The sequence below is a fragment of the Klebsiella sp. 141153 genome (assembly GCF_032601995.1).
Lineage (GTDB): Bacteria > Pseudomonadota > Gammaproteobacteria > Enterobacterales > Enterobacteriaceae > Klebsiella > Klebsiella aerogenes.
On record NZ_JAQIRJ010000014.1, the window covers coordinates 1 to 57,671 of the forward strand.

A 57,671-nucleotide genomic window follows, 5' to 3' on the forward strand; every position below is an offset into this window, starting at 1 on the left:
TGTCTGATAAATTGTTAAAGAGCAGTTGCAACGCGGCTTTCAGCTCACCGTTGCGAGGTCCCGTATATTACGTTTTCCTCATTCAGAGTCAAGCGCTTATTTCGCTTTTCTCTGTCGGCTTTCAGCGTCGTATTTTACTGCTGAAACCCTGCTGACCCGGCGGCTTGTTTGCCGTTGTTCCGTGTCAGTGGAGGCGCATTATAGGGAGTAATTCTGAAGTGACAAGCATAAATTCAAAAAAACAATCCAAGCGCTCACTTTTCAACCAAATCATCGTTTGGACTTTAATTCTTGCCTGGTTTTTAAACAAAAACGAGCCCAGAGGGCCCGTTTTTGTCGTTTTGTGACTTACTGCACTGCCACGATACGGTCGTCTTTCACCACCAGCTCGACGGTTTTACCCGGAACCAGCTCGCCAGACAGGATTTGCTGGGCTAACGGGTTCTCTATCTGTTGCTGGATGGCACGTTTCAATGGACGCGCACCGTATACCGGGTCGTAGCCATTTTCGCTCAGCAGCTTCAGCGCCTCATCGGACATATGCACTTCATAGCCGCGCTCTTCCAGACGTTTATACAAACGCTGCAGTTGGATCTGCGCAATAGAAGCAATGTGTTTTTCACCCAACGGATGGAAGACCACCACTTCATCAATACGGTTGATAAACTCCGGACGGAAGCGCTGACTAACCACGCCAAGCACCAGATCCTTCATATGACCGTAGTCCAGCTCGCCGAAACGTTCCTGAATCAGATCGGAACCGAGGTTAGAGGTCATGATGACAACCGTATTACGGAAGTCGACCGTTCTCCCCTGCCCGTCGGTCAGGCGACCATCGTCAAGCACCTGCAGCAGAATGTTAAATACATCCGGATGCGCTTTTTCCACTTCATCCAGCAGGATGACGGAATAAGGACGACGACGAACCGCTTCGGTCAGATACCCGCCCTCTTCGTAACCCACATATCCCGGAGGCGCACCGACCAGACGCGAGACGGAGTGTTTCTCCATAAATTCGGACATATCGATACGCACCATCGCGTCGTCGCTGTCGAACATGAAGTTAGCCAACGTTTTGCAAAGCTCGGTTTTACCCACCCCGGTCGGGCCGAGGAACAGGAACGAACCAATAGGCCGGTTCGGGTCAGACAATCCGGCGCGGCTACGGCGAATGGCGTTGGATACCGCTTCAACCGCTTCATCCTGGCCAATGACGCGGTGATGCAGATCCTGCTCCATACGCAGCAGTTTTTCGCGCTCGCTTTCCATCATGCGCGCCACCGGAATACCGGTCCAGCGCGCCAGCACTTCGGCGATCTCGGCATCTGTTACTTTGTTACGTAACAGGCGCATCGTTTTGCCTTCAGACTGAGTGGCTGCCGCCAGCTGTTTTTCCAGCTCCGGAATTTTACCGTATTGCAGTTCGGACATCCGCGCGAGGTCGCCAAGACGTCGTGCTTGTTCGATGGCAATTTTGGCTTGTTCCAGCTCGGCTTTAATAGTCTGCGTACCGGAGAGTGATGCTTTTTCCGCTTTCCACTCTTCTTCCAGCACCGAATACTGGCTTTCTTTGTCCGCCAGCTCTTCATTAAGCATATCGAGACGTTTCAGGCTCGCTTCATCGGCCTCTTTCTTCAGCGCCTGCTGTTCCAGCTTCAACTGGATGATACGGCGATCGAGACGGTCCAGCTCTTCCGGCTTCGAGTCGATCTGCATACGGATGCTGGATGCCGCTTCATCGATAAGGTCGATAGCTTTATCCGGCAACTGACGGTCGGCAATATAGCGATGCGACAGGGTCGCCGCCGCCACGATGGCCGGGTCAGTGATCTGCACGTGGTGGTGCAGTTCATAACGTTCTTTCAGACCGCGCAAAATCGCGATGGTATCTTCTACCGTCGGCTCAGCGACGAACACTTTCTGGAAACGACGTTCCAGCGCGGCGTCTTTTTCAATGTACTGGCGGTATTCATCAAGGGTGGTGGCGCCGACGCAGTGCAGTTCACCGCGCGCCAGGGCCGGTTTCAGCATGTTGCCGGCATCCATCGCGCCGTCGGCTTTACCCGCGCCGACCATGGTGTGCAGCTCATCGATAAACAGGATAACGTTGCCTTCCTGTTTCGCCAGATCGTTCAGCACGCCTTTCAGACGTTCTTCGAACTCGCCGCGATATTTCGCCCCGGCCACCAGCGCGCCCATATCCAGCGCCAATACCCGACGGCCTTTCAGCCCTTCAGGTACTTCGCCGTTGACGATACGCTGCGCCAGTCCTTCGACGATTGCCGTTTTACCCACCCCGGGCTCACCAATCAGTACCGGGTTGTTTTTAGTACGGCGCTGAAGTACCTGGATGGTACGACGGATCTCTTCATCACGGCCGATCACCGGGTCCAGTTTGCCTTGTTCGGCCCGTTCGGTCAGATCGACGGTAAATTTTTTCAATGCCTGACGTTGGTCTTCGGCACCCTGATCGTTCACGCTTTCACCTCCGCGCATTTGTTCAATCGCCTGAGTCACATTGGCGGTTGTTGCTCCGGCAGATTTCAGCAGGTCGGTCAGCGTACCGCGTGATTCAAGCGCCGCCAGAACGAACAGTTCTGACGAAATAAAGTTATCCTTTCTCTTTTGCGCCAGCTTGTCGCAAAGATTGAGAATACGCACCAGATCCTGAGACGGCTGCACGTCGCCGCCGGTACCTTCTACCTGCGGTAAACGGCTCAACGCCTGTTCGATTTGGCTGCGTAACGCCACGGCGTTAACACCCGCCGAGGTTAATAAAGGATGTACCGATCCCCCTTCCTGATTCAGCAAGGCGCTCATTAGATGAAGTGGTTCGATGAATTGGTTGTCGTGCCCGAGTGCTAGCGACTGGGCATCGGCAAGAGCAAGCTGGAATTTATTAGTAAGACGATCCAGACGCATAACTCCTCCCATAAACAGGTCAAATTTGCTACTGGAGATTAAATGAGGTCATCCCTCAATTATTCAAGGTTAAAGACCTGAACTATGTGAAAAATAAGTTTGCCTTCTGGATCGTCTTGATTCTCTAGGTTATATCAGCCAAATGAAACTTGCCATACGACCTGTGGTCTTGTCGCGACGATAAGAGAAAAAATCATCCTTTTCACTTAGAGTGCAACGATCGCCGCCGAAAATCTGCTCCACGCCGACGTTTGCCAGGCGCTGACGAGCCAATTGATAGATATTAGCAAAATATTTTTCACCGGCAGGACGGAAGGCGCTCTCCGCCTGGGCATCTTTGGCGATGAAAGCCTCGCGCACTTCCGCACCGACTTCAAACGCCTCAGGGCCTATTGCCGGACCAAGCCAGGCCAGGATATTTTCCGGTTTATCATTAAAGCAGGCGACCGTTTCTTCCAGTACGCCTTCACATAAGCCGCGCCATCCGGCGTGCGCTGCCGCCACCTCGGTTCCGTCGCGGTTACAGAACAGCACCGGCAGGCAGTCCGCGGTCATCACCGCACAAACGGTACCCGGCGTATTACAGTATGACGCATCGGCGCGTTTTGACACGTACGGCCCGCCATCCAACTTTAGTACCGTGGTGCCATGCACCTGCTCCAGCCACACCGGATAAGAGGGTAATCCGCCAGCGGCAAACATCCGCCGGCGGTTTTCTTCGACATGCGGGAGATCGTCGCCGCAATGGGCGCCAAGGTTCAACGAGTCATACGGAGGCAGGCTCACGCCGCCCACACGAGTAGAACTACAGGCCGCCACGCCTTTCGGCATTGGCCACTGCGGAACAATCAGCTTTGTCATAACCAGTCAATATCGTCCTTATGGGCTTCAAAATCGGCGCGCATGGCGTCGATCAGTTCCACCATATCCTGCGGGATCGGCGCATGCCATTCCATCTCAATACCGGTAATTGGGTGATACAGACGCAGCATCGTCGCGTGCAATGCCTGGCGATCGAATTTGCGTAGCGCGCTGATGAACTCGTCCGATGCCCCTTTCGGCGGACGCGGGCGGCCGCCGTAAACCTGATCGCCCACCAGCGGATGGGTGATATGCGCCATATGCACGCGAATCTGGTGGGTACGGCCGGTTTCCAGACGCAGGCGCAAACGGGTGTGGATTCGGAAATGTTCCATAATGCGGTAATGGGTCACCGCCGGTTTCCCCATCGGGTGAACCGCCATATGCGTGCGCTTGGTTGGGTGACGGCTGATCGGTTCTTCAACCGTACCGCCAGCGGTCATGTGGCCGATGGCCACCGCTTCATACTCGCGGGTAATTTCGCGCAGCTGCAGCGACTCGACCAGACGCGTTTGCGCCGGAATAGTCTTCGCCACGACCATCAGGCCGGTGGTGTCTTTATCCAGACGGTGGACAATTCCCGCGCGCGGTACATCGGCAATGGGCGGATAGTAATGCAGCAGCGCATTCAGCACAGTACCGTCAGGGTTGCCCGCACCGGGGTGCACAACCAAATCACGTGGTTTGTTGATGACCAGGATGTCGTCATCTTCATAGACGATATTGAGCGGAATATCCTGCGGTTCAAAACGCACGTCTTCCTCGATCTCAACATCGATAGAGACGGCCTCGCCGCCAAAAACTTTTTCTTTCGGCTTGTCGATGACGTTGCCGTTTACCAGCACGCGCTGGTCAAGGATCCATTCTTTTATCCGCGAACGTGAATAATCCGGGAACAATTCGGCCAAAGCCTGATCTAAGCGTTGACCGAGTTGATTTTCGGACACCGTTGCGGTGAGTTGTACTCGTTGTGCCATATACAGCTTCTTCGTTTAACGTTGGGTTTTACGGCTTTGCCGTTTAATATAGTGTGCTATTGTAGCTGGTCTTAATCGGGAGCAGGAACAGAGATTCTCCCGCATAAACATTTTGAGGAAGTCAAAACGTCATGACGCGCATGAAATACCTGGTGGCAGCAGCCACACTGAGCCTGGCTTTGGTGGGTTGCTCTGGCTCAAAGGAGGAGGTGCCTGATAATCCGCCGAATGAAATTTACGCGACCGCCCAGCAAAAGTTGCAGGACGGTAACTGGAAACAGGCAATAACGCAACTGGAAGCGTTGGATAATCGCTATCCATTTGGTCCTTACTCCCAACAGGTACAGCTGGACCTGATTTATGCGTATTACAAAAATGCCGATTTGCCGCTGGCTCAGGCCGCAATCGATCGTTTCGCTCGTCTGAATCCTACGCATCCAAACATTGACTACGTCATCTATATGCGCGGCCTGACTAACATGGCCCTCGATGACAGCGCTCTGCAGGGCTTCTTCGGCGTCGATCGTTCCGACCGCGACCCGCAGCACGCTCGCGACGCATTCAATGATTTCTCGAAGCTGGTTCGCGGTTATCCGAACAGCCAGTACGCCACTGACGCCTACAAGCGTCTGGTGTTCCTGAAAGATCGTCTGGCGAAGTATGAGCTATCGGTGGTGGATTATTACACCGACCGCGGCGCCTGGGTTGCCGTTGTGAACCGCGTTGACGGTATGCTGCGTAACTACCCGGATACACAGGCCACTCGCGATGCGCTGCCGAAGATGGAAAACGCCTATCGTCAGATGCAAATGAACGCGCAGGCTGACAAAGTCGCCAAAATCATCGCCGCCAACGGCAAAAACACCTGAGGGTGATAGCAGAAAGCAAAACGGCAGCCACGCTGCTGCCGTTTTTTTATTCAATGAACACCAGCGCTGAAGCGGTTTAGCGCCGAGTTAACTCATCAAATATGGCCCCCTTTCTTCATTTCGACAAGTAAAATCTCATCCGTTCCTGTCCTGTCTCACAAAATGAATTCGTTGACAAAAAGTGACATTTAAATGTGATTTAGATCACACATTTTGACATTGGGCGAGGTATGCTGGGTTCACCAAGACGGGAAAGACAAGAGGTAAAATTTATGACAATGAACATTACCAGTAAACAAATGGAAATTACTCCGGCAATCCGCCAGCATGTCGCAGACCGTCTCGCCAAACTGGATAAGTGGCAAACTCATTTAATCAACCCGCACATCATTCTCTCTAAGGAGCCGCAGGGTTTTATTGCTGACGCAACCATCAATACGCCGAACGGTCATCTGGTTGCCAGCGCGCGTCATGAAGACATGTACGCCGCCATTAACGAATTGATCAACAAGCTGGAACGGCAGCTGAATAAAGTGCAACACAAAGGGGAAGCCCGCCGCGCCGCCACATCGGTGAAAGAGGCAGGCTTTGTGGAAGAAGAAGAGTAATCCTTAACTTAAGTTGTGTCATGCCACGCGCCTTCGGGCGCGTTTTTCGTTTTTTATTGACAGGATGAAAACAGTACAGGTACTGTAATCCACACTAACCTAAGGAATTCATCGTGAAACGACTCCCGTTCTTCTTCGCATTCTTTTTTACCTTCCCCTGACTGGGAGGCGGTTCGTCGTATAAGAAAGAATGCGAAGACGAATAACAAGGCCTCCCACGCGGGAGGCCTTTTTTATTGATAACAAGAAAGGCAACACAATTATGACCGAGGAAAACCCATTACTGGCCCTGCGCGACAAAATAAGCGCCCTGGATGAAAAACTGCTCGCGCTGCTGGCCGAACGCCGCGGCCTGGCGGTGGAAGTCGGGAAAGCGAAGCTGGAATCGCACCGTCCGGTACGCGATATCGACCGCGAACGCGACCTGCTGGAGCGTTTAATGACGCTTGGCAAAAAGCATCATCTGGACGCCCACTACATTACCCGCCTGTTCCAGCTGATTATTGAAGACTCCGTTCTTACCCAACAGGCGCTACTGCAGCAGCATCTTAATAAGATTAACCCCCACTCCGCACGTATCGCCTTCCTGGGGCCTAAAGGTTCGTACTCACATCTTGCCGCGCGCCAGTACGCCGCGCGTCATTTTGAGCAATTTATCGAAAGCGGCTGCGCGAAATTCGCCGATATCTTTGAGCAGGTCGAAACCGGTCAGGCCGATTACGCCGTCGTGCCGATCGAAAACACCAGCTCCGGCGGGATCAACGATGTGTACGATCTGCTGCAGCACACCAGTCTGTCGATCGTTGGCGAACTGACGCTGCCAATCGATCACTGTGTGCTCGTTTCGTCCTCAACGGACGCCGATAAGATCGAGACCGTCTATAGTCATCCGCAGCCGTTCCAGCAGTGCAGCCAGTATTTAAGCCGCTATCCGCACTGGAAAATCGAGTACACCGAGAGCACCTCGGCGGCGATGGAAAAAGTCGCGCAGGCAAAATCTCCCACCGTTGCCGCGCTGGGTAGCGAAGCCGGCGGCGCGCTGTACGGGCTGCAGGTGCTGGAGCACTGCCAGGCTAACCAGACGCAAAACATCACTCGTTTCCTGGTGCTGGCGCGTAAAGCGGTGAACGTATCCGATCAGGTGCCGGCGAAAACGACGTTGTTAATCGCCACCGGCCAACAGGCGGGCGCGCTGGTTGAAGCGCTTCTGGTGCTGCGTAACCACAACCTGATCATGAGCAAGCTGGAATCGCGCCCAATCCACGGTAACCCGTGGGAAGAGATGTTTTATCTGGATATTCAGGCCAACCTGGAATCCCTTCCTCTACGTAAAGCCTTAAAAGAGCTGGCCGAAATTACCCGTTCGATGAAAGTACTGGGCTGTTACCCGAGCGAAAACGTCGTGCCGGTCGACCCGGCTTAACGTTCAATAAATTGCCGTTTCTTCATCCCTGCCACCGCAAGCGGCAGGGTGAAGATGGCGCCGGAAAGCGGATATTGCGCCACTTCGTCGGCGTCCATATTTTCCCGGGTGGTAGTGATATAGAGCGTTTTCATGTCCGCGCCGCCGAAACACACCATCGTGGGGCAACGCACCGGCACGCGATACTCTTCCAGTTGTTCTCCGTTCGGCGAAAAGCGGGCAATCCGCCAGCCGTCAAACATCGCGCTCCAGTAACAGCCTTCTTCATCAACCGCCGCACCGTCAGGGATCCCCTCTCCCGGATGGAAACGACGAAACACTTCCCGTATGCCCGGCTCGCCCTGCTCATCCAGCGGCGTGCGGTAAATCACCGCGTTCGGCGTATCGGAGGTATACATCCAGCGCTTATCGTCGCTAAACGCCAGACCATTAGCACCATGAATATCGCACTGCACCACCTTTGGCGTCAGGTCGTTATCAATACGCACCAGCAGCGCGCCATTGTAATCCCCCGGCCCCCAGAAGGTCCCTGCGTAAAAACGGCCATCCCGATCGGTACCGCCGTCGTTAAAACGCGCGAGATCCGGGTTACTTGGGTTATCACAGATTTTGCGTTGCAGCAGACCACGGGCATCACAAAGCCAGATACCGCTACGTAAGGCGACGATAAAACCTCCCTTCTCGCGCAGAGCAAAGCAGCCCACTTCTTCGGGAAATTGCAGGACCTGGTGTTCTTTATTGCGTGTATCGTAGCGGTGAATTTCGCACTCCAGAATATCCGCCCAGTACAGTGCCTGCTCGGCATCGCTCCAGGTTGGGCATTCCGGCAGGTGCCCGACGTAATCAAACAGCGGTTGCGGTTGAGCCATCTTTTCATCCCTATAAAAAAAGCCAGCGGGTTACCCCTCTGGCTTTATTGTATACACGTTTAGCGGACTTACTGTCGATTATCATTCGCCTGACGCAACAGCGTGCGGCTTTCGCTCTGGAAGCGCTGGGCGTAATCGCCAAACCAGTGTTCGACTTTACGGAAGCTGTCGATAAACGCCTGTTTATCGCCCTGCTCCAGCAGGCCAATCGCTTCGCCGAAACGCTGGTAGTAGCGCTTAATCAACGCCAGATTATTTTCTGACGACATAATGATGTCGGCATACAACTGCGGATCCTGGGCAAACAGACGCCCCACCATCGCCAGCTCCAGCCGATAAATCGGCGAAGAGAGCGCCAATAGTTGCTCAAGACGAACGTTCTCTTCGGCCAGATGCAGGCCATAGGCGAAAGTGGCAAAGTGACGCAACGCCTGAATAAACGCCATGTTCTGATCGTGCTCAACGGCGCTGATGCGGTGCAGTCGCGCCCCCCAGACCTGAATCTGTTCAAGGAACCACTGGTACGCTTCCGGCTGACGCCCATCGCAGTAAACCACTACCTGTTTCGCCAGGCTGCCGCTGTCCGGGCCAAACATCGGGTGCAATCCCAATACCGGGCCGTTATGCGCCGCCAGCATCGCCTGCAGTGGCTCGGCTTTGATGGAAGCCAGATCGACCAGAATGCAGTCCGCCGGCAGCGGCGGCAGACGCGAAATCGTCTCTGCTGTGGTATGGATCGGAACGCTGACGATAACCATCCCGGCATCGGCGACAATCTCTGTCGCCCGCGGCCAATCTTCTTTTTCCAGTACCCGCACCTGATAGCCAGACAGCGTCAGCATCTTCTCAAACAGACGTCCCATCTGCCCGCCGCCGCCAACAATGACCACCGGGCGCAGATTCGGATGCAGCGTTTTGAAGCCTTTGTCGTTTTCACTTGAATACGATTCGCGCATCACCCGACGCAGAACATCCTCGATAAGATCCGGCGGCACGCCTAGAGCCGCCGCCTCTTCGCGGCGGGAAGCCAGCATCGCGGCTTCCCGTTCCGGTACGTAAATCGGCAGGCCATATTTACTCTTAACCTCGCCAACCTCCGCCACCAGCTCCAGGCGCTTTGCCAGCAAATCAAGCAGCGCCTTATCAACTTCATCAATTTGATCGCGCAATGCGGTCAGTTCAGCAACCATACAATCCTCTTAACCCAGACGTGCCGCCAGATGTCCGCGCAGATCGCTATCGAGCTCGCGCAGCAGTGCATCGGTAGTTTCCCAGCTGATGCAGGCATCGGTGACGGATACGCCATACTTCATATCGCAACGGGGCTGCTCAGAAGACTGATTGCCTTCGTGGATATTGCTCTCAATCATCAGGCCAATGATGGAACGGTTGCCATCTTTGATCTGCGCGACGACGGATTCCGCAACCGCCGGCTGACGACGGAAGTCTTTATTGGAATTACCATGACTGCAATCTATCATCAGCGACGGTTTCAGTCCCGCCTGCGCCATCTCTTTTTCGCACTTCTCAACATCTTCCGGGCCGTAGTTAGGCGCTTTGCCGCCGCGCAGAATGACGTGACCATCCGGATTCCCCTGGGTCTGCAGTAGGCAAACCTGGCCGGCCTGGTTGATGCCGACAAAACGGTGCGGCATGGCGGCGGCGCGCATGGCGTTGATCGCCGTCGCCAGGCTGCCATCGGTACCGTTTTTAAAACCAACCGGCATCGACAGACCGGATGCCATTTCACGGTGGGTCTGCGATTCGGTGGTACGCGCGCCGATAGCGGACCAGCTGAACAGATCGCCAAGGTACTGCGGGCTATTAGGATCGAGCGCTTCTGTCGCCAGCGGCAGGCCCATATTGACCAAATCAACCAGCAGGCGACGCGCGATCTTGAGACCGCCTTCAACATCAAACGAGCCATCCATGTGCGGATCGTTAATCAGCCCTTTCCAGCCAACGGTAGTACGGGGCTTTTCAAAATAGACGCGCATCACCAGGTAGAGGCTATCGCTGACCTCTGCGGCAAGGGCTTTAAATCGACGAGCATATTCGATAGCAGCTTCCGGATCGTGAATTGAGCAAGGACCGCAGACTACCAGCAGACGCGGATCGCGGCCGGCAATAATGTTGGAAATAGTCTGGCGGGAATGCGCGATCTGTCCTTCCTGCTCCACGGTTAACGGGAATTCGGCTTTCAGCTGATCCGGGGTAATCAGAACTTGTTCATCGGTAATATGTACGTTATTCAGCGCGTCTTTTTGCATGATGGCGATCCTGTATAGCTCGTTTGCGATAGTTGTTGCCTCAGCGGGCATGACGTAACCATACCATATAAAGTAAAGATATCAATCCATATTACGTAAACTTTAATTTACACTAGCAAAATAATTGGCATCGGATTGCCCGCAAACTGTTCATATAAATGTACACATGACGAAAGACTCTTTTTGCCGCCGCGCTTTACTCATTCCTTTACTAAAATTCCTGGTAAGGATTATCTCAAAGCGGCCGGGGCAGCTAATGACGCTTTTTGCCAATAATGCTATTCTCCGCTCAGGCAACTGCGAACTGCGTTTCCCGTGCAATAACGATTTGACGGACCCGTTAATGAAAGAGTTTTACCGTCTATTTTTGCTTTTCTTTTTGCTCATCGCGGGAGTTCCCGCTTTTGCCGCTGAGACATCTGAGAACGTTCGCGCCATAGTTTCGGGGATTGTGACTTATACGCGCTGGCCAAATTTATCCGGCCCGCCGAAGTTATGCGTTTTTTCCACCTCCCGATATATCCGCAGTTTGGCTCAGGAAGCGCCGGAAAATTTACCTTATCAACCGGTGATAGTTCGAAATTCACAGGAAGCCCTAAAGGCCAGCTGCGACGGTTTGTATTTCGGCAGTGAAACCCCGGATCAGCAGTCTGCATTAACAAAAAAATATGGCTCCCGTCCCCTATTACTCATAGCGGAACAAAATACCGATTGCTCTTTTGGCAGCGCTTTTTGCTTGCTCATAAATGACGATAGGGTGAGGTTTTCCGTTAATCTGGATGTCCTGACGCATAGCGGTGTACGGGTCAATCCGGACGTACTGATGCTTGCCCGGAAGAAATCACATGAATAAGGATTTTTCTCAGGCCCCGCGCCCCACTTTCAAAAACGCGTTACGCCGAATCAGCATGATAAGCGTAGTGATTTCGATGACGCTGGTCTGGCTTTTGCTCAGCGCCGCCTCTGTCATCACGTTAAAACAGTACGCGCAAAAAAATCTTGAGCTCACCGCGGCAACCATGGGCCGCAGCCTCGAAGCGGCACTGGTTTTTGGCGATGCCACCGCCGCAGAAGATACGCTGGCGACGCTTGGAAGACAGGGGCAATTTTCCGAAGCCACGCTTCTGGACAGCCGTCAGCGTCATTTCGCCGACTGGAGTAATGACGCCTTAGTTAAAAACGAAAAATTCAGTGGTTATATTAGTAAATGGCTGTTTCCTGAACCGACTGTCCAGCCAATCTGGCATCAGGGAAAAATAATCGGTGAGCTTCGTCTGAAGGCGCTCGATCGGTTAATCAGTCATTTTCTCGGTGTTTCGCTGATCGTATTGACCGGTAGTATTCTGCTGGCGTCCGTTATCGCCCTGATGCTCACCCATTCTCTGCACCGCGGTATTGTCACCGCGCTGCAAAGTATTACCGAAGTGGTACATGATATCCGCGAAAACCGCCATTTCTCGCGCCGTGTACCGGAAGAACGTATTGAGGAATTCCATCTCTTCGCCCAGGACTTCAATAGCCTGCTCGGAGAAATGGAGGATTGGCAGCGTCAGCTGCAGGCAAAAAATGCGCAACTGCTGCGCAGCTCGTTACATGACCCACTAACGGGATTGGCGAATCGCGCGGCGTTTCGCAACGTCATCGGTAAACTGATGGACGATGACGCGGCACGCCATAGCTCGGCGCTGCTGTTTCTTGACGGCGATAATTTCAAACTCATTAACGATAACTGGGGACACGCCGCCGGCGATAAAGTCCTTATTGAGGTCGCCAGCCGCCTGATGGCATTCGTTGGCGACCAACACCAGGCATGGCGTCTGGGCGGCGATGAATTCGCCATTTTATTGCACGATGTGCATACAGAAACCGAAGTCCAGGCGCTTTGCGCAACGCTGTCCGAACAGTTTCTCCAGCCATTCAACCTTCACAATGGCCACACGGCAACGCTCTCTCTGAGTATTGGCTATGCTTTGACCTGGGAGCACACCTCGGTGGAGGAGCTGCAGGAACTGGCCGATCAGAATATGTATCGGATGAAAAACCAGCGTTTTCATCACACACAAAAATAAGAAGGAATTACTATGCTCAGGCAATTTATTGCACCCACTCTTCTGGCTGCATTTCTCCTCACCGGGTGCCAGGCGCCAGGTAAGTTCTCTAAAGAACAGGTCGCAGCAATGAAGTCTTACGGCTTTACCGAAGCCGCTGGTGATTGGTCTTTAGGTTTGTCTGACAGCATTCTGTTTGACAAAAACGACTATCGCCTGCGTCCCGAAAGCCAGCAGCAAATCCACAGTATGGCCGCACGGTTAGCTGAGACCGGTATTACCCATAGCCGTCTTGAAGGTCATACCGATAACTACGGCGAAGACAGCTACAACGAAGCGCTGTCATTAAAGCGCGCCAACAGCGTGGCGGATGCCTGGGCTGAAGGCGCGAAAATCCCGCGCAGTAATCTAACCACCCGCGGATTAGGTAAAAAGTACCCCATCGCCAGCAACGATACCGCTGCAGGCCGTGCTGAAAACCGCCGCGTTACCGTGGTGATCAGCACGCCTTAAGCAGGTTAGTCTACCGATTTAGCCAGCCTCATCGCTGAAGCCGCGCGCCAGCGCAGGTAATCAACCACGAGGCACGCCGCGAGGCTGACGCCCATCAGCGGCACCGCCAGCCCGAGCAGGAGCGCGATTAGCAGCGCAAGCGCCCGGGCGGCGACACTTAACCCCAACCACGCTTGCACCAACGTCTGTGCTGGATTAAACGCACTCTGCGTCGGACGGCGGATCCACCACAGGCGATAGCCGACGATGATCATGACGCACAGAGCCACCCCGAACGCCACCAACAGCAACTGGTTAGCCAACCCGAACAGTAAACCCATATGAAAATCGACGCCCCATCGGGTCAGCTTAGCCATCAGCGGGAAATCGCTAAAGCGGGTACGATCCACGACTTGTAACGTCTCGCCATCAATGGCCACCGCATCGACCCGTGTCGGCCAGCTACGGTCAATTTCATTCACCGTCCACGCCATCCCCGCGCTTTTGGGCGGCCGGATCTCCAGCTTGCTGGCCGTCAGCCCTGCGGCCTGCGCCACCTGCAATACGCTATCGAACCGATCCGCAGTCACTTTCACCTGTGGCTCATCCATTGCCATATGCGCCATGTGGTGCCCGGCATGCGGATCGGGCGGCATCGCCTCCCCGCCATGAAGTTGCGTATTGACCTGCGGCGTTAGCCAGCCAAACGCGGCGCGCATCTTATCGACGTTACCGCCCGCCCACTGCGACCAGGTTAAGCCAGTGGCGGAAAACAGCAACATGCCAACCAGCAACATCCAGCCCAGCGTCACGTGCAGACGGCGGGTATTTTGCAGCCGATTGTTTATACGCCGCTTCGGACGGGTCATCGCCCATAGCGCAATACCGCCCAACGCCGCAACCCACATCCAGGAGGCCGCCAGTTCGCTGTACAGCCTGCCACTGTCACCCAACAGCAAGGATTTATGCGCGTAATCAATCCACTGGCGCAGCGGTAAAATACCGCTGGTACCGTAAACCGTCAGATCGCCTTTGACCCGTAGCGTCACCGGGTCAACAAAAATAGCCCGGTTTTCTGATTCCCCCAGCCGCGGGTCGGCAAACATCACCCGCGTCGTTTCGCCGGCGGTAATACCCGGGCGCACGGCCTGCAGGCGGAGGTTGTTTTGCGTAGCCTCTTTGGCGACGGCAATTTGCGCGCTAAGCGGCTGTCTTTCGCCGTTGAGCGAACCCTGTAAGGCGTCATGGTACAGCCAGTTTTCCAGTTGCGGCGTGGCGACATACAGCGTGCCGGTCAAGGCCGCGACAAAGATAAATGGTCCAATAAACAGACCAATATAGAAATGGAGGCGCCGCAGCAGGTTTAACCATGCCGCGCGCGAGGTGCAGGTTGTCATACTCTTCCTTTTTTAAAGCAAAAGAGGTCGTTGCGCAGTACGCAGATTCATTTTTATTAAAGGGAAAAAGCAGACAGCCGCGGCGGCGCACGGGTTTCAGGGTAGAGCCAGGGGAAGTAGTGCCAGTGTTTTAATACCGGGCGAGAAGCCGGCAGGCGAATGCGCCGCAGGATCATGGCGAAGAACAGCGCCAGCGCGAACAGCAGCCCCGGTACGTGCGCTAATAGCACGCAATAGCCGCAGGCTTCGGCGTGATCAACCGGCATGCTATGCGCCGGCTGTGACGCGCTGTCAGCGCCGTGCATCATGGTCATCTCATGCCCGGACATCCCATCATGAGACTCGCCCATCGGCATAACATGATGCATGCCCGGCATTGCGCTCATGGGATCTTTCTGCAGCGAAACGGAGATCAGCGGCGCCACCACGATCAGCAGGATCGCAAACAGCGCCAGCCAGGCGGCCCGCCGTTGAAATGCTGGTTGTGAGAAAATAGTGCCGTTCACCGCCCCTCCGAAATCCGGGCGATATTGTAATTGATTTACATCAAAATAGTTAAAATTTAGATAAAAAAAGGGCCAGCCATCCGGCCAGCCCTTTCTATCAGGATGTCGCGAAAGCGAATCTTAGTTAAGACGCTCTTTGATACGAGCAGACTTACCGGTACGCTCACGCAGGTAGTACAGTTTAGCTTTACGTACAGCACCACGACGTTTAACAGCAATGCTGTCAACTACCGGAGAGTGAGTCTGGAAGACACGCTCAACGCCTTCGCCGTTGGAAATTTTACGAACAGTGAATGCAGAGTGCAGACCGCGGTTACGAATAGCGATAACCACGCCCTCGAATGCCTGCAGACGTTTTTTGGAACCTTCAACAACCCATACTTTCACTTCCACGGTATCACCCGGACGGAAGGAAGGTACGTCCTGCTTCATCTGTTCTTGTTCAAGTTGCTTAATAATGTTGCTCATAATTTAATCTCTTATCCTGGGTAAACTGATATTGGGGGCTCACGCCTGCCCATCATGTTTATGCTGCTGTTGCGCGTGTTCGCTTTTGAACTGCGCCAGCAACTTTGCTTGCTCTTCAGTCAGAGCCAGGTTTTCCAGAAGTTCAGGTCTTCTAAGCCAGGTGCGGCCCAGCGACTGCTTCAGACGCCAGCGACGTATCTCAGCATGGTTTCCCGACAGCAATACTGGCGGTACTTCCATCTCTTCTAACACTTCAGGACGGGTATAGTGCGGGCAATCCAGCAACCCATCAGCAAAGGAATCTTCCGTTGCTGATGCTTCATGTCCCAGAACTCCCGGAATGAACCGGGAAACGGAGTCAATCAGCGTCATTGCCGGTAACTCACCACCGCTGAGAACGTAATCGCCGATTGACCATTCTTCGTCAATTTCGGTTTGGATTACGCGCTCGTCTATCCCTTCGTAGCGACCACACACCAGAATCAGTTTCTGATTCGTTGCCAGTTCGCTGACGCCCGCTTGATCAAGCTTGCGCCCCTGAGGTGACAGATAAATCACCTTTGCGCCTTCACCTGCCGCGGCTTTTGCTGCATGAATGGCATCCCGTAAAGGTTGAACCATCATTAGCATCCCCGGTCCGCCGCCGTAAGGACGATCGTCCACAGTACGGTGCCGGTCATGAGCGAAGTCGCGAGGACTCCAGCTTTCGATGCTCAGCAGGCCATTTTTTACTGCCCGGCCAGTTACCCCGTAATCGGTAATTGCGCGGAACATTTCAGGAAACAGGCTAATTATGCCAATCCACATAGCGCCGTCTTTTACCGTTTATCCGGAGAATTTAAAAACCAGGATCCCAATCTACTTCGATAGTACGAGTAGCGAGATCGACTTTCTTGATAACCTGCCCATCGAGGAACGGAACCAACCGCTCCTTGATGCCAAATGCATCTTTCAGGTTTGCCTTGATGACGAGAACGTCATTCGACCCGGTTTCCATCATATCAATGACTTTACCCAGGCTATAGCCTTCGGTGGTAACTACCTGGCAGCCCATCAGGTCTTTCCAGTAATAGTCGCCCTCTTCCAGCGCCGGCAGCTGCGATGAATCCACAATAATTTCGCAATTAGTCAGGAGATTCGCCGCATCACGATCGTCAATGCCTTTCAGCTTGATGATGATGTCCTGATTGTGGTGGCGCCAGCTTTCCAGCTCAACAACCTGCCACTGACCCGCCTTCTGGATTAACCAGGGCTGATAGTCAAAAATGCTTTCAGCGTCTTCGGTGGAGGAAAACACTCTGAGCCAACCACGGATACCGTAGGAAGAACCCATTTTCCCCAATACAATCGGATCAACAGGTGCTTGTGCGGTGTGTTGCTTGCTCATCATGACCACCGTGACAGATTAAGCTGCTTTGTTAGCGGCTTTGATCAGCGCGGCAACGCGATCGGAAACAGTAGCGCCCTGGCCAACCCAGTGAGCGATACGATCCAGATCCAGGCGGGTGCCTTCTTCTTTCTCGGTAGCGATCGGGTTGAAGAAGCCAACGCGCTCGATGAAGCGACCGTTGCGTGCATTACGGCTGTCGGTGACAACAACCTGGTAGAACGGACGCTTTTTAGCGCCGTGACGTGCTAAACGAATAGTTACCATAACATCCTCTTGTGTGAATAAAACAACCGGGCCCCATCGAGGAACGGAGCCCGGTGTCATATTAAAAGCCCGAAAATTTTACTGATTTCTGTGCAAAAATCAATTCAAAACTACATACGCTAAATAATTCGAGTTGCAGGAAGGCGGCAAGTGAGTAAATCCCCGGGAGCGTACACAAGTACGTGACCGGGGTGAACGAACGCAGCCAACGCATCTGCGGCTTGAATTATGACGCGTATTAGCGGCCAGGGAATCCTGGCGGCATCATCCCTTTCATCCCGCGCATCATCTTCATCATGCCGCCTTTCGACTTCATCTTCTTCATCATGCGCTGCATGTCGTCGAACTGCTTCAGCAGTCGGTTCACGTCCTGCACCTGCATTCCGCAACCGGCGGCGATACGGCGTTTACGCGAACCTTTAATGATTTCCGGCTTGGCGCGCTCTTTCATCGTCATCGAGTTGATGATCGCTTCCATACGCACCAGCACTTTGTCGTCCATCTGCGCTTTCACGTTATCGGGAATTTGCCCCATGCCCGGCAGTTTGCCCATCAGGCTGGCCATGCCGCCCATGTTTTTCATCTGGCGCAGTTGCTCAAGGAAGTCGGTCAGGTCGAAACCGTCGCCTTTCTTCAGCTTGGATGCCAGCTTCTCGGCCTGCGCGCGGTCAACTTTGCTCTCGATATCTTCGATAAGCGACAGCACGTCGCCCATGCCGAGAATACGAGAAGCGATACGGTCCGGGTGGAACGGCTCCAGCGCTTCGGTTTTCTCGCCGACGCCGAGGAATTTAATCGGCTTGCCGGTGATATGACGAATCGACAGCGCCGCACCGCCGCGGGCGTCGCCGTCTACTTTGGTCAGCACCACGCCGGTCAAAGGCAGCGCTTCGTTAAAAGCCTTCGCGGTATTCGCCGCATCCTGACCGGTCATCGCATCGACGACGAACAGCGTCTCAACCGGATTAATCGCGGCGTGGACCTGTTTGATTTCGTCCATCATCGCTTCATCGACGTGCAGACGACCGGCGGTATCCACCAGCAGCACGTCGTAGAATTTAAGCTTCGCTTCTTTCAGCGCCGCGTTGACGATATCAACCGGCTTCTGGCCCACGTCGGACGGGAAGAAATCCACGCCGACCTGCTCTGCCAGCGTTTCCAGCTGTTTAATCGCCGCCGGGCGGTATACGTCCGCGGAAACGACCAGCACTTTTTTCTTGTGCTTCTCGCGCAGGAATTTACCCAGCTTACCGACGCTGGTCGTTTTACCCGCACCCTGCAAGCCCGCCATCAGGACGACGGCCGGCGGCTGCGCGGCTAAATCCAGCGTCTGGTTTTCTTCGCCCATCGCCGCAACCAGCTCGTTGCGGACAATCTTGACGAACTCCTGACCTGGCGTCAGGCTTTTATTGACTTCATGGCCTACCGCGCTCTCTTTGACGCGGCTGATGAAATCACGCACCACCGGAAGCGCGACGTCGGCCTCCAGCAGCGCCATGCGCACTTCGCGCAGGGTGTCTTTAATGTTGTCTTCGGTAAGGCGTCCGCGGCCGCTAATGTTGCGCAGCGTACGCGACAAACGATCGGTTAAATTATCAAACATTGTCTCTCGCCTGAGGTGGAAACGGTCGGTCGCCGCAGCGACACAAAAATACGAATTTGGCGCAGTATAACACGACATAAACCTGAATGTGCTGCAACGGTTGGAGCAGACGTCGCGTGACGCTATACTGCTTCTCTTTCTTATTTAGTCAACAGTCGACGCTCCTATGCCTGTGTTTGCTCTACTTGCCCTTGTCGCCTACTCCATCAGCCTTGCGCTGATCATCCCTGGCTTGCTGCAAAAAAACAGCAGCTGGCGGCGGATGGCGATTCTCTCCGCGACGATAGCGCTGATTTGCCACGCCTTCGCGCTGGAGTCACGTATTTTCCCCGGCGGCGAAGGTGGGCAAAATCTCAGCTTACTTAACGTCGGCTCGCTGGTCAGCCTGATGATCTGTACGGTGATGACCATCGTCGCCTCGCGTAATCGCGGTTGGCTATTGCTACCTATCGTATACGCCTTCGCGCTGATCAACCTCGCCTTCGCCACCTTCGTGCCTAACGAGTACATCACCCACCTCGAAACCACTCCTGGGATGTTGGTGCATATCGGCCTGTCGCTCTTTGCCTACGCCACGCTTATCATCGCCGCGCTGTACGCGCTGCAGCTGGCGTGGATTGACTACCAGCTGAAAAATAAAAAGCTGGCTTTCAGCAGCGAAATGCCGCCGCTGATGAGTATTGAGCGTAAAATGTTTCATATCACCCAGGTTGGCGTAGTGCTGCTGACCCTGACGCTATGCACCGGGTTGTTCTATATGCACAACCTGTTCAATACCGAAAATATTGATAAAGCGGTGCTGTCTATCGTGGCCTGGTTTGTCTATATCGTACTGCTGTGGGGGCACTACCACGAAGGCTGGCGCGGCCGCCGGGTGGTCTGGTTTAACGTCGCCGGAGCCGGGTTGCTGACCCTGGCTTATTTTGGCAGCCGCGTCCTTCAGCAGTTTGTTAGTTAAAGACTAAGGAGTCTCTCCTGGAACACATTTCTACCACCACGCTGATCGTCACGCTGATCATCATGGTGATTATCTCCGCCTATTTCTCCGGTTCCGAAACCGGCATGATGACGCTGAACCGCTATCGGCTGCGTCATATGGCGAAACAAGGCAACCGCCCGGCTAAGCGTGTGGAAAAGCTGCTGCGTAAGCCGGACCGCCTCATTAGCCTGGTGCTCATCGGCAACAACCTCGTCAATATCCTGGCCTCAGCGCTGGGGACCATCGTCGGCATGCGTCTGTACGGCGACGCTGGCGTGGCTATCGCCACCGGCGTGCTCACCTTTGTCGTGCTGGTGTTTGCCGAAGTCTTACCTAAAACCATTGCCGCCCTGTATCCGGAAAAGGTCGCCTACCCCAGCAGTTTCCTGTTGGCGCCGCTACAGGTACTGATGATGCCGCTGGTGTGGCTGTTGAACACCATTACCCGCGTGCTGATGCGCATGATGGGTATTAAGACCGATCACGTCATTAGCGGCGCATTAAGCAAAGATGAACTACGAACGATTGTGAATGAATCCCGTTCACAAATCTCACGGCGGAATCAGGACATGCTGCTGTCGGTCCTGGATCTGGAAAAGGTCAGCGTTAATGACATCATGGTGCCGCGCAATGAGATCGTCGGTATCGATATCAACGATGACTGGAAATCTATAGTCCGCCAGCTAACCCACTCGCCGCATGGCCGTATCGTGCTTTATCGTGATTCGCTGGACGATGCCATCAGCATGCTGCGCGTCCGTGAAGCCTATCGTCTGATGACGGAAAAGAAAGAGTTCACAAAAGAGATCATGTTACGAGCGGCAGATGAGATTTACTTTGTGCCAGAAGGTACGCCACTCAGCACGCAATTGGTGAAATTCCAACGTAATAAAAAGAAAGTCGGTCTGGTGGTCGATGAATATGGTGATATTCAAGGACTGGTCACCGTTGAAGATATTCTTGAAGAGATCGTGGGAGACTTCACTACCTCAATGTCGCCAACCCTTGCCGAAGAAGTGACGCCGCTTAATGACGGCTCGGTAATTATTGACGGCGGCGCCAACGTGCGGGAAATCAACAAAGCGTTCAACTGGCATCTGCCGGAAGACGACGCGCGTACCGTTAACGGCATCATTCTGGAAGCGCTGGAAGAAATCCCGGTCCCTGGAACCCGCGTACGTATCGAACAGTATGATATCGATATTCTCGACGTACAGGACAATATGATTAAGCAGGTGAAGGTGATGCCGGTGAAATCATTACGCGAAAGCGTGGCGGAATAGCGCAGCCAGCAAAGAATAACGGCGAACTTCGGTTCGCCGTTATTTTATTTAAAGCCAATAAAAACGGCCACCCGCAGGCAGCCGTTACTGGCGAACTAACGAATTACTTCGCTTTCGCGACGGTTACCATCGCGGCGCGAATAGTACGACCGTTCAGGGTATAACCCTTCTGCATCACGCCCAGCACGTTGCCGGCAGCCACATCGTCAGACTCGACCATCGCGATGGCCTGGTGCACGTTTGGATCCAGCGGTACGTTGGTATCGGCAACCACTTCAACGCCAAACTTACGCACGACGTCCAGCATCGATTTCAGGGTCAGTTCGATCCCTTCAACCATTGGCGCCATATCCGGGTTAGCTTTATCAGCCACTTCCAGCGCGCGATCCAGGCTATCGATAACCGGCAGCAGTTCGTTGACGAACTTCTCCAGCGCAAATTTATGCGCTTTCTCGATATCCTGTTCGGTGCGACGACGCAGGTTGTCTTCTTCCGCTTTTGCGCGCAGCATCACATCACGTTCACGCTTTTGCGCTTCGGCCAGCTGTGCTTCCAGATTCGCAATTTTTTCATCGCGCGGATCCACCTGCTCAGCAGAAACCTCAGGCTCTACAGCCTCTACGTTGTCGTGCTGCTCCGTGATAATTTCTTCCGGGGCTTGCCCCTCAGGCGTTTTCTGTTCTTTACTACTCATGAATTTCTCCGCGTTTTTTTCGCATTCATCTCGCTAACTTCGCTTATTATGGGGATCAGTTTCCGGGATTCAAGGGAAGCAGACAGATTGTCATCATTCATTTAACCCAAGGACATCCAGATCATGAAGAACCATTTCAAGTGTATCGGCATTGTGGGACACCCTCGTCACCCAACCGCCCTGACCACACATGAAATGCTCTGGCGCTGGCTATGCGGCAAAGGCTATGAAGTATTGGTCGAGCAGCAAATCGCCCATGAACTCCAGCTTAGCAATGTAAAAACCGGCACGCTGGCGGAAATCGGCCAGCAGGCGGATCTGGCGGTGGTGGTCGGCGGCGACGGCAATATGCTCGGCGCGGCGCGCACGCTGGCGCGCTATGACATCAACGTCATCGGCATTAACCGCGGCAATCTTGGTTTTCTTACCGACCTTGACCCGGATAACGCGCTTCAGCAATTGGCCGACGTACTCGAAGGCCACTATATCGCAGAAAAACGTTTTCTGCTGGAAGCCCAGGTATGCCAGCATGACTGCCAGAAGCGCATCAGCACGGCTATTAATGAAGTGGTGCTGCATCCGGGTAAAGTCGCGCACATGATTGAGTTCGAAGTCTATATCGATGAAGTGTTCGCCTTCTCCCAGCGCTCCGACGGCCTGATCATCTCCACGCCTACCGGTTCGACGGCCTATTCGCTCTCTGCGGGCGGCCCTATTCTCACGCCTTCTCTGGACGCCATCACCCTGGTGCCGATGTTCCCGCATACGCTATCAGCGCGACCGCTGGTGATTAACGGCGATAGCACCATTCGCCTGCGCTTCTCGCAGCGCTGCAACGATCTGGAAATCAGCTGCGACAGCCAGATTGCGCTCCCCATTCAGGACGGCGAAGATGTGCTCATCCGCCGCTGTGATTATCACCTCAATCTGATTCATCCGAAAGACTACAGTTATTTCAATACATTAAGCACTAAGTTGGGCTGGTCGAAAAAATTGTTCTGATTTTACAAGCTGCCTCTTTACTGGATAAAAAACCAGTTTATACTGTACGAAAACACAGTAATGTTTTTTCATACAGGAAGGCAGCTATGTTGGCGCAACTCACCATCAGCAATTTCGCTATCGTTCGTGAACTGGAAATTGATTTTCACAGTGGCATGACCGCCATTACCGGGGAAACCGGCGCCGGGAAATCCATTGCCATCGACGCGCTGGGGCTGTGCCTCGGCGGCCGAGCCGAAGCTGACATGGTGCGCCGCGGCGCCAGCCGTGCCGACCTGTGCGCGCGCTTCGCGCTGAAAGATACCCCTGCCGCCCAGCGCTGGCTGGAAGAGAACCAACTGGAGAGCGGGCGTGAGTGTTTACTTCGCCGCGTGATCAGCGCTGACGGTCGCTCCCGCGGTTTTATCAACGGTACCGCCGTGCCTCTTTCTCAGCTTCGCGAGCTGGGCCAGTTGCTTATCCAGATCCATGGCCAGCATGCCCATCAGTTACTCACCAAAGCCGAACATCAGAAAACCCTGCTCGATGGTTATACCGGTGAGTATGCGCTTACTCAGCGCATGGCGGAACGCTACCGCCAGTGGCACCAGAGCTGCCGGGAGCTGGCTCAGCATCAGCAGCAGAGCCAGGAGCGCGCCGCCCGCGCAGACCTGCTGCAATACCAGCTCAAAGAACTGAACGAATTTAATCCTCTGCCGGGCGAGTTCGAACAGATAGACGAAGAGTACAAACGTTTGGCCAACAGCGGCCAGCTGCTCAGTACCTGTCAGCATGCGTTAACGGTACTGGCCGACGGCGAAGAGGCCAATTTGCAAAGCCAGCTTTATACCGCTAAACAGCTGGTTAGCGAGCTGGTCGGTATGGATAGCAAACTCTCCAGCGTGCTCGATATGCTGGAAGAAGCCTCTATTCAGCTCAGCGAGGCGACCGATGAGCTGCGCCACTACAATGACCGTCTCGATCTCGACCCTAACCGTCTGTTCGAGCTGGAACAGCGCATTTCCCGGCAGATTGCGCTGGCGCGTAAGCATCAGATTGCTCCGGAAGAGCTGCCGGCGTTCTATCAGGCCATGCTGGATGAGCAGCGCCTGCTGGACGACAGCGCCGGTTCGCTGGAGTCGCTGAGCCAACTGGTCATTGAGCATCACCGCCTGGCGCTGGAAACGGCGCAAGAACTGCACGCCCTGCGTCAGCGCAGCGCCGATGAACTCACCCAGTTGATAACCGAAAGTATGCACTCACTTTCTATGCCACACGGCGTGTTTGCCATTGATGTCGCCTTTGATGAACGCCATCTGACCGCCGAAGGCGCCGACCATATTGAGTTCCGCGTCACCACCAACCCGGGGCAACCGCTGCAGCCGATCGCTAAAGTGGCCTCCGGCGGCGAGCTGTCGCGTATCGCACTGGCTATTCAGGTTATTACCGCCCGTAAAATGGAAACTCCGGCGCTGATTTTCGATGAGGTCGATGTCGGCATCAGCGGCCCGACGGCGGCGGTGGTCGGCAAACTGCTCCGCCAGTTGGGAGAATCCACGCAGGTCATGTGCGTGACTCACCTGCCGCAGGTTGCTGGCTGTGGTCACCATCATTTCTTTGTCTGCAAAGAGACCGATGGCGAGATGACCGAGACGCACATGCATGCGCTGGATAAACGCGCCAGACTGCAGGAACTGGCCCGTCTGCTGGGCGGTAGCGAGGTGACCCGCAACACCCTGGCGAACGCGAAAGAGTTGCTTGCGGCGTAAACTTTTTGATTTTCACAGAGTCATAGTGAACAGCAAATTGCCAATAGACCTGCAGTCGAAGGTTCCCAACCGGGCAAAGGTCTATTATTATCGGCATATTACAGATGAGCCACGTATTGCTCGGGCCCAAAAAGGAATCAAATCACTATGCGCTGTAAAACGCTGACTGCTGCCGCAGCGGTTCTCCTTATGTTGACCGCAGGCTGTTCCACTCTGGAACGAGTGGTTTACCGTCCTGATATCAACCAGGGTAACTATCTGGCACCAACCGATGTCGCAAAAATTCGTGTCGGCATGACACAACAGCAGGTTGCTTATGCGCTGGGTACGCCGATGATGTCAGATCCATTTGGTAGCAACACCTGGTTCTACGTTTTCCGCCAGCAGCCGGGCCATGAGAAAGTGACCCAGCAGACCCTGACGCTGACCTTCGACAGCAGCGGTGTGTTAACCAACATTGATAACAAACCGGCGCTGACCAAGTAATCTCAGGCCAGTAGAAATGCAAAAAGCGCTCAATGAGCGCTTTTTTTAATTGTGCATTCCCGCTTATTTTTCAGCGTGCTTTTCAGCCCGCTGCCGGCGCAGCTCTTTCGGGTCAGCAATCAGCGGGCGATAAATCTCTACGCGGTCGCCATCATGGACTTCGTCATGCAGCTTGACCGGACGGCTGTAGATGCCGACTTTATTCTTCGCCAGATCGATATCTTCACGCAGCGCCAGAATACCGCTGGAGATAATCGCCTGCTCGACCGTTGCCCCAGCCTGCAGCTTCACGCGTTGCAGGTACTGTTTTTCCGGCAACGCATAGGCGACTTCAACCACAATATTAGCCGACACGATACACCTCTTTGGCGCGCGTGGTGAACGCCTGCACCATATTGGCGGCCAGCTCTTTAAAGATGCGACCAAAAGCCATTTCAATCAGCTTGTTGGTGAACTCAAAATCGAGATGAAACTCAATTTTGCACGCATCCGGGCTGAGCGGAATAAACTTCCAGCCGCCAATCAGCTTTTTGAACGGCCCATCGACCAGGCTCATCAGGATACTCTGGTTATCGGTCAGCGTATTACGCGTCGTGAAAGTCTTGCTGATGCCGGCCTTGGACACATCAACCGCCGCCGTCATTTGCGTCGGCCCGGCCTCCAGCACTCGGCTACCGGTGCAGCCAGGCAGGAAATCGGGATAGGACTTCACATCATTTACGAGTTGATACATCTGTTCCACGCTGAAAGGCACCAGCGCAGTACGGCTAATCTGAGGCATAGCAGGTTCCACATTTAAACACGGGACAAATAATATCATTTATCTGCTGCTAAAAAAAACGCTGTACCATAACTCGTGCTAAGATAGCCCATTACGCCTCGCAGGAAGGATTGAGGTAACAATGTTTAGAACTAGCGATGACTTCAGGACATTATGACTAAGAAAAAAGCCCACAAACCTGGATCAGCCACCATTGCGCTGAATAAACGCGCCCGTCATGAATACTTTATCGAAGATGAATACGAGGCAGGCCTCGCGCTGCAGGGTTGGGAAGTGAAATCTCTGCGTGCCGGCAAAGCCAACATCGGCGATAGCTATGTCATTCTGAGAGATGGCGAAGCCTATCTTTTCGGCGCCAACTTTACGCCAATGGCGGTCGCCTCCACGCATTACGTTTGCGATCCGACCCGTACCCGCAAGCTGCTGCTCAATCAGCGCGAGCTCGATGCGCTATACGGCCGCATCAACCGCGAAGGTTATACCGTCGTCGCCCTGTCGTTGTACTGGAAGAACGCCTGGTGCAAGGTGAAAATCGGCGTGGCGAAAGGTAAGAAACAGCACGATAAGCGCACCGACGTGAAAGATCGTGAATGGGCGGTCGATAAGGCGCGCATCATGAAGAACGCCGGGCGGTAATTCCCTCCCTCTGCGGGCCAGCTCCCCCTGGCCCCACGCTATATTGCTGTTGTCGCTGCTTTTTCACTCGATATGCCGCCAGAATCCTCGTTTCGGGGGCTGGTAACCACCTTCACAAATCTGTTATACTTCAAGTACACATTGGGGCTGATTCTGGATTCGACGGGATTCGCGAAACCCAAGGTGCATGCCGAGGGGCGGTTGGCCTCGTAAAAAGCCGCAAAAAAATAGTCGCAAACGACGAAAACTACGCTTTAGCAGCTTAATAACCTGCTTAGAGCCCTCTCTCCCTAGCCTCCGCTCTTAGGACGGGGATCAAGAGAGGTCAAACCCAAAAGAGATCGCGCGGATGCCCTGCCTGGGGTTGAAGTGCTAAAACTAATCAGGCTAGTTCGTTAGTGGCGTGTCTGTCCGCAGCTGGCGTGCGAATGTAAAGACAAACTAAGCATGTAGTGCCGAGGATGTAGGAATTTCGGACGCGGGTTCAACTCCCGCCAGCTCCACCAAAATTCTCCATCGGTGATTACCAGAGTCATCCGATGAAGTCCTAAGAGCCCGCACGGCGCAAGCCCTGCGGGCTTTTTTGTGCCCTCAATTTGTCCTGCGAAGTCCGAAGAGAACTTATTAAATCCGAACCTTTTAGGCCCATTGATAGGCCCAACGAAAAGCTCTATTGTTTTCGTTGGGCCTAAATGCATGGAGACTCCCATGGCAAGAAAAACCAAGCCGTTAACCGATACGGAAATCAAAGCCGCCAAACCTAAAGATGCCGATTACCAGCTGTATGATGGTGACGGGCTTACTCTGTTAATCAAGTCCAGCGGTAGTAAGCTCTGGCAGTTCCGTTACTACCGACCTCTGACCAAGCAGCGAACCAAGCAGAGCTTCGGTGCCTACCCTGCCGTCTCACTTTCTGATGCGCGTAAACTCAGAGCCGAATCTCGAGTTTTATTGGCAAAAGATATTGATCCTCAGGAACATCAGAAAGAACAGGTGAGGAATTCTCAAGAGGCTAAAACCAACACCTTCTTGTTAGTTGCCGAGCGTTGGTGGAATGTGAAGAAAGCCAGCGTAACAGAGGACTATGCCGACGATATCTGGCGCTCGCTTGAGAGAGATGTTTTCCCGGCAATCGGTGATATTAGTGTCACTGAGATTAAGGCTCATACTCTGGTTAAAGCAGTACAGCCGGTTCAGGCCAGAGGTGCATTAGAGACTGTTCGCCGCCTTTGTCAGCGTATTAACGAAGTCATGATTTATGCGCAGAACACAGGCCTGATTGATGCAGTTCCCAGTGTAAATATCGGAAAAGCGTTCGAGAAACCGCAAAAGAAAAACATGCCGAGTATCCGTCCGGATCAGCTTCCACAGTTAATGCAAACAATGCGTACGGCAAGTATCAGTATGTCAACGCGGTGCTTGTTCATGTGGCAGCTTCTCACCATTACCCGCCCTGCCGAAGCCACTGAGGCACGATGGGATGAGATCGATTTCAGTGCTAAAGAATGGAAAATTCCAGCAGCTCGTATGAAGATGAACCGAGACCATACGGTTCCACTATCGGATGAGGCTCTTTCTATTCTGGAAATGATGAAGTCACTCAGTGGTGGCCGAGAGTTTATCTTTCCCAGTCGCATCAAACCAACCCAGCCAATGAACAGCCAAACAGTTAATGCCGCACTTAAGCGTGCTGGCTTAGGAGGCGTACTCGTATCACACGGTTTACGCTCTATCGCTAGTACGGCACTCAATGAGGAAGGATTCCCGCCTGATGTCATTGAAGCAGCACTGGCTCATGTAGACAAAAATGAGGTACGTCGCGCTTACAACCGCAGTGATTACCTTGAGCAACGTCGTCCGATGATGCAGTGGTGGGCTTACTTTGTGAAAAAGGCAGATAGTGGCAGACTCACTGACGTTGAATTAACAACATTAAAGCTCACTGGATAAGACCAATTCTTAATCCACACAAGCGAAAAACAGGAGTGTGCGGTAATGGTGCAATCCTGTTATATAAAGTCTAACTCCCTAGGCTTCACGTATGATTCGACCGGACAGCATTGACTCATACTACGAAGAATAAATCCTAAGGAGCCTGCCATTGGTACGTATGCTTACAAACACTCATATGCTAAATCAGGGGGGATAATATTGTTTACCATTGAGACTGCACGTGAAGAGGCGAATAGGTTTCGAAAGATACTCGAAACATGTGATCCGTCAACAACCTACCTTGTACCTCACGGCTTCCCGGTAATGAGTTGCAAGCTTTGCTCAATGTTACTTTCCTTCCACTTTCTGCAATTATGGCCCGAACTGGAATTGAAAGGGGTCACTGGAGTCACCGGTAAAAATGGCGCAATAACTCACTTCTGGCTGGAAGTGGAAGATTACGTTATTGATATCACCGGAGATCAATACAACATCATCAACGCCCGTAAACTAAACGAAAATATCGTAAGAAACAGGCCCTTTATGCCTGTTCACGTCGCTAACCAAAAGGATAGCTATCTCTATAATTTATTTGAAATTAAAGGGAAAGAGCATTTGAGCTATGGCTTTCCGACAATCGGTGATGATTTCATCGATGAGATGGAATGTGATTATCGCCAGCTTGTCAGGTGATGGTGGAAATAGAATCAAGAAATAGATGTAGACCTGCGCTTTATCGGCAAGTCTGCATCATAAGCTCTAAAGGCCTCTCAGCTGCCGTCATATTAACTGGCTAGTGCCAAAGTTACGATAACCGTCATGGGAATCTTTACTGTACGTTTTTGACAGGTAAGCAACACGTAGCAGGAAGTCGTAATAATCACCACTTAACGTTAACGCATCATCCCGAGTGAACCACGCGCTGTGATTCTTCGGAAAATGCGGGAGATAAGCATATTCAGGATAATCAAGCCCAATGGCGCTGCACCAGGCTTTCTGAATACGGGTCGCCATATTATCAGCATCAGATTCAGTGTAATTCCCCAGATAGGCATAAACCTCTTTGTCAAACAGCAGAATCAGATGGTAGTGAGGATGTTCCCCGGTAACACGCTCTCTGGCCCAGATATAGCCGAGTGGCGAAGACTCACCAGCCCTGCCAGAACGCTTGTGCTCTTCCCTTAGCTGACTCTTAAGGGATTCTATAGCCCGAGTGATGGCTTTCTCATCATCTTTCTGAAAGCATGTCGGCATATCTGGCTCTCCTGGCACATGGGACTGAGCAAACCTCAGATCAGCACGTAATGCGAATACCCGGTTATAGTTTTCCAGATAATCAGATATCACAGCAAGTGATCGACGAAGCATATAGCGTGATATCCGGGAGTCATATTTCTTTTCTGCTGCCAGTAGCAGGGATTCAAATTCTTTTTCAGATAACTCATAAGGTAATTTCATAATAAATTACTCAGGTAATATTTGTTGATTAATGGGTAGCAGTGGGCTACCCATGTGATTAGGCGTACAGTTCCTCTCACAGAGATGGATTATCTATGCTGGTATCTGGTATAGTGATTGGTTCTATTAGTTAACTGGTATCCAGGCATACGTTAATAAGGATATATAATAAGGATATATATTACATATACCGACTAACCAAAACTAAGAAATGATATTATTCGAGACACTCTAACCCGCAACCAGCCAGGGTTTGCGAGCAATATAACTCGTTGATAAATCATAAAAATCACTCTGAAGTTATTCAGGTTTAGCCAGCTTGCTCAGTGTCAGTGATCCGGACTGGTGTATTGGCGTATTGGTCTTAGCTGCAAGTTCGACAGGGTTCATTGTTGAACCGATAAATTTGACATAATTGATACCTGCCTCTTCGAATAACTGCACCATTCCTTTCGATTTAAGCTTTTCCAGTGCTGGTATAAGCCGCTCAGAGCATCTGATGGATCCTGGGCCATTTTTGATAATGTCGTTTCTTCTGAAATCGTAAGAGCCATTTTCTACAAGATGCGATTCCAGCCAGAATAATATTTTTTCTTCATCACTAAGTTCTCTTGTGGAATCAATTTTTGTAATGGAATGATTTACAAACCAGTCAGTCAGATTCAAAGCAGACAACAGATTTTCCCTTACAATCTCTGTCGATTCAGGGTCACCAGTAACCTGAAAAATACCTGCAATCCTGAGACTCTGCTCGATAAAACGAGCGGCTATATCATCATAGTGATACAAGGCTCCGCCAGGCTTCATCTGCTGCTGCAAACTCAACGACGTTTCATCCATTAGATCCTGCGCGTCCGGAGCAAGGGTAAGTGCAATATACTCATCGCCATTTTCTCTTCGCTTAACACCGGCGTCCATAAGTTGTGACATGACAGAATACAGCTCCTGAAGCAGGCTTTCATCCCTGGCACTGTGCTCATTGATGGTGTATGGCTTTGTAATCTGCTCCATATCTATCATCAGGGTACGAGCCAGCAATCCTGTGAATCTGATACTGGCCCTTTTCCGTTTGCTGGAATTGTCATACGGATGAGGCTGCATCATTAATAAAGATGAAAATACATAATTTTCAATAACAAAGCTTTCCCGTGATACCCTGTTAATGGTGACTTTATCCCAACACCAGAATGTATTGAAAGGTGTGGGGTCGTTGTACAAACTACTCGTATACACACCTGCTGCTTCATCGTTAAAAAGAGCTTTATTCTGATACCCCATCCCGATTTCTTTAGTGAGCGCTTCTCTTGTCGGGTTTGTTAAAATAATGGATTTCCTTACTGGTTTCTGCGGCTGGCGGCTGATACACTCTTCAAGTTTTTTGCGTGTTTCAGCCGTATCTCCCCCCTGACTCAGTGCTTTTTTGTAAAGCTTATTTAATACTTTAAACTCAGCCTGCCAGATAATAACCCTTCGTTCATACTCCTCAAGCTCGACACAATACTCGTCTTCAAATCGCCGCTCCCGTTGCTCAACAGGGATCTTGAGCAACCTGTATATTCTTGACTTACCACTACCAGACCTGGAGAGCAATAACAGATATAACGCCAGAGGAAATCGCTGTTTATTGCCCAACTGAACGCAAAACAGATCCTGGCAGGCTAACCCCAAAAATGCTAATAACGTAACGACGATAATCTCAACCGCCACACCTGTGATGTGGTGTAGGTACAAAGTCCATCGCCTGATATGACGTGGTAGAATATCAAACTTCAGGTTAAGTTCATGATTAATTTCATTTTTGTTGCTCATTGCATCATCCTTTATTTTTTTGCAAAAAAATTAAACGGTTCGGGAAGCGATCCACTCGTCAATAGCAGTAGATCGCCAGCCGACAGAGGCAGCCCCCAGCCGGACCGGTCTGGGGAACTCAGCATCGTAATACCTGGATTTAGGATTCAGTTTTTCGTAGATACTTGAGCGCGAGATCCCAAGAATCGCCGTCAACTCAGTCATGCGCAGGATGCGTAGCGGGTGTGTTTTTGGTGCACTAACGTTCGACATTTTCACTTCTCCTGTTGGATGTCTTTGGCTGGATTAGAAATTTGCCATAGCATCTGGGATAGTGTCCGCGTAGAAAAATGGAAACCAACCGGAGGAAGTTCAGTGGCACATGCATTTGCAAAACTGATGTACGACGTCTGTCAGATTTTGGGAGTATTCAGGGAAGGGAGTAAACAGCGGGATATACGAGCATATGGAAGTTTTTGGCGTCATCAGGCGTTTTTTAATCAGCGCTATAATGAGATAATCGGAATAATTGATAAAGAAAGGGTATTCAGTGAAGAAGAACGTCGTAGTTTGTTCTACAAATACGAAATGTTTTATAATCAAATCATGTCTTATCCCGTGTTCAGCACTCTGACCCGGAGCCAAGTATTCGAACGTTATATTCAGCTCGGGGTTTCTTCATGCTTAGCACTTGATATACACAAAACTTTTAACACCACTAATAACAGCGGATTCTACTTTCATATACATAGTTTTTTGTTGAGTGAGCATTGCCCAACACTGGAAAATAATGGAAGGGATATCCTACAAGGAGTGAAAAACTATTTAAGGGATCTTATCAAGTCACCTGACGGGAGTTATAAAAAAGTTCTCAGCCCACTGTCTGAATATATAAGAAATATCAGAAAAAACAGCACACCTATAAAATCATGGATGAATAGTACCATCGATGAATGCATCGAATATTCCCAAATAACATTAGACGAGGATGAGTTTAACAAAATTAAAGGTCAGCTGGATGATTTTAAAGTAGCTTACTCTTCGCTTCGAGTCCTGCTGGCTTTGGAACGAAAGATTGGGTTGACTGAACACCTTTCCAGTTTTTACCGAACCCTTTATCAGGTAGAGGGTCTGAATGACAGCTATTATTTGGCATTACATCAATATCTTTATGAATCGAAAAACTTCGATGAGCGGTTGCTGAAATCTGTAATAGAAGAGTTTCAGAAGAAAGCGACCAAACCTTATTCGATAGAGATAAACGAAGATACATGGTTGGATATCAAGGTCATTTGGCATCTTGTTTTCAGTTCTCTTAAAGGTGACCTGTTTTCTGAATTAGATCTGATAGAGTTGGCTATCAACCTTAAAAATTCTCCAGACTCAGTTGTCCTGACACCTTATCTGACGCTATCTAAAATAATACATAACATTTGTATAGACGATTTAAACGAGGCAAATAAAAAAGCTAATGCAATGTCAATTAATGAGCTACCTCCAGGTTTTATCTCAGCGGCTATTAGTACTATCAAGTTAGCTCTTAACATCAAATTAAATGGAAATACGATAAAAAATGGAGAGTTACTTTCAGATATAAATACAATTTTAACGTATCGCGGCGTTTTTACTGATCATGTCAATATCGTTCGCAAATTTAAACAACCCGATTTGATATTAGTAATGTGCGCCAATAACTTGATAATAATGAGTGCGATAAAACAGTATAATAACATGGTTCAGATGACAAGTTTCTACAACGAGCTTGAACTTTCTGCCATCCACCCACAGTCTATTACAGGTATTCTGGATGAAGTTGAATTTGCATTGGGCAAAATAAATAAACGGCTTGATGAAACCGAGAAAGTTATTAATAGCGAAGAACTGGCCAAGTTAATTATAGATGAGAAAATATTAACCGTTCGGGAGTGCAGACAAAATCTCGTAAGCTATTTGAATGAATTTACATTGTATAACTGCATTCTTAACCTAAATTATATTAAACCTTACCTGACACTGCCTGGGGAGAAGTTGGTGCATATTTACGGACTTGTCGGTAATTCAGATGAGCGTGTAATTAAGCGAGAATTTTTAGCTGAGGCTATCAGAATTGTTAATGAGAGAGAAGGTCAAATTAAGCCTTTAGCTGAAGGTGAAAAAGCTCAAAAAATGGCGCTAATACACGACCTGAGCAGTGAGCTTTTCAAATATGATGAGTGACCCCCTTTATCCCTGCTACAGCTGCTACATGTAGCAGCTGTAGCAGGGATGTGTGTTTCAATTTTTTATTTTTCTGCTCGCAACTCTATGATAAATATACTACTCCCATATATTGGCTATTTTATAGCCTTCAAACAATATTCACCTAGTTCGTTACAGATATCATACAAACCTCGAATCGCGATATGCCGATGAGCCACAACCATTTCGTAAGTCGTAGATGCTACCCGATCCCTTTAAGCGATATTTTAATAGTGCCATTAATCACCACCTCCTATGGAGGTGGTTTAGGCAAAAAAAAGCAAATTATCATCCTTTCAATGTTTTTCAACTATTGAAGAAAGAAATCCACAGTCATGAGGCTTATCAAAACCAGAGGTGCTTTTGATATATTCAGTAATCAGCGCACCAATAATCTTAATTGCATCTTTGTTAGTTGTAATGAAGCCCAATGGCATCGTCACAGGCAGCGTTTCTGGTTGAGAAATATGATAGATAACGGCAGATAACTCATCCTCAAGATGAAGGATCTCAACATTACCATCTAACAGTCCTTCTACTAGCCCTTTAGCGCACGCGTGGAATTGCCCAAGTTCATGCTTCCACTGTCTGGCAACCCGGGCATCAACTGCATCCTGGACGGGTACGTACAGCACCGGTTTATACAGCCGCTTATCCTTCGTAGCCGACCTGTTAAGAAAATCGCTCAGGCTTGAGATAAATCGGACGCTCTTTGACCAGTAAGGATCTGATGGAGCTACCCAGACGAACGGGCTACCGCCATAATCGGTTTTGTCTCTGATACGCTGATTGAGCACCGGTGCCAGAGCTTTCTGCAGCTTTTCCCAGTTGTTTTTAGAATAAACCGGGCCTAAAAAAGTCGTCCTGCCAGAGTCTGAGTATTCTTCCAGCGCCTGCATATCCTTGATAAATAATGGATTAAGTTGATTCGTTTTAGAGTCAAACAGCTTAAGCGTAAGGTCATCGTTTATGGATACCATGGCCTTAAAAATACTCATAGTATTGTTATGCCGTGATAACCTAGCTATCTCAACAGCCATTAACTCATGAACACATTCCGAACTGTTTAACTGTTCATAGTCTTCACGCTCGACAGCCTTACCATCGTTATCCATTTTAAATTCCGTTGTTAAACGGAGCGGTATTTGCCGCAGCTTATTAACAGAATTAACTGTATAGATAGAAGGTTGTTCTTTTCCGCCCTGAACCTGCAAGTGAGACAGAAAACCTTTATCCAGGATTTGATTAAACTGGTACTGAAAGTGCTTCTCAACCAGTTTCTCACTTTGAGAAACGTTGTTGTCATCAACCTTTAATGTTAACCCTCCCCTCCAGTGGTCCTGGAAAGTTTGGTTGCTGAAGCAGCTAAATGTGGCTAAATCAAAGGATAAGGTACCACCACTGTCCTGGATAGTTGAAAGGTGCGGTATCTCGCCAACCTCAGAAAAATAGCCATTTGATTTGTCGGTTAAAGTCAGTCTGCCGTCTGAGGAGAGCGTCAATTCGCCACGCTGCACAAGATCCGAAATCGCCTCCTCTGTCTCACGGTGGGTCAGGCCGAAATAGGTTGCTATTTGTGCTTTGCTCATCGAGGCTACATGAACAAGTCTTAGCACAAACTCTCGGATGAATGGCAGCCCCTTCTGGGAAACATAGGAAAACTGAATGTTAAACCTCTGTGCGGGCAGCAGGAAGTCAACCTCGTGATAGGTTACTTTGTTATCAGATATCATTTCTTTTTGCCTCCCTGCTGAGCGGAGAGGAACCTGTATCCAGCTTCCTGACCTCGTTCAGCCATATAACTTACAACTGAGCCTAATGGCAGTTCTTTATTGTTTCCCTTCCAGATATCGGCATTACCCACAATCAACAGGCGATCCATTGCGCGTGACATCGCAACATTTATACGGTTTGGAGCTCGTAAGAAACCTGGGCTATGCTGCTTATCCGAACGCGTCAGTGACAGGATGATGATCCGGTTTTCCTTACCCTGATAACTGTCAACAGTGTCAATTTTAACAATGTCCTTAAATCCCTCGCTCCAGATTTCCTGATTGAATTTCTGACGGAGCAACCGCTTTTGTTCGGCATACATACATATCACGCCGATAGCGGCTTCATCTTTGTTAACGAGCTTTGAAAGCTGAGCGACAAATTCTTCATTCTCTGACACCTGTTTAAGTACAGAAATAATCTCGTCAGCTTCACATCGGTTGTAAATGCTTGTTCCGCGATCTTCAAGATGATGTGCCCGGTGGCCCAGATTAGCAGTATCAAGCCAGGTTACGACGCTACATAACGCTTCTGGAGCGTGCTGATAGACATCCGGAATTGCCCGTTCTCCATTCAGAAGCTTCCTGTCATAGAACGTCTTCGATACGAGATCACCAATCGGTGGAGCCATACGGTACTGGGTCAGCAGAGCTGCACTCGCTTGCGCACCATAAGCAGAGTTGAAGGCACGGGCAAAGTCACTTCGTAATACCTCGTCAATTTCAGTGCGGGAGTTATTGATACCCAGCTTCCTCGCTAATGCCGCCTTGTGGGCATCTGAGTACAACGGGGGAAGCTGCAGGTGGTCACCCACCAACAGGACGCGTCGGGCTGACTGCATTGCAATGGCCAGTTCACTTGCAATCGAGCGCGCCGCCTCATCAATGATCACCCAGTCGTAGATATTCTCTTGAATGCCAATGTGCCCCTGTCCAATACCAACGCATGTACCAGCCACTAACTGCCTGGAGCGCGAATAAAACTCGTCTAGGTTCACTCGCTCCCCCGACATAGCATCCTGCATATCACGGGATATTTTAGCTAATGCCTTTACTCGTCTTGCCTCATCAGGTCTGACACCATACTCAGTACACAGCTTGGAAATCAGAATGTCTTTTGCTGCAGAGACCTTCGCGCCTTTGTCCAGGTTAATCCCATATTCCTGACTCAGCCTGGAGCGGATGGAAAAATCGAGTTCGACTGCAATTTCTTTCAGTTCACCAATCTCTTTTGAATCCGTTAAATCGTTAACCTGATAGAGCAATTTCTCAAGGTGATCGATTTGTCTGAACAACCTGAGCTCAGCAAGTACAACACCCGAAATAAAACCCGGTTCCAGACCAATGGCTTCACTCAACGCTTCAACACGGTACTTAATTTCAGCATTGAACAGTTCGCGCTTCTCAGTTGTGATTGCGTTTGAATACACATCTTTCAGGCCAGGGGAAACGGCTCCTTCCCGGTTGCTGAACCTGACAACGTCCAGCTCTGTACCAAGCCGGGAACAGTGCTTTCTGATGCGCTCGGCTGCTGTATTCACAGCCTCGTGTGACTGGCTGACCAGTAAAATGCGTTTGGTATTCTGTTTCTCGATCAGGTAGTGGACAAAGGCCGCGATGAACTCGGTTTTACCGGTCCCCGGCGGCCCCTGCAGGAGGGAAAGAGGGCCATTGTTGACCAGTTTGTTAAACGCCTTTCTTTGCTGTTCATTTAGACTGATCTTGTTTCCGTGCTGATCTTCACGGTCGTATCTGGCAAAATCGTCATCGCTGAGAGTGATACCATAATTTTGAGCCATCTGTTTGCAGGATGGGTCGAACAGGTCAATTAAGTCAGGCAGCACACTTTCTCGATCTAGGAGACGTTCCAATGCGCGTTTACGTTTCTGATACGATGCCCGATCCTGCCTTGTACGGAAGAAGACAATATCAGAATCCTTCAGCCTGTAGGCTGCTGAACGCACTTTGACCAAGCGGATCTCTTTGAGCTCTGACTTCTTAAGTGACACCTCACCTATAAATCGCTCAACACCTTCCTGATCGACCTGTAAGGCTTCGACTTCATCACTACTTCTGAAAGCGCCAAGTGGATCAACGTCTGCAGAGTAAGGGAGAAGAAGCTCTCCATGAGCATCTGCAACCGGGACCACCTCCCCGCTGACTTCAATGTTTGGATAGGATTCTGTTTCAGTATCCAGAATGGCGCGCCACAGCTTCACCGTCGGGATTTCCAGCACTTCTTTTAAAGCAGGTTCAAGCGCTTGCTTATCAAGTCTTGCAAAGGCATCTTTTAGCTGAAGCGTAAGCGGATCCTGTTCCTGAACGTCTTCAGGAGCGGCAATCAACTCGATTGCCCGCGTAAAAGATTCTTCTTCATTAAGCAATACTGTCAACGCCGACATATCCTGCGGTCTACCGGGAATAATCCTGATGCCAGTACCAATTTCGAACTGACTTTCATCAATATCTTGCTTACGAATTGTGGCGCGAGCCCTTGGCCTGAAACCATGAATCAGCGTCTTCTGCTCTTTGTTGAACACTGCAGTAAAACTGCCACCTATCCCGGTGAAAGTCACTTTTACTTCAGCTGGCGCTTTAGGATTTGGCTCAACTTTGACATACAGATGCCCGTTATCAGGCAGGACAGAGATTATTTCATCGGTGTTTCCTACAGTGATATCTATCAGGGGTTGTTCTGGTGCCTGGTCATTACTGTCTATCGCTTTTTTAAACCGACCTAAATCCTTAAACCCAAAAACCGGATCTTCCAGCTCTGCTCGGATGGCATTCGCAATAGTCGGATAAATGTCTGATTCCTGCCCCCATGACATGCCTAACAACTCGCAGGACATCTTCATCACTGCATAGTTGTCGCGTTCAAAAGAAGTACAATTATCGATGTATTCAGGGCTGTAGCTGTGGTTTTTAGGTTCGTCACCGGACGGTGAAAAATCGGGGATATCGATGAGGAAAAGCGAACGACTCTGTGTCCCAAGCATCACATTGCCAGGGTGGATGTCCCCGTGAGAAACACCCAGACTGTGTAAGTGCTCAACGGCGGCGGCAAACTTATCAATGAGGTCGATTTTTTCATCATTCAGGACGACCATTTTATCCCAGGTTTCTCCCTGAACCTGATCCGTGACCATGTACAGACTTGATGATTTGGATGCGATACCGAATTCACGAATTTGAGGCAGATACGTTGGTTTAACTAAAGAAAGCTGCTCAACCTGTTTTAAAAACTTCATAACCTGGAAGTTTACTGAAGGATCGTCTCCCTGCCCCCCAACGTTCAGCCAGGCCTTCACGAGTCTTCCACCCGAGATATAGACTTCTTTGTCGGATGTTTCTACCAGAAAGTCATCGTCTTCCCGGTACTGGCGAGAGTGATTGATAGCATGCCGGTAAGGGTCAAGCTCAGTATCATCAAATGTAGGGATCGCATTGCCCGCAGGTTCGGCTTGTTTCAGGGCATCGAAGAATTCAGTCGCGGAAACAAATTTTGCTGCAACGGCATCAAGTAATACATCTGAATACCAGTGCTGACTATTTAGCATATTGTCCTGTACTGTCTCAAGACTCTTAGGCGACATGCGCTTACCGCTTAATAAGTGCCACGCTACAATGCCCAGGGCATGAACATCCTGCTGAAAAGGCGTAAGCTCGCTCTCATCAAGCAGATCTTTTACCTCGACTGCGCCTACGGATAAAAGCTTACGGTAATCGCCGACCGTTCCGGCTGGCCGGTGGTATGCCGAAATAAAGTTCGAAAGTGCGACTTCTTTTGAAGGTGAAATCCACAGGCTGTGATCGGCTATATCCCTGTGCGCAATTTTCATCTCATGGAGATCGCTAAATTTCGCGATGAGCAGTTTGACCACATTCAAACGGTCCATATCAGAAAAGGCCTTGCCATATTTTCCGATAAATTCATTAAACCTGACATGGCCCGGCGGAAGCTCATAGACTTCGCAGTACTCTGCCGTCACCTCGTCTTTCTGAAAACTCGTCAGAGACCTCAGGCAGTGGTTATACAGGTCACGGTTCTGGTGATTGATGTGCTGTAACACTTCGCGCTCACGTGAAACGATCTCAGCTCTTCCTTCCGGCGTGTACGCTTTCGTCCCTTGGATGTTCCGGAAATTCCATATTCTGAGTAATGCTTCGCTATTTGCTGATATTTCTGATTTTGCCAGGTATTCCTGATACACCTTTTTAGGATGTTCGAAAATCATATCCTTAGCTTCGAAGCCATTAACCCTCAGGGTTTTTGGCGCTGTCTGAGGCCCTAAGAAAAGGTTATCAAAAAGGGGAAAATCTTTGTTTAGAACCTGGGAGCCTGGATGGGGTCTGAAGTAGTTGTTGAATGTGTTGCGATCAGCAAATTTAAGAAAATCTGTTAACGAGATTGTATGGTGAAGTTGTTCTTCCGGTAACTCACTGAAGTCCGCATTGCCAGTCATCACAACAAAAAAATGTACAAATGGAACATAGCCTTTGTTCGTAAAACGGTCTGCCAGACGCTTGAGTTTATTGTCCAACGTGAACTTTTTGCCACGGGTCACGCTTACCGGCGAGCGTCCCATGTTCTTATCACCCTTATACCAAGTCTCTCCGCGCGCAGTTACGGGTTGATGGTTCCAGTCCTTCAACTCAACAATGATCACATTACAATGCGTAACAATGACTAAATCAAATTCACCTTCTTTTTTTGCCTCAACAAAACGAAAACCTGCATAACCTTTCCAGGGGAACATTCCGTTGCCGGTATAACCATATCTTTGTAGCTGCTCGCCAATAGAACCTCCACGAACAGGCTTGTCAGACTTGGATAAATTATCCGAAAACGCAGCCTTTATTTTCTCAATAGCTGCCACTTCCTGCTCTTGTAAACCGCCATCCCACATTTCTACTTCCAACGGAATCCCCCCCTAGGACTTCAAACTGATTTATCTAGTGATCCTGACTAATCTTCTCAGTAGTGCTTTGTAGTTTAAGTAAACAATGCCCACTATCGCCGTTATTCTCTCTGGAAGTAATATACCTGCGAACTGTATTGGTGATTTTCATCATAATGCGTAAATTCTGCCCTATGCCTTCACCAGTTTCGCAGACATGGGGTCATAAACATACCCAATGATGCTACCATCCTTAATACGTGCAACAGCCTCATCGATAACGAATAACGGAACGAGAAACCATTCCTCGGGCTGCACTGGATGGCCGAAACGGTCGTTAATGGTAATGTTAAGCCTTGCGGGTGCAAACAACCTGTGAAACAGGTTTTCCATCCGGGTGCGGTTGATGCCTGCAAGCTTGTATGAAGCTACCACCTCGACCTTCGCTAACAGATAGGTAGAATCGTGTTCCGCATTGGCAATACGCGCCTCTACTTTGCCGCCAGTCACTCCAATCTTGTGAATGACATCACGATGTTCAGCTACATAAGGGTTATCAGATAGCGAACGCAACACATAAATGGTGCCACTTTCTAGATCGCTCTCTTCTAGAGCATCGCTGAATAAAGGCCCCATGTCTGGATCGGTAATTCGGCGTGCTGTTTCGTCTTTATACAAAGCACGAACCAGTGACAGCCGAAGTAGGTTGCTTTCCGTACCATTCGAGTAAATGACACGCAGTCGAGCATCTTTCTTCCCCTGTGGCGAATCGAACTCTTCACCTTCCTCAGCCACATAAGCCGTTTGACCATCCAGGATGAACCAATGGCCCACTTCAATCGTTGCATACTGTCCAAAAGGTCGGGTCACTCTTAACCCTGAACTTAGATCACTGCGCACCTGTTCAAATAGCGGTTTGAATGTATCAAAATCCTCGCACGGCTTGCGATCCGCGATCCCTTGTACAGCACGCTTTTCGGAGCTAGCACGAACATGACGCAAGACTGTGATATCGTCCTCGCTGGTAACATCCGCCAGTTCGGCAGCCAAATTATCGATATCGATAAATTCGTCCGCTGACTCCGCTCCCTCCCCCCCTCCGGCCAACAAGCCCTGATGATCCAGCGGCTCTAGCAAGGCACGGCAGTCTGGGAGACTGCGTAGCCGGTCGAGCCGCACTGCATAGAGGCGCTCGAAGATCTCACGATCTTCGCCGTGTTGCGGCGCACGTCCATGTTGGTCAGCGAAGCGCTGGATTTCCTCAAAACCTGCGATGATGCGTTCCTCGCTGGCTGGACGTCCTTTTTTCTTCTCCGGTGGTGCAAATTCGGCAAGTTCTGCCGCCAAATCGTCTAAATCAGAATTACTCATAATGTCCCTCCGCCCTAAAACGCATAAACGCGGCTGCACCTTCTGCAAGATGCTTTTCCCAGGCATCCGGCGAAGTTAACGATGGGAGGCGCCCACGTTCACGTTTGAATTCAGCAGCACGCTTGGCGATCACTTTGGCATCTTCAGGCGTGATCGAGGTACGCTTGGCCGAGATGGCCGCCGCGACCTGCTTCAAGCTATCTTCGCTCATTGTCTTAGCAAGGATGGCGTAGGCTTCACCAAAGGGATTGATGCGGTCGATAAGATCTATGTCTAAATCGCGTACGTCCATCGCAAAGCGACGCACTCCGTCAATAAGGGCAGTATTGAGCGTCCCATCGTTCTCGCCGTTGACAATACGCTTAGCCTGCTGCGTGAGGTTAAGAGCGGCGATAGCATGCTGACGTACAGCCTCCTGATCTTCAGCATCAAGTTCAGGATACTTTTCTTTGATGATCTTACCCATACGAACCTGTGTTAACTCTTCAGGGATCAGCTCTTCATCGAACAGACCTCGTTCGATGGCGGGCTTATCCTGCACAAAGGCCGCGATCACTTCGTTTAAATCTTCCTGGCAGATGCGTGCCGCTTCTTTGCTCCTGGGCTCGGCAAGTCCCTTAATCTCGATTTGATACGTCCCTGTCTGCTCATTAACACCAAAATTGCAGCTATCCGGGTCATATCCTCCATCACCATAATCAAAGCCTGGAGTCGGGCCGCTTTCTGGATTCTTGGGCTTAAACTCGAAGCGCGGAGCCAGTACCTGCTCCATCAACAAGCTCGCCGCGATAGCTTTCAAGGTATCGTTGACTGCCTCAGTGACTGCGCCCTCTACAGCGTCCGGCTCGGCGATCAAGTTAGTAAATCTCGCGCGGGTTTTACCCGGCGCGTCGCGAGTGGCGCGGCCGATAATCTGCACGATCTCAGTCAGGCTGGCACGGTAGCCAACGGTCAGCGCATGTTCGCACCAGATCCAGTCGAAACCTTCCTTCGCCATACCAAGAGCAATAATGATGTCCACATAATCACGGTCTGTCTTCATTTCTACAGCTCGAAGGCTTTCCTGAATCTTGCCTTGGCTAGTTGGGTCCACCAGATCAGCGATACGCAACATTCGGCCATCGCGGGATTTGACTAGCTGGAAGCCTGTCGCAGGATCCGCACCTTGCCAATCGCCAAGCTCGCCGAGAATGTGCTCCACCTCTTTGATTTTATCCTTCGTGCTCTCTCGCGAATTGACGTTGGGTATATGGATAATGGTCTTCTTGTCAGGATCGAGGACATTAAGGATGTCATCGACGTAGGAGCCACTATAGAAGAAGTAGCCGATGTCGAGTTGCTTGAGGTATTCGTAACCGTTGAGTTGTTCGTAGTAGGTATAGGTGACGGTATCGAACCTGGACTCATCCTGAGGAGCCAAAACGGCCTCCGCATCCCCCCGGAAGTAGGAGCCGGTCATGGCAACGATGTGTGTCTTGTCACGCGCGATGAACTGCCCCAAATGCTGACCAAGCTTGTTATCCGGGTTAGCTGACACATGGTGGAATTCATCTACCGCGATCAGGCGATCGTCAAAAGCTTCTATGCCGTAGGCATCGACCGCGAAGCGAAAGGTTGCGTGTGTGCAAACAAGCACCTTGTCGCTACTTTCAAGAAAAGAGCCGAAAGATCTTACCTTGCCGCCGTTGTCGTTACCGGGCGCATTGCACAGGTTCCACTTAGGTTCGACATGCCAATCAGCCCAAAATCCAAACTGCGATAGTCGTTCATCGTTGAAGCTAGCACCGATGGATTTCTCTGGAACGACGATGATGGCCTGTTTGATCCCCTGATTTTCGAGTTTGTCGAGTGCAATGAACATCAGAGCACGACTCTTACCGGAGGCGGGCGGCGACTTAATGAGAAGATATTGTTCTCCACGTTTCTCATAGGCGCGCTCTTGCATAGGGCGCATTCCAAGGGCATTAGACTTAGTCGATTCTCCGTTGCGTGCATAAGTAACGGAAACGGACGGTACTGACTTGATCTTGACGCTCATGTGTCGGCTCCTGCTTTACGCTTCTTGCTCTTGATTGGTGTAACTGAAGCAGTCATCTTGGTATAAAGGTCAAACAGCTTTTCCAGCCGCTCGGTGTCATTTTTGAAGCGGCGACCGATGTAGATGCGTTCAAGCACTTCGTCGTTGCGCTCATGCGCGGCGCGTAGTTCTGCCGGCATATTTTCGGGGTCGTACAAATCCGCGATTGTCGCTGGGAAATGATGCTCCCGCGCCAGCAAAATATCCTCAACACAGCGAGTGAGGTCGCGCTTATTCTTGTCGGTCAGTGTTGGGATAGGGAAAGTATTCCACCCAAGGGTATTTGAGTACGAATAGCGCATTTCGAGCCGCCCACATATCGTTCCGATCCAAGTCAGATGAAGCCTAGAGAGGAGAATAGCCAATGGCCACAATTCTTCCGTTGAAGCATAGAAAGCTTTGTTTGTGGGGATGACATTACTTCCAGCCAGTCCTGCCGGAAAGTAATACCGACTCTCCGAACTAACTATCGGGACAAATATTTTCTTAGCATCATCACCCTTGAATTCTCTAAATTGATGGGGTCTCGAAGCAAGTTTATTTACTGCTTTGTCAACGGTCTCAAGGCGGTCTCGCTTAACCGCCGCAACACGTAAAGAAATCTCTTCATAGGACAAAGCATCATCCATTTGCTCATTAGATATCCAAAGACAATAGCGAACCTCTCCGTTAATGAATTCATGTGAACCAATAAACTGGCGTATGTATTGACTGGGTACACCCGAGGCTTTTATGCTCCGCTCCTCATCCGGTGAAAGGATCAATCCTGCAGATTTCGAGTAGTACACGCCATACTCCAAGGAAAGCGGCAGGAAGGCTGGGCTCTTTAAAGCTTCAACGATCTCAACTCTATGAGCAGTTAGATATGGGTTTATATGCTCAACTACTGCTTTAGTATCATTATAATAAAGAGTTCGAACGCCGCTTTTATAAGCATCAACGCCAACAATAACCACCGTAACCCCAGCATTATGGCTAGCCAAGTTATTCCACTTGAAAGGAGTTACAGCAAAGCGAATACCCAGTCCCATCGAATGGAGTAAGGCCCAAGTAATTGGAACTTGTTGCCCTTGACAAATGCTGTTTGTGGCAACAAAAGCGAAAGGTGCATTGCATTGCGCGTTGTACTGCGCCGCCTTTAGAAACCAAGCTCCAACGTAATCGACATTTTTCCATTGACTTGTAAGATTTGAGAAAACTTCTTTCAAATCAGTTTTTTGCTCAGCTGTTTGTTTGCGCGTACCCGTAAATGGTGGGTTTCCACAAATGTACGTTTCGCCACCTTCGTTCTCGAAATCGATCTCAGCTTGATCGAGAGGTGTCTTGAAGAGATCATCTGTCTGCCACTTCACGTCAGTTCCAGTCGCAGGGCAAACACTCATCCAGTCGAGCCGCAGCGCATTACCACAGGTAATCCAATTTTCGTTGCGTAAAGGTAGAAACTCAGCCAGTGCAAGCTTTAGCCCCCGATACAGTACATCACACTGGTACTCAGCGATAACCAGCGCAAGGCGGGCAATCTCCGCGGGGAAATCACGTATTTCAATCCCGCGGAAGTTGGTAAGAGGTATTTCAGACGCACGATCTGGCTCGCCGCGTCGCTGATTGATTTCGGCCTCGATCACACGCATTTCTTTATATGCAATGACTAAGAAGTTGCCAGAACCGCACGCGGGGTCAAATACGCGGATGCGGGCAATACGCTTTCTCAGATTGAGCAGCATCCGCGGGTTGTCGCCAGCTTCCTCGAGTTTCGCCCGCAGTTCGTCGAGAAACAGTGGGTTAAGCACCTTGAGAATATTGGGGACGCTAGTGTAATGCATACCTAACTCACCACGTTCTTCATCTTCTGCAATGGCCTGAATCATCGACCCGAAAATATCTGGATTGATCTTGGTCCAGTCCAGATTGCCAACATGCAGTAGATAGGAGCGCGCAATGCGACTAAAGCGCGGCACTTCCTCACTACCCGAGAATAAAGCCCCGTTAACATAAGGAAACTCTGCAGCCCAGCGTGGAATACCGACGCTGACACGCTCATCACCTGGGGTGTTCATAGCGCGAAACAGCGTGGCGATAACGTCGTGCATATTTGAAGCATCACGCTCACTCATCTGAGCAATGGTCTCGGTGAAGCGTCCCTTGCCAATAAATATTTCGGTGTCTTCAGCGAAGAAGCAGAATATTAATCGCGCCATGAATTTGTTCATGTCATGACGACGCTCAGTAGTACCCCATTCAGGATTATCTTTTAGTAGTTCGACGTACAAACGGTTCAGGCGACTAGTGGCCCGAATGTCGAAGGCATTCTCGCTGATCTGGCGAACAGTGCTGATTCCTGCCAGTGGCAAAAAGAAGCCGAAGTGATCGGGAAAGTCTTTAAAGGCGCAAGCGACAGTCTGGCCGCTGATGAGATCTTCAGCTTCGAAGTCTTTTCCGTCTGTGGCGAGGATGAATTTGGCCTTGGCCTTGCCTGTTGCCGGGCTGGCCTTGAGTGAAGCCAGCATTTGTGTTACCTGCCCTTCTTCACTAGCCAAAATGTGAATGTTATTGGTCTGAAGAACGCCGCCCAAATCGGACTTATTGGATGCTCCGGCGCGCAAGCGTTTGATAGTCGTTTCCTTGTTGCCAAAGGCTTCAAGGAAAGCATAAGGAAACTCTATGGGATCAAAGGGTTGCTCTGCAAGATCCGTGATGGCTTGTTCAATTTCTACGGCGTTCATTTGCGTACAGCTCTCCATTGGCATGTGACCGCCCTGCTGTTACAGGTGTGCAGTGAACTCATGTCATATCCTAGGTTTTCTTGGAAGTTTTTGGCCGCAAGTTTAACAGAATAGAACCCAGCTCTGTAGTAGATTCAGCCTCAGGTTCTCGTTCCACAATACCCTCTTATATATTTATGTTGAGATTTCTAGCTTCGAGATAAACTCAAACAAATGTACAAACTTTCATGCACTTAAATGCTACTAATGTCATGATATATTAAGAGATCGCATATAAGTAACTTACGTCATTATTTCTGAGGTTCTTAAAAATTCTCTGGTTACCTCAGAAGCCCTCTTCAGCACAGGAAATGACTTTCCTGCTACCCGTCGAACCAAAGGGGCCAACGGTTCTTGTCTCGCACAGGCAATTCGGTTCACTCCATGTTCTATCTATATTGGAGTACTAATTTCGATATCTAAACTCAGGAGTAAATGTCTACTATTGGCAAAAAGCTGCCAGTCACCATGAGCGTTATTTTAAAAGTGGCACTGCTGCAGTTACATGTTTCTGCTTATATTTCAAATAAATTCAGATAGATATCATCTACGTGAATCCCCCACATCTTTTATCGGATCGCGGGGTCTTTTTTTCACATAGAGATATTCGTATGCAAAAATCTGACGGCCTACAGGCTTTTGAAAAACCGCTGGTGTCACTGCCACACACGCTTCGCTACCTTATCCTTGAGCGTCTTCGCAGTCTCACGCAGTACGAACCGGTAATCGGCATTATGGGTAAAACCGGGGCGGGAAAATCATCGTTGTGCAATGCCCTGTTTGCCAGTGAGGTTTCACCCGTTAGCGATGTGGTCGCCTGCACACGCGACCCCTTGCAATTTAGCCTACAAGTGGGCGAGCGCATTATGACCCTTGTTGATCTACCAGGTGTAGGGGAAAGTAGCTTACGCGATACTGAATATGCCGCCCTATATCGCGAACATCTTCCCCGGTTGGACCTGGTGCTGTGGTTGATTAAGGGCGATGATCGAGCGCTGGCGGTGGATGAACATTTTTACCGGGAGGTGATTGGTGAGGTATACCGGCATAAGGTGTTGTTTGTTATCAGTCAGTCCGACAAGATTGAACCCACCTGCGGTGGTGAAAAGCTGTCTACAGAGCAGAAACAAAATATCAGCCGCAAAATCTGTCTACTGCATGAGTTGTTCCAACCTGTAAACCCTGTCTGTGCGGTGTCGGTACGTTTGCAGTGGGGGCTGCGGGTGATGGCTGAACGGATGATTCGTTGCCTGCCGCGGGAGGCCAGTAGTCCGGTAGCGGTACAGCTTAGTGCTCAACTTCGTACCGATGTCGTTAATAAAAAAGCTCGTGACGATTTTGGTGAAACGGTCGGCTCGGTACTGGACACTGTAAGTTCCATGCCCCTGATACCGGCCCCGGTTCGGACAGTCATCCAGTCTGTACGCGACATCATGGTATCAGTCGCTCGTGCAGTCTGGAATTTCTTCTTCTGAAAATTAACCCTTCTAACCCGTAGTTTCCTGAGCCCTGCCGCGATTTTGCGGCGGGGCTTTTTGTATTTATTTTCCATCATGAGGGGTCTGCTTATGACCCGTCTGGCTTCGCGCTTTGGCGCAGTAAATCTTATCCGTCGTGACCGTCCGTTATCCCGCGAAGAACTGTTTCTTGTGGTGCCCAGCGTTTTCAGCGAGGACAAACACGAATCCCGCAGTGAACGTTACACATATATACCCACCATCTCTCTGCTGGACAGTCTGCAGCGGGAGGGCTTTCAGCCGTTCTTTGCCTGTCAGGCCCGCGTGCGTGATCCGGGTCGTCGTGAACATACGAAGCATATGCTGCGCCTGCGTCGGGAGGGGCAGACTACCGGTAAGCAGGTTCCGGAAATTATTCTGCTCAATTCTCACGATGGCTCCAGTTCGTATCAGATGCTACCGGGACTATTCCGTGCGGTATGCCAGAACGGGCTTGTCTGCGGTGAGTCGTTTGGCGAGGTGCGGGTACCGCACAAAGGAGATGTCGTGAGTCAGGTGATTGAGGGAGCGTATGAAGTGCTGGGTATTTTTGACCGTGTGGAAGAGAAGCGGGATGCCATGCAGTCGCTGATGCTGCCGCCGCCTGCACAACAGGCTCTGGCACAGGCTGCACTGACGTACCGTTTCGGTGAGGACCACCAGCCGGTGACAGCACCTCAGATACTCTCCCCACGCCGCTGGCAGGATGAGAGCAATGATCTGTGGACCACATACCAGCGTATTCAGGAGAACCTGATTAAGGGCGGGCTCAGTGGTCGGAGTGCAAAAGGCGGGCGAACGCATACCCGCGCCGTGCGTGGTATCGACGGAGATGTGAAGCTCAACCGGGCTCTCTGGGTGATGGCTGAAGCGATGCTGGGTGGGTTTCAGTCCTGAGCTTGTTATCAGCATGTTAGGAAAGGACACTCCCTGTCCGTTTTGCCTCCATTGGATTGAGTGTTTTTTCATCGCATTTCACGGTATGCCGCGTCGGGCCTGCTTCCGGAGGCAGATAAAAAATAGTTCATTCCATGTCCATACCCTGTCCGCCCCCCTCTTTAGAATCATTTCATATTCAGTCAGTTAACTATTACGGAGATTTAAGATGGCACAGACAGAGCGCCGTCATGATCGGCTGGCTGTCAGGCTGTCACTGATAATCAGCCGCCTGGTTGCAGGTGAAACGCTGAACATGGCGCGGCTGGCTGCAGAGTTTGGTGTATCAGTCCGTACCCTGCGACGGGATTTTCGCGAACGGCTGATGTACCTCGACCTTGAGTATCGACGGGGGCAATGCCGCCTGCGCAGCACCGGTGGGGGTGTACAGGGGGAGCTGGATGTGCTGACCTTCGCGCACCGGGCCGGACTGGCCGATATTTTTCCGGGGCTGGACCGGCGTCTGGCGGGCATGCTGCTCACTGCAGGAGGGATGCCGTGTCTGGTATGGCAGCCGCCACAGTCTGTGTCACCGGCTAGCTCACTGGTGTTCTACCGTCTTGTTAGTGCCATTACCGCCTGCCAGCGGGTACTGCTGCTGGCAGAGGGAGAGCGCTGTGACGGGCTGGCCCCGTACCGCCTGATATCACTCGACGGCTGCTGGTACCTCACTGGTGAACTTAACGGGTATATCACCGTGCATCCACTGGCGACCATCCATGCGGTGACAGTCCTCAATACAACGTTCACCCCACTAAAACGTCTCAGCCAGTTAACCACACAGGCGGGCTTTATCCGGGCCCTTCCGCACTTCAGCTGTATCCGTGAAGTCCTGTCTCCTGGGCCCTCTGAGGAGGAGCCGGGCAACACACTGATTTAATTACCTCTGTTAAGAAGGAAAAACAATGATCTGGCATTACGAGAAAAATGGCATACGTCACGACAATGTGACCGAAGACGACATCACCAGCCTGATTATGCGCGGTGAACTGACTGCATCCACTTTGGTGTGGCGACAGGGAATGGCAGAGTGGCAGCCGGTCTCCGCCACCCCGCTGGCTTCGGCTCTGCTCCGGAGCACCACACCGCCAGCGCTGCCGGGGAACCGCATTCCGGGTGGCGTTGTGTGGACGCTGGCATTTGCTCCCTTCATTGGCTACGCGCTGGAGTTGTGGACTGCAGGATTGAGCGGGATGTCATTTGACGAGGCATATGATGCCGTCTCGGGTGGGCAGTACTGGTTTATCACGCTGCTGCTCAATATCGTTCTGGGGTATCTCGATGAACGACGCCTGCGTAAGGCCGGAGTGGATACCACCACGTTCGGCAAACTGGCCTGGCTGGTGCCGTTCTATTTGTGGCGGCGGGCGAAAAACCTCGGTCAGAAACCAGCTTACTTCTGGGTATGGCTTGTGATGCTGGCCCTGACCGTATGGGCCTGAATCACCGCTACCTGATACTTTCTCTGTTAAGGACCAACATAATGAAAACACTGATTAAAATACTGGGCATTACCGGCAGCCTTCTGCTTTGTGCAGGGGCTCAGGCCCAGCCCTATAACCGGACGCTACCTGCAGTCGTCAATGACAACAACGGGAATATTTTCTGGTGTGATGCGCATCGTCAGGTTACCGGAAAATGCGAAGCCATGTCTGTTGACCGTCAGGGCGGGATGGTCACGGTGCGCTCAGCACCTTTTAAAGACTGCGAAGGCGGCCTGTGGGGCTGGATAACTATCATGCGCAACGATGTGTCGAAGGGATTCACCATTAGTCCGGACAAGAAATTCGGTCTCACCGTAAAAGACCTGTGCCGTCCGGGCACGGTAGTGACCTTTAAGCCCAACCAGAAGAAGCCGGAATATGACGACCTGGTGGCGCTTTATCAGGGCAAAGAGCTGTTTCGTTACCGCCGCTTCTGATAACACCCGATATCAACCTACCTCATTTTGCCCGACAGCGGGCTGGATTCATTCAGGAAGAAAACCATGCTGAAAATAATGACCTCTGCTGTACCCGCCCTCATTCTGTCACTTGCCGCATTCAGTGCCGGTGCTGCTCAGCTTCCGGCAAGCCTGATGGATAAAGACAATCCCGGTCAGGAATACTGGTGCCAGGGAAACGATATCAACACCTCCATGTGCTCACTGACAGGTGTCAGCGACGACCATAAATTTGCTCTGATTCACGACCTGCCGGGCCCGGCCTGTGAAGACTTAAGCTTCGGGGTTATTGATCTGGTGCGTCAGACCGGTGTCAACATTCCATACGACGGTGGTGACTGTAAGGGTGATGTGCAGGCCGGTTTTGTGCGAGGCACGAAAGATAATGCCCTGTATGTGAAAATTGTCCGGGGCAGTAAAACCCTGCGGTTGTATAAGGTACAAACCGGTTACTGATAATCCCCTCAACCTGAATACACCCACAGCCCCTGACGCGTCTGCGTCAGGGGCTTTTGCTTTTAAGGTACACCGAATGCCTGAATCTCACATGCTGCCACCGGGACCTTTTACCCGACCGCAGGCCGAAGCGGTTACCCGCCGGTATCAAAACATCGCTATTGAAGATGACCAGCGCAGTCACTTCCGCCTGGTGGTTCGTGACTCTGAAGGTCGAATGATCTGGCGGGCGTGGTGCTTTGAACCGGATGCAGGTGAAGGGCTTAACCGTTATATCCGCAAGTCAGGCATCCTCAGAGCATCCTCCTCCTGACCACACCCATTCCTCATCCCTGTATGTCCTTTATTTCCCATACGCCAGACATCGTTGCTGGCGTTTTTATTGACGGAGAATATCCATGACGACACAAACTCAATACGAATTGATGTCCGCTAATGAACCTCAATTTGACCTCACTGCAACACCAGTACCTGACGAACAGCGCCTCGATTTCTGGCCGCTGTACTTTGGCGCTATCCCGCAATGGATTACGCTGGAACCCCGTATTTTCGCCTGGATGGAGCGCTTTTGTGATGAGTACAGCGGTGGTATCTGGTCCTTTTACACGCTCAGCAATGGCGGCGCATTTATGGCTCCTGATGCTGAAGGTGAGGATAAATGGCATCTGTTCAACGGCATGAACGGCAATGATGCGGAAATGAGCGCTGAAGCCGCAGGTATCGCTGTCTGCCTGATTGAATACAGCCATCACGCCTGTCGCAACGAATGCGATGCCATGACGGAGCACTATTACCGTTTGCGGGATTACGCCCTGCAGCACCCTGAATCCAGCGCCATTCTGCGCATTATTGATTAAGGATAATTATGATGGAACAGCCACTTATCCCACTGACTCCGGCACTACCACTAACCGCACAACGCACGGTAAAACGCGCCTTAACGCTGCTTGACCGACACCTGCGCGAAACAGGCGTGGCATTCACTTCCACTCAGGCTGCCCGTGACTGGCTGAAACTGAAAATGGCGGGACTGGAGCGCGAAGAGTTTATGGTGCTGTATCTGAACCAGCAAAACCAGTTGATTGCCCATGAAACCCTATTTGCCGGTTCCATCAGCAGCACCGAGGTACATCCCCGTGAGGTGGTCAAACGCGCCCTGTTTTTCAATGCAGCAGCAGTGATACTGGCGCATAACCACCCTTCCGGCGACACCTCGCCCAGCCAGGCAGATAAGACCATCACGCAGCGTCTGGTGCAGGCGCTTCAGCTCGTTGATATCCGTGTGCCTGACCACCTTATCGTAGGTGGTACGCAGATATTATCGTTCGCTGAACACGGTCTGCTTTGAGGTATGACATGAAAATTATCAGTAAACGCCGGGCGATGACGATTTACCGTCAGCACCCGGCCTTCCGCATTTTTCGATACTGCACCGGCATATACCAGTGGCATGGCAGTGTCTGTCATTACACCGGTAAGGTAGTTCCTGACATTCCCGGCGTGCTGGCGGTATACGCCGAACGCCGCCAGGACCGCAACGGGCCCTATGCCTGTTGATGGGTATCACTCTGAACTGACAATAAAGGTGGTTATACATGAGCAACATTACATGGGGCCTGCAGCGGGATACCACGCCGCGTCTGGGAGCCCGTCTGGTACAGGAGGGCAACCGACTGTACTATCTGGCTGACCGGGCCAGTATCACCGGTAAATTCAGTGACGCTGAATGCCGGAAGCTGGATGAAACATTCCCGCACTTTATCAGCCAGATGGAATCGATGCTGACCACTGGTGAAATGAATCCCCGCCATGCCCACTGTGTCACCCTGTACCACAACGGTTTCACCTGCGAAGCCGACACTCTTGGCAGTTGCGGCTATGTATACATCGCCGTCTATCCCACTCAACGCTAACGAATTTCACGAGAGCAAACATGAAAACTCTACCTGCTACAATTTCGCGGGCAACGAAGCCCTGTCTGTCGCCCGTGGCTGTCTGGCAAATGTTACTGACACGCCTGCTGGAACAACACTATGGCCTGACGCTAAACGACACGCCGTTCAGTGATAAAACAGTTATTCAGGAACATATTGATGCTGGAGTATCGCTCAGCGATGCGGTGAACTTTCTGGTAGAAAAATACGAGCTTGTCCGTATCGACCGGAAGGCGTTTTCGTGGCAAGAACAAACCCCGTATATTTCCGTAGTGGATATTCTGCGAGCAAGGCGCTCTACCGGATTGCTAAAAGCTAACGTGAAATAAACGCTTAAATACAGAGCAGACTAAAGGAAAGCAAAATGCTAATCTCACAGACGAAGAGACTTCTGCTGTACCCCATCCCCTGCAAAAAAACCTGACATTTTCTTTTAGGACCAACAATGGGACCAAATTGAAAATTGAACTGAATATTAAAAGCTATTAAACAACAAGTTACAGCACCAATTCAGACTCCGCCAGCCCAAAATTCTCCATCGGTGATTACCAGAGTCATCCGATGAAGTCCTAAGAGCCCGCACGGCGCAAGCCCTGCGGGCTTTTTTGTGCCTTGAATTTGTCCCGCGAAGTCCGAAGAGAAATCATTAAATCCGAACCTTTTAGGCACCTCATAAAGCTTTATTGTTTTTGAGGTGCCTAAAACTATGGAAACCCGGCAAAAGGGACTGAACACACCCCGGTAGACGATCCTGCCAGTCTTATACTACGAATAAAACCCAGCACCATATATAAAACTCATAAAAATATTATCTAACAACTTAAAGTGAATCAATCGCTATATTTTTAAATATAGAAAGACACTATGTAAAAAAATTTGCCGATACCTCTGTCGATCATATAAAACATAGTTTTATATAAGCCCAAATTATAGGTTACACCGACAAAACTCACCCGTAAAAAAACCAAAAGCCAAGAAACAAAAATTACTTGTAGAGTTTCATTTGCGAATCACGATAATGTTTTTTACTATCGCCAAGTAGATATCAGGGGGGCACTATGAATAATGGATTATATATTGTAATGTCGCCAGTTCAGTTGGCGGCAGTAATGTCTGATAAAACAGTGACAGAAGCGGAGACACTACAAAACAGATTGCTAGGTGGGCTCGATGTAGCAATGAGTACTGTTGAATTAGCCGGAGCTACGATTTTATGCGCGGCTCCTGACCCAACTATGTTGACCAAAGCGGCCTGTGTCGTCGTTGGCGCCCATGGACTCGATAGCCTTCATGCATCAATTGACCAAATCATCACAGGCCGCGATACCCGTACAGCGGCTTACCAGTTAGCTGTTGAAACTGCACGTCAGTTAGGCGCCGACGAAAAGACAGCAGTGAGCATTGGCCTGACCGTAGATATTGCTGTCCCGGCTGCATTTGGCCTCGCTTTAGGCGCTGCTCGTGTTGCTTATGTCCGCGCAGGAAATTTTAGAATCATAGATCATGAAGCCGTACGCCCAGTAAAAATTGGCGGTCACACGCTATCCAAACACGTATCGATTTCAGAAAAAGAGTTACTGGAACGTCTGGCGCGAAGCCCTCAGATGAGGTCTGTATCATCATTTTATTCTGTACAACATGCGGAAAAGGCTATCAGTAACGCATTAAAAGCCAATAAACTCAAAGTAGTATATTGGGCAAATTCAGGCGCAGGTTCTCGTCCACTTGAATTGACCTATAAAACCGGTAGTGCAATTGGATACGGGTTCCGGCAAGGACTAAATGTCAAAGAAACCAGTTATACTGTCCGTGTAGTGTTACTGAAACAAGTTTATCAGGGGATAACCGTACTATGTTCTCACGTCTTACCCATATATGGGATAAAAAACCGGGTCGTAAGTACCCTGCCATACAGGATATGCTCACTATTTATTTTAGTAACGAGCACGATGATTTTGGCAATTCGATTAATGAGATTATCGACAGATATCGTGACTATAGTATTTCATCAATTGAAGATGCTAAATTAGAAATTTCCTCTTTATTAGAAATCGAAGATGAAGAAGCGCTTAGCTCCATTATGAAGAAAATTGCGAATGACAGGTTCCATCCCGAACCGTGGGGTGAAACATGGCGTAGCTTCCTGGAAAAAATCCTTTTTTTATTAAAACATTAGCATCAAAAAGATCTTATTCAGTAAGTTCTAATCTGCATTAAGAAGATCGCTTACTGTTAATATTATTTCAGAGTATCGAGTTATTTATATTCAGGCCAGATATTTTTGCCTTGTAAGTCCGGTGCTATTTCTGACTATCGTTTATCCAGATATCTGACATACACTGTAGCATCGGGCCATTGGGTATTGCCGGCCACAGGGGAGAAACTAATATGCAACTAACAGAAGCTCAACTGATGACCCGCGTTCCTGTCTGGCACGCATTATCGGAGCTGTTTACCGGACGCGAACTCCAGGACTACGACTACCGATGGATGGCGCAGAAGTTAAAGGAGTCTGGTTTAAGTCGGGAAGAGATCTTTGTGATTCTGGATGAGGAGGTTGCCCCTGCCCTCCAGTCAAATCTTCTCTACAACCCAACGCCGGTGATGGACGGTTGGTCAGAGAAAGATATTAAACAGCTCGTGACAGAGTATGTATATAAGAAACCGACAATTATCGAGCGCGTCATTCCAGCCCGCGTACTGTTAAAACAGCGCCGTAAATACATTCAGAACGAACTCAATAAGCTTTCCGACGAACTGGATAAATGCTTCTGAAAGGGTTTTAAACGAGGCGATTGGCATAGATTTAGGTATATATCCAAAAGCCAGGCTCATGCAGTACAGGGAATAAGACGTTATAAAATTAGCGATGCCGTGAATATATTCACTTTCATCAGATAAACGGACACCCCTCACGGAAGTGTCCGTTTTGTCTTTCATACGTCAGCTGCGGGTTACGCGCCTACCGGCACATCGTGCGCGGTGTTTTTCAGCGCCGGTCCGGTGTACTTCTCGATCTGCAGCTGCGACATCTGGCCACAGTTCCCCTGCGCCAGGCTGGAGGAGCCCACGTCAAAGGTCAGACAGTTGACGTTACCGTTTTTACACAGCGATCCCGGCTGCGACGGATCGGCCGGATCAAACCATGCCCCTTCACTGATGCGCACCACGCCTTCGCGAACGTTATCGGTAATCACCGCTCCGACCAGGATCTGCCCGCGATCGTTAAAGGCGCGAACCAGATCGCCTTCGCTGATGCCGCGTGCGCTCGCATCTTTCGGATGGATCCAGATAGCTTCACGATCGGCCACCGCATATTTCTTGCGCAGCGGCGTATTATCGAGCTGAGAGTGCAGACGGTTAATCGGGTGACCGGTATTGAGCGACAGCGGATATTTCTCGGCTTCCGGCCCGCGATACCACTCGTGCGGCGGCATCCAGGTTGGAATCGCTTTGCAGTCCTCGTAGCCCATTTTGGCGATGGCGTCAGAGTAGATCTCGATTTTCCCTGACGGCGTCCCCAGCGGGTTGAGCAGCGGGTTCTCGCGGAAATCGGCGAAACGCACCCATTGGGTGTTCTCTTGCGGGATCGGGAAGCGAATGTAATTGTTGGAAGCCCAGAACATATCAAACGGCGGCAGCGCCACGCGGGCGTTGCGCGCCTGGGCTTTCATCTCGTCATACATGCCCTTCAACCACAGCATCTCATCTTTGCCTTCGGTAAAGGCCTCATGCACCCCAAGGATCTCGGCAATCCCCGCAAAAACATCAAAGTCGTTTTTCGCTTCGTTCTGCGGCGGTACGCACTGGCGCAGCGGGAAGACATAAAGCTGCGAATAGTCGCCGCCCATGTCCATATCGTTACGCTCGTAGGTGGTGGTCACCGGCAGTACGATGTCGGCGTGTTTCGCCGTCGCCGTCCAGTACGGTTCGTTCACCACCACGGTTTCAGGATGCTGCCAGGCTTTCACCAGGTTGTTGGTATCCTGATGCTGGTGGAAGGTGTTACCGCCCGCCACGTACACCATTTTA

Annotated in this window: 55 protein-coding genes, 1 other RNA gene, 1 pseudogene and 1 other annotated feature (1 of these 58 running past the window's edge); of the genes and pseudogenes, 32 read left to right on the top strand and 25 right to left on the bottom strand. The window is 50.7% G+C overall.

What is annotated here, in order from left to right:
* Positions 1–348: 348 nt before the first annotated feature.
* From clpB to rluD, 3 genes are all read right to left on the bottom strand, one after another.
* Complete coding sequence (gene clpB, locus PGS10_RS22070) at positions 349–2,922, bottom strand: ATP-dependent chaperone ClpB (protein ID WP_015703191.1); 2,574 nt, start codon at positions 2,920–2,922, stop codon at positions 349–351.
* A 129-nt stretch (positions 2,923–3,051) separates the two neighbouring features.
* The gene (gene yfiH / locus PGS10_RS22075) at positions 3,052–3,783 is read right to left on the bottom strand and encodes a purine nucleoside phosphorylase YfiH (RefSeq protein ID WP_047044442.1); all 732 of its coding nucleotides are present in this window, start codon (positions 3,781–3,783) and stop codon (positions 3,052–3,054) included.
* Positions 3,780–4,760, bottom strand: a complete 981-nt coding sequence (gene rluD, locus PGS10_RS22080) for a 23S rRNA pseudouridine(1911/1915/1917) synthase RluD (RefSeq protein WP_015370269.1) — start codon at positions 4,758–4,760, stop codon at positions 3,780–3,782. The genes yfiH and rluD overlap by 4 nt, the downstream gene beginning before the upstream one ends.
* Before the next feature lie 131 nt (positions 4,761–4,891).
* Here rluD and bamD point away from each other — a divergent pair, with 131 nt between their 5' ends.
* The 4 genes from bamD to pheA all read left to right on the top strand — a co-directional run bounded on the left by bamD (position 4,892) and on the right by pheA (position 7,660).
* Positions 4,892–5,629 carry an outer membrane protein assembly factor BamD gene (bamD, locus tag PGS10_RS22085; protein ID WP_015370268.1) on the top strand — a complete coding sequence of 246 codons (738 nt, stop codon included), beginning with the start codon at positions 4,892–4,894 and terminating at the stop codon, positions 5,627–5,629.
* Positions 5,630–5,901: 272 nt separating this feature from the next.
* A complete protein-coding gene (raiA, locus tag PGS10_RS22090; RefSeq protein WP_002914111.1) occupies positions 5,902–6,237 on the top strand; it encodes a ribosome-associated translation inhibitor RaiA in 336 nt (111 codons plus the stop codon).
* 112 nt (positions 6,238–6,349) lie between these two features.
* Positions 6,350–6,474, top strand: a sequence feature (Phe leader region).
* Complete coding sequence (gene pheL, locus PGS10_RS22095; RefSeq protein ID WP_100279143.1) at positions 6,351–6,398, top strand: pheA operon leader peptide PheL; 48 nt, start codon at positions 6,351–6,353, stop codon at positions 6,396–6,398. It overlaps the preceding feature by 48 nt.
* A gap of 25 nt (positions 6,475–6,499) precedes the next feature.
* Positions 6,500–7,660, top strand: a complete 1,161-nt coding sequence (pheA, locus tag PGS10_RS22100; RefSeq protein ID WP_045395094.1) for a bifunctional chorismate mutase/prephenate dehydratase — start codon at positions 6,500–6,502, stop codon at positions 7,658–7,660.
* On the opposite strand, the gene PGS10_RS22105 is transcribed toward pheA, so the two are convergent.
* The 3 genes from PGS10_RS22105 to aroF all read right to left on the bottom strand — a co-directional run bounded on the left by PGS10_RS22105 (position 7,657) and on the right by aroF (position 10,799).
* Positions 7,657–8,529 (bottom strand): SMP-30/gluconolactonase/LRE family protein, encoded by an 873-nt coding sequence (locus PGS10_RS22105; protein WP_047078489.1) that lies wholly within the window; start codon positions 8,527–8,529, stop codon positions 7,657–7,659. The genes pheA and PGS10_RS22105 overlap by 4 nt on opposite strands.
* Before the next feature lie 68 nt (positions 8,530–8,597).
* A complete protein-coding gene (gene tyrA / locus PGS10_RS22110; protein WP_015703194.1) occupies positions 8,598–9,719 on the bottom strand; it encodes a bifunctional chorismate mutase/prephenate dehydrogenase in 1,122 nt (373 codons plus the stop codon).
* A 9-nt stretch (positions 9,720–9,728) separates the two neighbouring features.
* The gene (gene aroF, locus PGS10_RS22115) at positions 9,729–10,799 is read right to left on the bottom strand and encodes a 3-deoxy-7-phosphoheptulonate synthase AroF (protein ID WP_047078490.1); all 1,071 of its coding nucleotides are present in this window, start codon (positions 10,797–10,799) and stop codon (positions 9,729–9,731) included.
* A 343-nt stretch (positions 10,800–11,142) separates the two neighbouring features.
* Between aroF and PGS10_RS22120 the strand changes: the two genes are divergently transcribed.
* From PGS10_RS22120 to PGS10_RS22130, 3 genes are read left to right on the top strand one after another with little or no spacing between them, the layout of a single operon-like run.
* Positions 11,143–11,652 (top strand): YfiR family protein, encoded by a 510-nt coding sequence (locus PGS10_RS22120; protein ID WP_026612240.1) that lies wholly within the window; start codon positions 11,143–11,145, stop codon positions 11,650–11,652.
* A complete protein-coding gene (gene dgcN, locus PGS10_RS22125; RefSeq protein WP_047078491.1) occupies positions 11,645–12,868 on the top strand; it encodes a diguanylate cyclase DgcN in 1,224 nt (407 codons plus the stop codon). Before PGS10_RS22120 ends, dgcN begins: the two co-directional genes overlap by 8 nt.
* A gap of 12 nt (positions 12,869–12,880) precedes the next feature.
* The gene (locus tag PGS10_RS22130; RefSeq protein ID WP_045395099.1) at positions 12,881–13,360 is read left to right on the top strand and encodes an OmpA family protein; all 480 of its coding nucleotides are present in this window, start codon (positions 12,881–12,883) and stop codon (positions 13,358–13,360) included.
* Positions 13,361–13,365: 5 nt separating this feature from the next.
* Here PGS10_RS22130 and PGS10_RS22135 read toward each other — a convergent pair whose 3' ends face one another.
* From PGS10_RS22135 to ffh, 7 genes are all read right to left on the bottom strand, one after another.
* Positions 13,366–14,736 carry a PepSY-associated TM helix domain-containing protein gene (locus PGS10_RS22135; RefSeq protein ID WP_047078492.1) on the bottom strand — a complete coding sequence of 457 codons (1,371 nt, stop codon included), beginning with the start codon at positions 14,734–14,736 and terminating at the stop codon, positions 13,366–13,368.
* Between the two features lie 56 nt (positions 14,737–14,792).
* Positions 14,793–15,242: a DUF2946 domain-containing protein gene (locus PGS10_RS22140; protein WP_047078493.1), complete on the bottom strand. Its 450-nt coding sequence runs from the start codon at positions 15,240–15,242 to the stop codon at positions 14,793–14,795.
* 120 nt (positions 15,243–15,362) lie between these two features.
* Complete coding sequence (gene rplS, locus PGS10_RS22145) at positions 15,363–15,710, bottom strand: 50S ribosomal protein L19 (protein ID WP_002914145.1); 348 nt, start codon at positions 15,708–15,710, stop codon at positions 15,363–15,365.
* 39 nt (positions 15,711–15,749) lie between these two features.
* Complete coding sequence (trmD, locus tag PGS10_RS22150) at positions 15,750–16,517, bottom strand: tRNA (guanosine(37)-N1)-methyltransferase TrmD (protein WP_008806092.1); 768 nt, start codon at positions 16,515–16,517, stop codon at positions 15,750–15,752.
* Between the two features lie 31 nt (positions 16,518–16,548).
* Positions 16,549–17,097: a ribosome maturation factor RimM gene (gene rimM, locus PGS10_RS22155; RefSeq protein WP_015703198.1), complete on the bottom strand. Its 549-nt coding sequence runs from the start codon at positions 17,095–17,097 to the stop codon at positions 16,549–16,551.
* 18 nt (positions 17,098–17,115) lie between these two features.
* Positions 17,116–17,364, bottom strand: coding sequence for a 30S ribosomal protein S16 (gene rpsP / locus PGS10_RS22160; RefSeq protein ID WP_015370257.1), 249 nt, complete (start codon positions 17,362–17,364; stop codon positions 17,116–17,118).
* A gap of 238 nt (positions 17,365–17,602) precedes the next feature.
* Positions 17,603–18,967, bottom strand: a complete 1,365-nt coding sequence (ffh, locus tag PGS10_RS22165) for a signal recognition particle protein (protein ID WP_020078159.1) — start codon at positions 18,965–18,967, stop codon at positions 17,603–17,605.
* 166 nt (positions 18,968–19,133) lie between these two features.
* Between ffh and PGS10_RS22170 the strand changes: the two genes are divergently transcribed.
* Positions 19,134–19,925: a cytochrome C assembly family protein gene (locus PGS10_RS22170; RefSeq protein ID WP_015703199.1), complete on the top strand. Its 792-nt coding sequence runs from the start codon at positions 19,134–19,136 to the stop codon at positions 19,923–19,925.
* 17 nt (positions 19,926–19,942) lie between these two features.
* Positions 19,943–21,229, top strand: a complete 1,287-nt coding sequence (locus PGS10_RS22175) for an HlyC/CorC family transporter (RefSeq protein WP_026612238.1) — start codon at positions 19,943–19,945, stop codon at positions 21,227–21,229.
* Between the two features lie 103 nt (positions 21,230–21,332).
* Here the strand turns inward: PGS10_RS22175 and grpE are convergent, their stop codons facing one another.
* On the bottom strand, positions 21,333–21,923 hold the full coding sequence (grpE, locus tag PGS10_RS22180; RefSeq protein ID WP_015370253.1) for a nucleotide exchange factor GrpE: 591 nt from the start codon (positions 21,921–21,923) through the stop codon (positions 21,333–21,335).
* 123 nt (positions 21,924–22,046) lie between these two features.
* Here grpE and nadK point away from each other — a divergent pair, with 123 nt between their 5' ends.
* The 3 genes from nadK (at position 22,047) to bamE (ending at position 25,159) form a co-directional block, all read left to right on the top strand.
* A complete protein-coding gene (gene nadK / locus PGS10_RS22185) occupies positions 22,047–22,925 on the top strand; it encodes an NAD(+) kinase (RefSeq protein ID WP_015370252.1) in 879 nt (292 codons plus the stop codon).
* 86 nt (positions 22,926–23,011) lie between these two features.
* Positions 23,012–24,673 carry a DNA repair protein RecN gene (gene recN, locus PGS10_RS22190; protein WP_047044422.1) on the top strand — a complete coding sequence of 554 codons (1,662 nt, stop codon included), beginning with the start codon at positions 23,012–23,014 and terminating at the stop codon, positions 24,671–24,673.
* Positions 24,674–24,820: 147 nt separating this feature from the next.
* On the top strand, positions 24,821–25,159 hold the full coding sequence (bamE, locus tag PGS10_RS22195; RefSeq protein WP_047044418.1) for an outer membrane protein assembly factor BamE: 339 nt from the start codon (positions 24,821–24,823) through the stop codon (positions 25,157–25,159).
* A 63-nt stretch (positions 25,160–25,222) separates the two neighbouring features.
* Here the strand turns inward: bamE and PGS10_RS22200 are convergent, their stop codons facing one another.
* A complete protein-coding gene (locus tag PGS10_RS22200) occupies positions 25,223–25,513 on the bottom strand; it encodes an RnfH family protein (RefSeq protein WP_015370249.1) in 291 nt (96 codons plus the stop codon).
* Positions 25,503–25,940, bottom strand: a complete 438-nt coding sequence (locus PGS10_RS22205; protein WP_015370248.1) for a type II toxin-antitoxin system RatA family toxin — start codon at positions 25,938–25,940, stop codon at positions 25,503–25,505. The genes PGS10_RS22200 and PGS10_RS22205 overlap by 11 nt, the downstream gene beginning before the upstream one ends.
* 153 nt (positions 25,941–26,093) lie before the next feature.
* Here PGS10_RS22205 and smpB point away from each other — a divergent pair, with 153 nt between their 5' ends.
* The 4 genes from smpB to PGS10_RS22225 all read left to right on the top strand — a co-directional run bounded on the left by smpB (position 26,094) and on the right by PGS10_RS22225 (position 29,201).
* Positions 26,094–26,576 (top strand): SsrA-binding protein SmpB, encoded by a 483-nt coding sequence (gene smpB, locus PGS10_RS22210; protein WP_015370247.1) that lies wholly within the window; start codon positions 26,094–26,096, stop codon positions 26,574–26,576.
* A 143-nt stretch (positions 26,577–26,719) separates the two neighbouring features.
* Positions 26,720–27,082, top strand: a transfer-messenger RNA (tmRNA) gene (gene ssrA, locus PGS10_RS22215).
* 202 nt (positions 27,083–27,284) lie between these two features.
* Positions 27,285–28,526, top strand: coding sequence for an integrase (locus tag PGS10_RS22220; protein WP_063844035.1), 1,242 nt, complete (start codon positions 27,285–27,287; stop codon positions 28,524–28,526).
* Between the two features lie 201 nt (positions 28,527–28,727).
* Positions 28,728–29,201, top strand: coding sequence for a hypothetical protein (locus PGS10_RS22225; RefSeq protein WP_032733613.1), 474 nt, complete (start codon positions 28,728–28,730; stop codon positions 29,199–29,201).
* 87 nt (positions 29,202–29,288) lie between these two features.
* Here the strand turns inward: PGS10_RS22225 and PGS10_RS22230 are convergent, their stop codons facing one another.
* The 3 genes from PGS10_RS22230 to PGS10_RS22240 all read right to left on the bottom strand — a co-directional run bounded on the left by PGS10_RS22230 (position 29,289) and on the right by PGS10_RS22240 (position 32,027).
* The gene (locus PGS10_RS22230; RefSeq protein ID WP_316423508.1) at positions 29,289–29,966 is read right to left on the bottom strand and encodes an inovirus Gp2 family protein; all 678 of its coding nucleotides are present in this window, start codon (positions 29,964–29,966) and stop codon (positions 29,289–29,291) included.
* 300 nt (positions 29,967–30,266) lie between these two features.
* A complete protein-coding gene (locus PGS10_RS22235) occupies positions 30,267–31,775 on the bottom strand; it encodes a DUF3987 domain-containing protein (RefSeq protein WP_063844037.1) in 1,509 nt (502 codons plus the stop codon).
* Positions 31,776–31,805: 30 nt separating this feature from the next.
* The gene (locus tag PGS10_RS22240; RefSeq protein WP_038416542.1) at positions 31,806–32,027 is read right to left on the bottom strand and encodes an AlpA family phage regulatory protein; all 222 of its coding nucleotides are present in this window, start codon (positions 32,025–32,027) and stop codon (positions 31,806–31,808) included.
* A 24-nt stretch (positions 32,028–32,051) separates the two neighbouring features.
* On the opposite strand from PGS10_RS22240, the gene PGS10_RS22245 reads away from it, so the two are divergent.
* A complete protein-coding gene (locus PGS10_RS22245; RefSeq protein ID WP_139154344.1) occupies positions 32,052–33,971 on the top strand; it encodes a hypothetical protein in 1,920 nt (639 codons plus the stop codon).
* A 317-nt stretch (positions 33,972–34,288) separates the two neighbouring features.
* On the opposite strand, the gene PGS10_RS22250 is transcribed toward PGS10_RS22245, so the two are convergent.
* From PGS10_RS22250 to PGS10_RS22270, 5 genes are all read right to left on the bottom strand, one after another.
* A complete protein-coding gene (locus PGS10_RS22250; RefSeq protein ID WP_045347906.1) occupies positions 34,289–35,725 on the bottom strand; it encodes a hypothetical protein in 1,437 nt (478 codons plus the stop codon).
* Positions 35,722–40,674 (bottom strand): AAA domain-containing protein, encoded by a 4,953-nt coding sequence (locus tag PGS10_RS22255; protein ID WP_047028082.1) that lies wholly within the window; start codon positions 40,672–40,674, stop codon positions 35,722–35,724. Before PGS10_RS22255 ends, PGS10_RS22250 begins: the two co-directional genes overlap by 4 nt.
* Positions 40,675–40,857: 183 nt before the next feature.
* A complete protein-coding gene (locus tag PGS10_RS22260) occupies positions 40,858–42,036 on the bottom strand; it encodes a GIY-YIG nuclease family protein (RefSeq protein ID WP_041520800.1) in 1,179 nt (392 codons plus the stop codon).
* Complete coding sequence (locus tag PGS10_RS22265) at positions 42,029–44,074, bottom strand: DEAD/DEAH box helicase (protein ID WP_316423511.1); 2,046 nt, start codon at positions 44,072–44,074, stop codon at positions 42,029–42,031. The genes PGS10_RS22260 and PGS10_RS22265 overlap by 8 nt, the downstream gene beginning before the upstream one ends.
* Positions 44,071–46,836: a class I SAM-dependent DNA methyltransferase gene (locus PGS10_RS22270; protein ID WP_063844059.1), complete on the bottom strand. Its 2,766-nt coding sequence runs from the start codon at positions 46,834–46,836 to the stop codon at positions 44,071–44,073. The genes PGS10_RS22265 and PGS10_RS22270 overlap by 4 nt, the downstream gene beginning before the upstream one ends.
* A gap of 650 nt (positions 46,837–47,486) precedes the next feature.
* Here PGS10_RS22270 and PGS10_RS22275 point away from each other — a divergent pair.
* The 15 genes and pseudogenes from PGS10_RS22275 to PGS10_RS22345 all read left to right on the top strand — a co-directional run bounded on the left by PGS10_RS22275 (position 47,487) and on the right by PGS10_RS22345 (position 56,414).
* Positions 47,487–48,350 (top strand): GTPase family protein, encoded by an 864-nt coding sequence (locus PGS10_RS22275; protein WP_063844042.1) that lies wholly within the window; start codon positions 47,487–47,489, stop codon positions 48,348–48,350.
* Between the two features lie 93 nt (positions 48,351–48,443).
* A complete protein-coding gene (locus PGS10_RS22280) occupies positions 48,444–49,268 on the top strand; it encodes a DUF932 domain-containing protein (protein ID WP_316423556.1) in 825 nt (274 codons plus the stop codon).
* 208 nt (positions 49,269–49,476) lie between these two features.
* Entirely contained in the window at positions 49,477–50,187 is a 711-nt protein-coding gene (locus PGS10_RS22285; protein WP_316423512.1) for a DeoR family transcriptional regulator, read from the top strand.
* Positions 50,188–50,212: 25 nt separating this feature from the next.
* A complete protein-coding gene (locus PGS10_RS22290; protein ID WP_063844045.1) occupies positions 50,213–50,749 on the top strand; it encodes a DUF4339 domain-containing protein in 537 nt (178 codons plus the stop codon).
* A 41-nt stretch (positions 50,750–50,790) separates the two neighbouring features.
* Positions 50,791–51,228, top strand: coding sequence for a hypothetical protein (locus tag PGS10_RS22295; protein WP_316423513.1), 438 nt, complete (start codon positions 50,791–50,793; stop codon positions 51,226–51,228).
* 66 nt (positions 51,229–51,294) lie between these two features.
* The gene (locus PGS10_RS22300; protein ID WP_063844046.1) at positions 51,295–51,705 is read left to right on the top strand and encodes a hypothetical protein; all 411 of its coding nucleotides are present in this window, start codon (positions 51,295–51,297) and stop codon (positions 51,703–51,705) included.
* Between the two features lie 76 nt (positions 51,706–51,781).
* Complete coding sequence (locus PGS10_RS22305) at positions 51,782–52,018, top strand: DUF905 domain-containing protein (protein ID WP_063844047.1); 237 nt, start codon at positions 51,782–51,784, stop codon at positions 52,016–52,018.
* An 85-nt stretch (positions 52,019–52,103) separates the two neighbouring features.
* Positions 52,104–52,562, top strand: a complete 459-nt coding sequence (locus tag PGS10_RS22310) for an antirestriction protein (protein WP_286472144.1) — start codon at positions 52,104–52,106, stop codon at positions 52,560–52,562.
* Between the two features lie 8 nt (positions 52,563–52,570).
* Positions 52,571–53,053 carry a JAB domain-containing protein gene (locus PGS10_RS22315; protein ID WP_063844049.1) on the top strand — a complete coding sequence of 161 codons (483 nt, stop codon included), beginning with the start codon at positions 52,571–52,573 and terminating at the stop codon, positions 53,051–53,053.
* 8 nt (positions 53,054–53,061) lie between these two features.
* Positions 53,062–53,282: pseudogene (locus tag PGS10_RS22320) on the top strand (DUF987 domain-containing protein).
* 18 nt (positions 53,283–53,300) lie between these two features.
* Positions 53,301–53,618 carry a type IV toxin-antitoxin system YeeU family antitoxin gene (locus PGS10_RS22325; RefSeq protein WP_063844051.1) on the top strand — a complete coding sequence of 106 codons (318 nt, stop codon included), beginning with the start codon at positions 53,301–53,303 and terminating at the stop codon, positions 53,616–53,618.
* A gap of 20 nt (positions 53,619–53,638) precedes the next feature.
* On the top strand, positions 53,639–53,968 hold the full coding sequence (locus PGS10_RS22330) for a TA system toxin CbtA family protein (protein WP_063844052.1): 330 nt from the start codon (positions 53,639–53,641) through the stop codon (positions 53,966–53,968).
* A 729-nt stretch (positions 53,969–54,697) separates the two neighbouring features.
* The gene (locus PGS10_RS22335; protein ID WP_316423516.1) at positions 54,698–55,669 is read left to right on the top strand and encodes an RNase A-like domain-containing protein; all 972 of its coding nucleotides are present in this window, start codon (positions 54,698–54,700) and stop codon (positions 55,667–55,669) included.
* The gene (locus PGS10_RS22340) at positions 55,558–55,815 is read left to right on the top strand and encodes a contact-dependent growth inhibition system immunity protein (RefSeq protein ID WP_052766195.1); all 258 of its coding nucleotides are present in this window, start codon (positions 55,558–55,560) and stop codon (positions 55,813–55,815) included. Before PGS10_RS22335 ends, PGS10_RS22340 begins: the two co-directional genes overlap by 112 nt.
* A 212-nt stretch (positions 55,816–56,027) precedes the next feature.
* A complete protein-coding gene (locus PGS10_RS22345; RefSeq protein ID WP_315711281.1) occupies positions 56,028–56,414 on the top strand; it encodes a DUF7079 family protein in 387 nt (128 codons plus the stop codon).
* Positions 56,415–56,593: 179 nt separating this feature from the next.
* On the opposite strand, the gene torA is transcribed toward PGS10_RS22345, so the two are convergent.
* Positions 56,594–57,671, bottom strand: the 3' portion of a protein-coding gene (gene torA, locus PGS10_RS22350; RefSeq protein ID WP_315711282.1) for a trimethylamine-N-oxide reductase TorA. 1,442 nt of this gene lie beyond the right edge of the window; only the last 1,078 of its 2,520 coding nucleotides appear in the window; its start codon lies off the right edge, out of view; its stop codon occupies positions 56,594–56,596.

Bases quoted from the DNA above. Each gene is read 5' to 3' on its own strand.
- clpB (WP_015703191.1), bottom strand. From the start codon at position 2,922: ATGCGTCTGGATCGTCTTACTAATAAATTCCAGCTTGCTCTTGCCGAT.
- yfiH (WP_047044442.1), bottom strand. From the start codon at position 3,783: ATGACAAAGCTGATTGTTCCGCAGTGGCCAATGCCGAAAGGCGTGGCG.
- rluD (WP_015370269.1), bottom strand. From the start codon at position 4,760: ATGGCACAACGAGTACAACTCACCGCAACGGTGTCCGAAAATCAACTC.
- bamD (WP_015370268.1), top strand. From the start codon at position 4,892: ATGACGCGCATGAAATACCTGGTGGCAGCAGCCACACTGAGCCTGGCT.
- raiA (WP_002914111.1), top strand. From the start codon at position 5,902: ATGACAATGAACATTACCAGTAAACAAATGGAAATTACTCCGGCAATC.
- pheA (WP_045395094.1), top strand. From the start codon at position 6,500: ATGACCGAGGAAAACCCATTACTGGCCCTGCGCGACAAAATAAGCGCC.
- PGS10_RS22105 (WP_047078489.1), bottom strand. From the start codon at position 8,529: ATGGCTCAACCGCAACCGCTGTTTGATTACGTCGGGCACCTGCCGGAA.
- tyrA (WP_015703194.1), bottom strand. From the start codon at position 9,719: ATGGTTGCTGAACTGACCGCATTGCGCGATCAAATTGATGAAGTTGAT.
- aroF (WP_047078490.1), bottom strand. From the start codon at position 10,799: ATGCAAAAAGACGCGCTGAATAACGTACATATTACCGATGAACAAGTT.
- PGS10_RS22120 (WP_026612240.1), top strand. From the start codon at position 11,143: ATGAAAGAGTTTTACCGTCTATTTTTGCTTTTCTTTTTGCTCATCGCG.
- dgcN (WP_047078491.1), top strand. From the start codon at position 11,645: ATGAATAAGGATTTTTCTCAGGCCCCGCGCCCCACTTTCAAAAACGCG.
- PGS10_RS22130 (WP_045395099.1), top strand. From the start codon at position 12,881: ATGCTCAGGCAATTTATTGCACCCACTCTTCTGGCTGCATTTCTCCTC.
- PGS10_RS22135 (WP_047078492.1), bottom strand. From the start codon at position 14,736: ATGACAACCTGCACCTCGCGCGCGGCATGGTTAAACCTGCTGCGGCGC.
- rplS (WP_002914145.1), bottom strand. From the start codon at position 15,710: ATGAGCAACATTATTAAGCAACTTGAACAAGAACAGATGAAGCAGGAC.
- trmD (WP_008806092.1), bottom strand. From the start codon at position 16,517: ATGTGGATTGGCATAATTAGCCTGTTTCCTGAAATGTTCCGCGCAATT.
- rimM (WP_015703198.1), bottom strand. From the start codon at position 17,097: ATGAGCAAGCAACACACCGCACAAGCACCTGTTGATCCGATTGTATTG.
- rpsP (WP_015370257.1), bottom strand. From the start codon at position 17,364: ATGGTAACTATTCGTTTAGCACGTCACGGCGCTAAAAAGCGTCCGTTC.
- ffh (WP_020078159.1), bottom strand. From the start codon at position 18,967: ATGTTTGATAATTTAACCGATCGTTTGTCGCGTACGCTGCGCAACATT.
- PGS10_RS22170 (WP_015703199.1), top strand. From the start codon at position 19,134: ATGCCTGTGTTTGCTCTACTTGCCCTTGTCGCCTACTCCATCAGCCTT.
- grpE (WP_015370253.1), bottom strand. From the start codon at position 21,923: ATGAGTAGTAAAGAACAGAAAACGCCTGAGGGGCAAGCCCCGGAAGAA.
- nadK (WP_015370252.1), top strand. From the start codon at position 22,047: ATGAAGAACCATTTCAAGTGTATCGGCATTGTGGGACACCCTCGTCAC.
- recN (WP_047044422.1), top strand. From the start codon at position 23,012: ATGTTGGCGCAACTCACCATCAGCAATTTCGCTATCGTTCGTGAACTG.
- bamE (WP_047044418.1), top strand. From the start codon at position 24,821: ATGCGCTGTAAAACGCTGACTGCTGCCGCAGCGGTTCTCCTTATGTTG.
- PGS10_RS22205 (WP_015370248.1), bottom strand. From the start codon at position 25,940: ATGCCTCAGATTAGCCGTACTGCGCTGGTGCCTTTCAGCGTGGAACAG.
- smpB (WP_015370247.1), top strand. From the start codon at position 26,094: ATGACTAAGAAAAAAGCCCACAAACCTGGATCAGCCACCATTGCGCTG.
- PGS10_RS22220 (WP_063844035.1), top strand. From the start codon at position 27,285: ATGGCAAGAAAAACCAAGCCGTTAACCGATACGGAAATCAAAGCCGCC.
- PGS10_RS22230 (WP_316423508.1), bottom strand. From the start codon at position 29,966: ATGAAATTACCTTATGAGTTATCTGAAAAAGAATTTGAATCCCTGCTA.
- PGS10_RS22235 (WP_063844037.1), bottom strand. From the start codon at position 31,775: ATGAGCAACAAAAATGAAATTAATCATGAACTTAACCTGAAGTTTGAT.
- PGS10_RS22240 (WP_038416542.1), bottom strand. From the start codon at position 32,027: ATGTCGAACGTTAGTGCACCAAAAACACACCCGCTACGCATCCTGCGC.
- PGS10_RS22250 (WP_045347906.1), bottom strand. From the start codon at position 35,725: ATGATATCTGATAACAAAGTAACCTATCACGAGGTTGACTTCCTGCTG.
- PGS10_RS22255 (WP_047028082.1), bottom strand. From the start codon at position 40,674: ATGTGGGATGGCGGTTTACAAGAGCAGGAAGTGGCAGCTATTGAGAAA.
- PGS10_RS22260 (WP_041520800.1), bottom strand. From the start codon at position 42,036: ATGAGTAATTCTGATTTAGACGATTTGGCGGCAGAACTTGCCGAATTT.
- PGS10_RS22265 (WP_316423511.1), bottom strand. From the start codon at position 44,074: ATGAGCGTCAAGATCAAGTCAGTACCGTCCGTTTCCGTTACTTATGCA.
- PGS10_RS22270 (WP_063844059.1), bottom strand. From the start codon at position 46,836: ATGAACGCCGTAGAAATTGAACAAGCCATCACGGATCTTGCAGAGCAA.
- PGS10_RS22275 (WP_063844042.1), top strand. From the start codon at position 47,487: ATGCAAAAATCTGACGGCCTACAGGCTTTTGAAAAACCGCTGGTGTCA.
- PGS10_RS22280 (WP_316423556.1), top strand. From the start codon at position 48,444: ATGACCCGTCTGGCTTCGCGCTTTGGCGCAGTAAATCTTATCCGTCGT.
- PGS10_RS22285 (WP_316423512.1), top strand. From the start codon at position 49,477: ATGGCACAGACAGAGCGCCGTCATGATCGGCTGGCTGTCAGGCTGTCA.
- PGS10_RS22290 (WP_063844045.1), top strand. From the start codon at position 50,213: ATGATCTGGCATTACGAGAAAAATGGCATACGTCACGACAATGTGACC.
- PGS10_RS22295 (WP_316423513.1), top strand. From the start codon at position 50,791: ATGAAAACACTGATTAAAATACTGGGCATTACCGGCAGCCTTCTGCTT.
- PGS10_RS22300 (WP_063844046.1), top strand. From the start codon at position 51,295: ATGCTGAAAATAATGACCTCTGCTGTACCCGCCCTCATTCTGTCACTT.
- PGS10_RS22305 (WP_063844047.1), top strand. From the start codon at position 51,782: ATGCCTGAATCTCACATGCTGCCACCGGGACCTTTTACCCGACCGCAG.
- PGS10_RS22310 (WP_286472144.1), top strand. From the start codon at position 52,104: ATGACGACACAAACTCAATACGAATTGATGTCCGCTAATGAACCTCAA.
- PGS10_RS22315 (WP_063844049.1), top strand. From the start codon at position 52,571: ATGATGGAACAGCCACTTATCCCACTGACTCCGGCACTACCACTAACC.
- PGS10_RS22325 (WP_063844051.1), top strand. From the start codon at position 53,301: ATGAGCAACATTACATGGGGCCTGCAGCGGGATACCACGCCGCGTCTG.
- PGS10_RS22330 (WP_063844052.1), top strand. From the start codon at position 53,639: ATGAAAACTCTACCTGCTACAATTTCGCGGGCAACGAAGCCCTGTCTG.
- PGS10_RS22335 (WP_316423516.1), top strand. From the start codon at position 54,698: ATGAATAATGGATTATATATTGTAATGTCGCCAGTTCAGTTGGCGGCA.
- PGS10_RS22340 (WP_052766195.1), top strand. From the start codon at position 55,558: ATGCTCACTATTTATTTTAGTAACGAGCACGATGATTTTGGCAATTCG.
- PGS10_RS22345 (WP_315711281.1), top strand. From the start codon at position 56,028: ATGCAACTAACAGAAGCTCAACTGATGACCCGCGTTCCTGTCTGGCAC.